49 protein-coding genes are annotated in these 51,249 nt (G+C 38.2%); 19 read left to right on the top strand and 30 right to left on the bottom strand.

All coding sequences use genetic code 11. The features are described from left to right. Positions 1–371: 371 nt before the first annotated feature. Both H6F45_RS20175 and H6F45_RS20170 read right to left on the bottom strand, forming a co-directional pair. Positions 372–2,615, bottom strand: a complete 2,244-nt coding sequence (locus H6F45_RS20175) for an FdhF/YdeP family oxidoreductase (RefSeq protein ID WP_190348203.1) — start codon at positions 2,613–2,615, stop codon at positions 372–374. Positions 2,616–2,744: 129 nt separating this feature from the next. Then, on the bottom strand, positions 2,745–3,644 hold the full coding sequence (locus tag H6F45_RS20170) for a S1 RNA-binding domain-containing protein (RefSeq protein WP_137668760.1): 900 nt from the start codon (positions 3,642–3,644) through the stop codon (positions 2,745–2,747). 78 nt (positions 3,645–3,722) lie between these two features. Here H6F45_RS20170 and H6F45_RS20165 point away from each other — a divergent pair, with 78 nt between their 5' ends. Further along, positions 3,723–3,998: a hypothetical protein gene (locus tag H6F45_RS20165; RefSeq protein ID WP_190348202.1), complete on the top strand. Its 276-nt coding sequence runs from the start codon at positions 3,723–3,725 to the stop codon at positions 3,996–3,998. Here the strand turns inward: H6F45_RS20165 and H6F45_RS20160 are convergent. Next, positions 3,937–4,683 carry a dienelactone hydrolase family protein gene (locus H6F45_RS20160; RefSeq protein WP_096572752.1) on the bottom strand — a complete coding sequence of 249 codons (747 nt, stop codon included), beginning with the start codon at positions 4,681–4,683 and terminating at the stop codon, positions 3,937–3,939. The genes H6F45_RS20165 and H6F45_RS20160 overlap by 62 nt on opposite strands. 118 nt (positions 4,684–4,801) lie before the next feature. Here H6F45_RS20160 and H6F45_RS20155 point away from each other — a divergent pair, with 118 nt between their 5' ends. Next, on the top strand, positions 4,802–5,788 hold the full coding sequence (locus H6F45_RS20155) for a GntR family transcriptional regulator (RefSeq protein ID WP_137668134.1): 987 nt from the start codon (positions 4,802–4,804) through the stop codon (positions 5,786–5,788). Positions 5,789–6,037: 249 nt separating this feature from the next. Here the strand turns inward: H6F45_RS20155 and H6F45_RS20150 are convergent, their stop codons facing one another. The 4 genes from H6F45_RS20150 to H6F45_RS20135 all read right to left on the bottom strand — a co-directional run bounded on the left by H6F45_RS20150 (position 6,038) and on the right by H6F45_RS20135 (position 11,042). Beyond that, positions 6,038–9,472 carry a helicase-related protein gene (locus tag H6F45_RS20150; protein WP_190348201.1) on the bottom strand — a complete coding sequence of 1,145 codons (3,435 nt, stop codon included), beginning with the start codon at positions 9,470–9,472 and terminating at the stop codon, positions 6,038–6,040. A gap of 339 nt (positions 9,473–9,811) precedes the next feature. Then, entirely contained in the window at positions 9,812–10,216 is a 405-nt protein-coding gene (locus H6F45_RS20145; protein ID WP_190348200.1) for a type II toxin-antitoxin system VapC family toxin, read from the bottom strand. Further along, on the bottom strand, positions 10,206–10,421 hold the full coding sequence (locus H6F45_RS20140; protein ID WP_190348199.1) for a hypothetical protein: 216 nt from the start codon (positions 10,419–10,421) through the stop codon (positions 10,206–10,208). Before H6F45_RS20140 ends, H6F45_RS20145 begins: the two co-directional genes overlap by 11 nt. A 354-nt stretch (positions 10,422–10,775) precedes the next feature. Next, positions 10,776–11,042, bottom strand: a complete 267-nt coding sequence (locus tag H6F45_RS20135) for a hypothetical protein (RefSeq protein WP_190348198.1) — start codon at positions 11,040–11,042, stop codon at positions 10,776–10,778. Positions 11,043–11,356: 314 nt separating this feature from the next. Between H6F45_RS20135 and H6F45_RS20130 the strand changes: the two genes are divergently transcribed. Beyond that, positions 11,357–11,599 carry a hypothetical protein gene (locus H6F45_RS20130; RefSeq protein ID WP_190348197.1) on the top strand — a complete coding sequence of 81 codons (243 nt, stop codon included), beginning with the start codon at positions 11,357–11,359 and terminating at the stop codon, positions 11,597–11,599. A 412-nt stretch (positions 11,600–12,011) separates the two neighbouring features. Here the strand turns inward: H6F45_RS20130 and H6F45_RS20125 are convergent, their stop codons facing one another. The 7 genes from H6F45_RS20125 to H6F45_RS20095 form a co-directional block, all read right to left on the bottom strand. Next, positions 12,012–15,464: a DNA methyltransferase gene (locus tag H6F45_RS20125; RefSeq protein WP_190348196.1), complete on the bottom strand. Its 3,453-nt coding sequence runs from the start codon at positions 15,462–15,464 to the stop codon at positions 12,012–12,014. A gap of 297 nt (positions 15,465–15,761) precedes the next feature. Next, on the bottom strand, positions 15,762–16,226 hold the full coding sequence (locus H6F45_RS20120; protein WP_190348195.1) for a DUF29 domain-containing protein: 465 nt from the start codon (positions 16,224–16,226) through the stop codon (positions 15,762–15,764). A gap of 62 nt (positions 16,227–16,288) precedes the next feature. Continuing rightward, complete coding sequence (locus H6F45_RS20115; protein WP_190348194.1) at positions 16,289–16,750, bottom strand: DUF29 domain-containing protein; 462 nt, start codon at positions 16,748–16,750, stop codon at positions 16,289–16,291. A gap of 87 nt (positions 16,751–16,837) precedes the next feature. Next, positions 16,838–17,293 carry a DUF29 domain-containing protein gene (locus H6F45_RS20110; protein ID WP_190348193.1) on the bottom strand — a complete coding sequence of 152 codons (456 nt, stop codon included), beginning with the start codon at positions 17,291–17,293 and terminating at the stop codon, positions 16,838–16,840. A gap of 27 nt (positions 17,294–17,320) precedes the next feature. Then, a complete protein-coding gene (locus tag H6F45_RS20105; RefSeq protein WP_190348192.1) occupies positions 17,321–17,782 on the bottom strand; it encodes a DUF29 domain-containing protein in 462 nt (153 codons plus the stop codon). Between the two features lie 149 nt (positions 17,783–17,931). Continuing rightward, positions 17,932–18,771 carry an alpha/beta hydrolase gene (locus H6F45_RS20100; RefSeq protein WP_190348191.1) on the bottom strand — a complete coding sequence of 280 codons (840 nt, stop codon included), beginning with the start codon at positions 18,769–18,771 and terminating at the stop codon, positions 17,932–17,934. Between the two features lie 5 nt (positions 18,772–18,776). Further along, positions 18,777–18,938 carry a hypothetical protein gene (locus tag H6F45_RS20095; protein WP_190348190.1) on the bottom strand — a complete coding sequence of 54 codons (162 nt, stop codon included), beginning with the start codon at positions 18,936–18,938 and terminating at the stop codon, positions 18,777–18,779. Between H6F45_RS20095 and H6F45_RS20090 the strand changes: the two genes are divergently transcribed. Further along, entirely contained in the window at positions 18,924–19,127 is a 204-nt protein-coding gene (locus H6F45_RS20090; RefSeq protein ID WP_190348189.1) for a hypothetical protein, read from the top strand. The two genes, H6F45_RS20095 and H6F45_RS20090, sit on opposite strands and share 15 nt — an antisense overlap. Here H6F45_RS20090 and clpX read toward each other — a convergent pair. Then, positions 19,072–20,412, bottom strand: coding sequence for an ATP-dependent protease ATP-binding subunit ClpX (gene clpX / locus H6F45_RS20085; protein WP_137668142.1), 1,341 nt, complete (start codon positions 20,410–20,412; stop codon positions 19,072–19,074). The genes H6F45_RS20090 and clpX overlap by 56 nt on opposite strands. A gap of 10 nt (positions 20,413–20,422) precedes the next feature. Beyond that, the gene (gene clpP / locus H6F45_RS20080; RefSeq protein ID WP_137668143.1) at positions 20,423–21,121 is read right to left on the bottom strand and encodes an ATP-dependent Clp endopeptidase proteolytic subunit ClpP; all 699 of its coding nucleotides are present in this window, start codon (positions 21,119–21,121) and stop codon (positions 20,423–20,425) included. 303 nt (positions 21,122–21,424) lie between these two features. On the opposite strand from clpP, the gene H6F45_RS26695 reads away from it, so the two are divergent. Further along, positions 21,425–21,766 carry a hypothetical protein gene (locus H6F45_RS26695; RefSeq protein WP_242052684.1) on the top strand — a complete coding sequence of 114 codons (342 nt, stop codon included), beginning with the start codon at positions 21,425–21,427 and terminating at the stop codon, positions 21,764–21,766. On the opposite strand, the gene tig is transcribed toward H6F45_RS26695, so the two are convergent. Beyond that, the gene (gene tig, locus H6F45_RS20070) at positions 21,719–23,119 is read right to left on the bottom strand and encodes a trigger factor (RefSeq protein WP_137668885.1); all 1,401 of its coding nucleotides are present in this window, start codon (positions 23,117–23,119) and stop codon (positions 21,719–21,721) included. The two genes, H6F45_RS26695 and tig, sit on opposite strands and share 48 nt — an antisense overlap. 969 nt (positions 23,120–24,088) lie before the next feature. Here tig and H6F45_RS20065 point away from each other — a divergent pair. Continuing rightward, positions 24,089–25,114 carry an aspartate-semialdehyde dehydrogenase gene (locus H6F45_RS20065; RefSeq protein WP_190348187.1) on the top strand — a complete coding sequence of 342 codons (1,026 nt, stop codon included), beginning with the start codon at positions 24,089–24,091 and terminating at the stop codon, positions 25,112–25,114. Here H6F45_RS20065 and H6F45_RS20060 read toward each other — a convergent pair. Then, positions 25,102–25,245, bottom strand: coding sequence for a hypothetical protein (locus H6F45_RS20060; protein ID WP_190348186.1), 144 nt, complete (start codon positions 25,243–25,245; stop codon positions 25,102–25,104). The genes H6F45_RS20065 and H6F45_RS20060 overlap by 13 nt on opposite strands. Before the next feature lie 80 nt (positions 25,246–25,325). Between H6F45_RS20060 and dapA the strand changes: the two genes are divergently transcribed. The 4 genes from dapA to H6F45_RS27105 all read left to right on the top strand — a co-directional run bounded on the left by dapA (position 25,326) and on the right by H6F45_RS27105 (position 29,298). Then, complete coding sequence (dapA, locus tag H6F45_RS20055; RefSeq protein WP_137668887.1) at positions 25,326–26,210, top strand: 4-hydroxy-tetrahydrodipicolinate synthase; 885 nt, start codon at positions 25,326–25,328, stop codon at positions 26,208–26,210. A gap of 304 nt (positions 26,211–26,514) precedes the next feature. Further along, positions 26,515–28,287: a ribonuclease J gene (locus tag H6F45_RS20050; RefSeq protein ID WP_190348185.1), complete on the top strand. Its 1,773-nt coding sequence runs from the start codon at positions 26,515–26,517 to the stop codon at positions 28,285–28,287. Between the two features lie 518 nt (positions 28,288–28,805). Then, a complete protein-coding gene (locus H6F45_RS20045; protein ID WP_137668889.1) occupies positions 28,806–29,192 on the top strand; it encodes a Mo-dependent nitrogenase C-terminal domain-containing protein in 387 nt (128 codons plus the stop codon). Then, positions 29,164–29,298 (top strand): hypothetical protein, encoded by a 135-nt coding sequence (locus H6F45_RS27105; RefSeq protein WP_277877003.1) that lies wholly within the window; start codon positions 29,164–29,166, stop codon positions 29,296–29,298. The genes H6F45_RS20045 and H6F45_RS27105 overlap by 29 nt, the downstream gene beginning before the upstream one ends. On the opposite strand, the gene H6F45_RS20040 is transcribed toward H6F45_RS27105, so the two are convergent. Both H6F45_RS20040 and H6F45_RS20035 read right to left on the bottom strand, forming a co-directional pair. Then, positions 29,291–31,171 (bottom strand): caspase family protein, encoded by a 1,881-nt coding sequence (locus H6F45_RS20040; RefSeq protein ID WP_190348184.1) that lies wholly within the window; start codon positions 31,169–31,171, stop codon positions 29,291–29,293. The genes H6F45_RS27105 and H6F45_RS20040 overlap by 8 nt on opposite strands. A gap of 22 nt (positions 31,172–31,193) precedes the next feature. After that, positions 31,194–31,409 (bottom strand): hypothetical protein, encoded by a 216-nt coding sequence (locus H6F45_RS20035; protein ID WP_190348183.1) that lies wholly within the window; start codon positions 31,407–31,409, stop codon positions 31,194–31,196. 49 nt (positions 31,410–31,458) lie between these two features. Here H6F45_RS20035 and H6F45_RS20030 point away from each other — a divergent pair, with 49 nt between their 5' ends. From H6F45_RS20030 to H6F45_RS20015, 4 genes are all read left to right on the top strand, one after another. Then, the gene (locus H6F45_RS20030; protein ID WP_190348182.1) at positions 31,459–31,665 is read left to right on the top strand and encodes a hypothetical protein; all 207 of its coding nucleotides are present in this window, start codon (positions 31,459–31,461) and stop codon (positions 31,663–31,665) included. Positions 31,666–31,864: 199 nt separating this feature from the next. Next, on the top strand, positions 31,865–32,038 hold the full coding sequence (locus H6F45_RS20025) for a hypothetical protein (RefSeq protein ID WP_190348181.1): 174 nt from the start codon (positions 31,865–31,867) through the stop codon (positions 32,036–32,038). A 45-nt stretch (positions 32,039–32,083) separates the two neighbouring features. Next, positions 32,084–32,254, top strand: a complete 171-nt coding sequence (rpmF, locus tag H6F45_RS20020; RefSeq protein WP_096570094.1) for a 50S ribosomal protein L32 — start codon at positions 32,084–32,086, stop codon at positions 32,252–32,254. Between the two features lie 288 nt (positions 32,255–32,542). After that, on the top strand, positions 32,543–33,130 hold the full coding sequence (locus H6F45_RS20015) for a sulfite oxidase-like oxidoreductase (RefSeq protein ID WP_190348180.1): 588 nt from the start codon (positions 32,543–32,545) through the stop codon (positions 33,128–33,130). A gap of 122 nt (positions 33,131–33,252) precedes the next feature. On the opposite strand, the gene H6F45_RS20010 is transcribed toward H6F45_RS20015, so the two are convergent. From H6F45_RS20010 to topA, 7 genes are all read right to left on the bottom strand, one after another. Beyond that, positions 33,253–34,647 (bottom strand): aldehyde dehydrogenase, encoded by a 1,395-nt coding sequence (locus H6F45_RS20010; RefSeq protein ID WP_190348179.1) that lies wholly within the window; start codon positions 34,645–34,647, stop codon positions 33,253–33,255. A 794-nt stretch (positions 34,648–35,441) separates the two neighbouring features. Next, entirely contained in the window at positions 35,442–36,608 is a 1,167-nt protein-coding gene (locus H6F45_RS20005; RefSeq protein ID WP_190348178.1) for a hypothetical protein, read from the bottom strand. A 284-nt stretch (positions 36,609–36,892) separates the two neighbouring features. Then, positions 36,893–39,544, bottom strand: a complete 2,652-nt coding sequence (locus tag H6F45_RS20000) for an HD family phosphohydrolase (RefSeq protein ID WP_190348177.1) — start codon at positions 39,542–39,544, stop codon at positions 36,893–36,895. Between the two features lie 37 nt (positions 39,545–39,581). Further along, entirely contained in the window at positions 39,582–40,496 is a 915-nt protein-coding gene (locus tag H6F45_RS19995) for an ADP-ribosylglycohydrolase family protein (protein WP_190348176.1), read from the bottom strand. Between the two features lie 55 nt (positions 40,497–40,551). Continuing rightward, positions 40,552–41,001: a type II 3-dehydroquinate dehydratase gene (aroQ, locus tag H6F45_RS19990; RefSeq protein ID WP_096570104.1), complete on the bottom strand. Its 450-nt coding sequence runs from the start codon at positions 40,999–41,001 to the stop codon at positions 40,552–40,554. Positions 41,002–41,026: 25 nt separating this feature from the next. Next, entirely contained in the window at positions 41,027–41,164 is a 138-nt protein-coding gene (locus H6F45_RS19985; protein WP_187040763.1) for a hypothetical protein, read from the bottom strand. A gap of 225 nt (positions 41,165–41,389) precedes the next feature. Beyond that, a complete protein-coding gene (gene topA, locus H6F45_RS19980; protein ID WP_137667543.1) occupies positions 41,390–44,041 on the bottom strand; it encodes a type I DNA topoisomerase in 2,652 nt (883 codons plus the stop codon). Between the two features lie 494 nt (positions 44,042–44,535). Here topA and H6F45_RS19975 point away from each other — a divergent pair, with 494 nt between their 5' ends. After that, complete coding sequence (locus tag H6F45_RS19975; RefSeq protein WP_190348175.1) at positions 44,536–44,844, top strand: RNA-binding protein; 309 nt, start codon at positions 44,536–44,538, stop codon at positions 44,842–44,844. A 278-nt stretch (positions 44,845–45,122) separates the two neighbouring features. Further along, positions 45,123–46,685 (top strand): NAD(P)H-quinone oxidoreductase subunit N, encoded by a 1,563-nt coding sequence (locus H6F45_RS19970; protein WP_137667545.1) that lies wholly within the window; start codon positions 45,123–45,125, stop codon positions 46,683–46,685. Between the two features lie 392 nt (positions 46,686–47,077). On the opposite strand, the gene H6F45_RS19965 is transcribed toward H6F45_RS19970, so the two are convergent. Further along, the gene (locus H6F45_RS19965; RefSeq protein ID WP_096570112.1) at positions 47,078–47,332 is read right to left on the bottom strand and encodes a DUF6761 family protein; all 255 of its coding nucleotides are present in this window, start codon (positions 47,330–47,332) and stop codon (positions 47,078–47,080) included. A gap of 475 nt (positions 47,333–47,807) precedes the next feature. Between H6F45_RS19965 and H6F45_RS19960 the strand changes: the two genes are divergently transcribed. Together H6F45_RS19960 and H6F45_RS19955 are read left to right on the top strand one after the other, a co-directional pair. Further along, positions 47,808–48,578, top strand: a complete 771-nt coding sequence (locus H6F45_RS19960) for a response regulator transcription factor (protein ID WP_096570114.1) — start codon at positions 47,808–47,810, stop codon at positions 48,576–48,578. A gap of 72 nt (positions 48,579–48,650) precedes the next feature. After that, positions 48,651–48,791, top strand: coding sequence for a hypothetical protein (locus H6F45_RS19955; RefSeq protein WP_190348204.1), 141 nt, complete (start codon positions 48,651–48,653; stop codon positions 48,789–48,791). A 129-nt stretch (positions 48,792–48,920) separates the two neighbouring features. On the opposite strand, the gene H6F45_RS19950 is transcribed toward H6F45_RS19955, so the two are convergent. Beyond that, a complete protein-coding gene (locus H6F45_RS19950; protein ID WP_190348174.1) occupies positions 48,921–49,688 on the bottom strand; it encodes an ATP-binding cassette domain-containing protein in 768 nt (255 codons plus the stop codon). A gap of 128 nt (positions 49,689–49,816) precedes the next feature. Between H6F45_RS19950 and H6F45_RS19945 the strand changes: the two genes are divergently transcribed. Continuing rightward, the gene (locus tag H6F45_RS19945; protein ID WP_190348173.1) at positions 49,817–49,972 is read left to right on the top strand and encodes an alpha/beta hydrolase; all 156 of its coding nucleotides are present in this window, start codon (positions 49,817–49,819) and stop codon (positions 49,970–49,972) included. On the opposite strand, the gene H6F45_RS19940 is transcribed toward H6F45_RS19945, so the two are convergent. Then, complete coding sequence (locus H6F45_RS19940; RefSeq protein WP_096570116.1) at positions 49,925–50,485, bottom strand: hypothetical protein; 561 nt, start codon at positions 50,483–50,485, stop codon at positions 49,925–49,927. The two genes, H6F45_RS19945 and H6F45_RS19940, sit on opposite strands and share 48 nt — an antisense overlap. Positions 50,486–51,249 lie beyond the last annotated feature (764 nt).

The following is a 51,249-nucleotide window of genomic DNA, read 5'->3' as shown; positions in this document are numbered from 1 at the left end:
TAACTTGAGTTTTGTTTTGATGGATAAAAGCATTTGCTGATGTCAACACTATACTTTATTATTTAATTCTGACACATTTTGCCTAATTTTTTAGTCAACTTATTCCATGTATACGTCAAATACTTGTAGTTTGGTATGTACTTGTATAGGTTTGTCTAGTAAATTGTCAACTTAGGACAAGCTCTACTTTATCCACTACTGATAGAGTTTTTAAGATTATAACAGGTGACAGGTGACAGGTAACAGAAATAAAAGTCTAGAAATTAGAAGAAAAAATATATCTTCTCCAAGTATATCTTAAACCCTCATTTCTCTGCGTTCTCTGCGCCTCTGCGTGAGAAATAAAAAATCTGAAAACAGGAAACGAGATTTTATTGATAAACAAAAACCGGAACTCTTTTATATGCAGGTGTGCCACTTTTCGGATCAATTTTCCCCTTAAATAATATATTTGCTTCAGGATAAAACATAAAAGCCACCCCTTCACGAATTGCACCAGAAATAATTTCTATATTCTCTAATTCTCCCCCATCTCCTTTAACCTTCACTCGTTGATGTGGGTGAAATCCTGCTTTTTTAATATCCAAATTATTCATCAAAATACAATGACGATGGGGCATATTTCTATATTTATCTTCTTGTTTATAAACTACGGTGTTATGTTGTCCATAACTTCGCCCTGTTCCTAATATCAATACAATTCCTGCCTGATTTTCCTCAATGCCAAAATCTGATTTTTTAGGTGTTAATAATTGGGGTAAGGGTGTTACAAACATCTGGGCTTTACCATCAGGGGTTTTAAATTTCGGTTCTGCAAAAATTCGCCCTTCAATGGTAAATTCTTCTTTGTTTTTATCAATTTCTCCTATTTTTTGATAACCAGGTATGGTTTTAGCAATTAGTTCTCTGATATAAACAGTATCTTGCAATTTTCGCCAATTAATTGGATTTTCCCCATGTAGACGATAGGCAATTTCTGTGATCAATTCTATTTCGGAAATCAAATGAGAATTATGGGGTTGTAAATGACTTTTACCTTCATCATTTAACCTCACAAAGTTATTACCTGATTCTGTTGTGGTTTTATGGGGATTTTCAAAACGATTGAAAACTGGTAATATTAATGTTTGGTTTTTTCCTAGTCCGTGAAAATGTCCTAAGTTGGGTTTGGTAGATACATAAAATATGGTTTCTATTTGCGATAATGCTTGTTTTGCTTGTTGTAAATCAGGGTTAGCTGCATACAAATTACCACCTAAACAAAAGAGAGTATCTACTTGACTATTTTCTGCTGCTGCTATTAAATCACGGGTATGATAACCAGGTGTTTCGCTGAGAGGTTTTCCTAATAATTTTGATAGTGCTTGTTTGATTTCTTCTTGCAAGTGAATAGTTACACCCATTGATCCAAATCCTTGAACATTTGAATGTCCTCTAATGGGCATTGTTCCTGATCCAATTTTACCCGCGTTTCCTGTAATTAAGGCGGTATTTGCTATACTTAATATGTTATCAACTCCGTTTTCTTGTTGGGTTACACCCATCGCCCAAGCAAAAACTACTTTTGATGATTTACCGATTAAAGAAGCGGTAGCGGTGATTTCTTCATAAGATAAACCGCAAGTTTGGGTGATATTTTCCCAGGTTGTTTTATTTGCATATTCTACAATTTCTGCCCAGTTTGTTGTATAGGATTGCAGATATTCTCTGTTAACTAAATTCTGTTCTATTAATGATTTTTGTAACCCTACAAATAAGGCTACATCACTACCGGGAATAGGTTGTAAATATAAGGTTGAGATATCTGAACCACCTGTGAGTAATGATTTGATGGGAAATGCAGGGGAGGCAAATTTAACTAAACCGATTTCTATTTGGGGGTTAATAATAATTACTTTACCACCTCTGTCCCGCAATTTGATTAATTCGTTCATTAATCTGGGGTGGTTTGCTGGTGCGTTAGAACCTATTAATACTACACAATCACTGTGTTTGAGGTTCTCTAAACTTACCATTGATGTACCTGAACCGAAAACTTTTTTTAAGCCTACTGTTGAGGGGGCGTGACATAAATCGGAACAGTCGGCTAGATTGTTACTACCTAGCGATCGCATTAACAATTGTAATAAATAAGCAGCTTCATTTGATGAACGTCCAGAACTATAACTAGCGATTCTTTCTGGTGTTATACTAAAAGCTTGTGCTGCAATTTGATAAACTTCTTCCCAGCTAATGCGTTGATAATGGGAAGATCCGAATCTGAGAATCAGAGGATAAGTTAATCTACCTAAGCGATCGCATTCTTGAGAAGTCAGTTTTTGTAATTCATTAATATTATATTGTTGGAAAAATTCTGGTTTTATTCCTGGTTGCAATTCGGCTGATATAGCCTCTACACTTTTAGCACAACGTTGTAAATATTCTCCCCCTTCATTAACAAAACCCCCTTTTTGTCCACCCGTACCCCATGCACAGGATAAACAGGCGCTTTTATGATTCAGGGTTTGCCATAATTTTAACCCTTGGGGTGTTAATGTTTGTTCTACCCAGTATTGAATCACTGGTAAACCACCGCCTGATGATAGCTGAGACTTGCTTTCAGGTAATTTATCCATAAGGAGATCAAGGAGTTGGGAGATCAAGGAGTTGGGAGATCAAGGAGTTGGGAGATCAAGAAGTTGGGAGTTGGGAGTTGGGAGATTAACGATAATTTCACCAATCACCCATCACCCATCACCCATCACCTATTCTGCTTTATTCGCTGCTCTGTTAGCACGGGCTTCTGCGGAGTTCATGACTTCTGCAAAGTTTTCTACAACTTCACCGGGGTAGTTTTCTAATACTCTAGTAGAAATAGCGACTCGACCTTTACCTTCATCTAAGTCAATAATTACAGCTTTAACTTGCTGACCTATTTGAAAGACTTTTTCTAAAGAGTCAATAAATTTTTGGCTGACTTGTTTAATGTGAAGTAAGGCGCTAACACCATCTAAATCTACAAATACACCAAAAGGCTTGATACCTGTAACTTTGCCTTCGACTAATTGACCAATTTCTAATAAACTAAAGTTGCTAGAACGAGCGGCTAAACGTTGGGAAAGAATCAGTTTTTTGTTATTGCGGTCCACTTCTAAAAAACCAGCGGTGAGAGTTTGACCTTTAAGTGCTTCTAAATTATCACGTTCGGCTAGATGCGATCGCGGAATAAAACCCCGCAGAGAAAGAACTTCAACGTTAACACCACCTTTATTGACACCGATTACCCGCACTGGTACTGTTTGGGAACTTTCCTGCATTTGGGATAATTTTTCCCAAATGTGCTGAATTTCCAACTGCTTGCGAGAAAGAGTAACTTGACCTTCCGCATCTTGTTCCCGGATAATCAAAAACTCTAGTTCCTCATTCATCGGTAACACTTCCGATAAATCAGTTACTGCTCTCAACGAAGCCTCATCTCGCGGTAAGAAAGCAGACGACTTACCACCAATATCAACATAAGCGCCATCATGGTCAAGTTGAAACACCTTACCATGTACAACTTGTCCCTTTTGAAATTGGTAATCGTGTTTTTCCAGTGCTTTGGCAAAATCGTCCATTGAAAAAGACGAATTGGCTGTTTGAGAAAGTTTTGATTCGGAATTCATGTTTTTTGAAGATTAATTGTTATGAAAAATTGGTAATGGGTAATTGGTAATTGGTAATTGGTAATTGGTAATTGGTAATTGGTAATTGGTAAAGTTCTTTTAGTCCCCAGTCCCCAGTCCCCAGTCACCAGTCACCAGTCCCCAGTCACCAGTCCCCAGTCACCAGTCCCCAGTCACCAGTCACCAGTCACCAGTCACCAGTCACCAGTCCCCAGTCCCCAGTCACCAGTCCCCAGTCCCCAGTCCCCAGTCACCAGTCACCAGTCACCAGTCACCAGTCCCCAGTCCCCAGTCACCCTAAAGTGTTGGCAAAAAGTTGTTGAACTTGTTGCCAAGCATCCGCCGCAGCTATAGGATTATAACTACCACGGCGATCGCAGAAAAATCCGTGATCAGATCCATCGTAGCGAAACACGCCATGAGAAATGTTGTGTTTTTGTAACGCTGCTTCAATTTCGTTTACCTGTTCTGTGGGTATACTGGCATCATCCATCCCAAAAAAGGCGTAAATAGTCCCGGAAATTTCTGGAGTGCGGGTAATAGTAGGGTTGCCGCCTCCAGGGGTGCGGGTGGTGATCCCAGCACCGTAAAATGAAGCAGTAGCTTGAATATCAGGGAGGGTAGCAGCTAGGTAGGCGACATGACCACCAAAACAAAAGCCAATACAACCAAAACCTTCTTTTTTGACATTGGGCTGAGTTTTGAGATAATTAATAGCGGCTTGAATATCGCTCAACAGTTGTGAAGCTGTGGTTTGTTCCCAGGCGTATTTTCTACCAATTTCTATGTCTTCAGGAGTATAACCCGTTTCAAAGCCCGGTGCTTGGCGTTGAAAAAGAGCAGGTGCGATCGCCACATACCCCAGTTGAGCAATCCGTTCTGTCACCTCCCGAATATGCTCATTAATTCCAAAAATCTCCTGTAAAACTACAATTCCGGCGTAAATACCAGGTGATGTTGGTTTTGCTAAATAAGCATCAATTTGACAATCATTTTGAGAAAGTTTAACTTTTGTAGAGTCTATTGTTTGCTCTGTCATAATAATTTTCATCAAAATTATCTGATCCGATAAATTCAAAATAAATCATATATTTATATTTAACAGGTAGTACACACAAACAGTTAAGTGCAGCTACCAATCATCAGGAGAATTGTTAATGATTCAATTCCGAATTCAGCCAGACAGCGAAATCCCCGCATCCAGCCAACTATTTAATCAAATTCGCTTTGCGATCGCCTCTGGTCAGTATGCACCCGGTTATAAATTACCCAGCACCAGGGCGTTAGCCATGCAAACTGGATTACATCGTAACACTATTAGTAAAGTTTACCGCCAGCTGGAAGACGAAGGATTTGTCGAAAGTCTAGCAGGTTCAGGAATTTATGTCCGCGCTCAAGGCCATGAGGGTGGTGGTAGGTTACAATCTCCCATTCTGAAACAATACCCCGAAGCATACAAAACAGTCCAAAAAACACTGGATGAATTACTTAATCAAGGTTGTTCCCTCAATCAAGCACGGGAGCTATTTTTAGCGGAAGTTGACTGGCGTTTGCGTTGTAGTGCCAGAGTTTTGGTAATAGTACCATTACAGGATCTTGGTGCTGGGGAATTAATGGTAGATGAATTAGAAGAATCCCTAGAAATTCCCGTCCAGTTGGTAACAACAGAAGAATTAGCCGCAGTCTTAGAACAAACCACATCGGCCACATTAGTCACCAGTCGTTATTTTATCGGAGAAGTAGAAGCGATCGCTGGACCCCAAGCAGTCCGCGTTATTCCCCTAGATATTCATGACTATAGTAAAGAACTCAATGTAGTTAAAAGCCTTGCCAAATCAAGCTGTATTGGTATAGTTAGCCTCAGTCCTGGTATTCTCAGAGCTACAGAAGTCATCCTACACGGTTTACGGGGGGATGAACTATTAGTTATGACTGCTCAACCCAAGGATGCTTATAAACTAAACGCCATAGTTAAACGTTGCGAAATCATATTTTGTACAGATCCAGTCAGTTACTTAACAACACAAGCAGGAATGCAAACAGTCTCAGATGATCTAATTCGTCCACCTAAACTAATTCGTTGTGAAAACTACATTGGTTCTCAATCAATTAATTTACTGCAAAGAGAACTGGGTTTAATGTGATGGGGCAGGAGTTTTTTATTTTGGATTTTGGATTTTGGATTTTGGATTTTGGATTTTGGATTTTGGATTTTGGATTTTGGATTTTGGATTTTGGATTGTTTTTATCAACCCCAATCTAAACAGGACTTACGCAAAAGAGAACGAAAGTAGGGGTAATTCATGAATTACCCCTACGCAAGAATAAGGTTTTCAGTCACATCTTACGTAAGTCCTACTAAAATCTAAAATCTAAAATTTTCCGCCCAATAACTAATCACCAAATAACCCCAAGGAACAAATAATTTGCGCTTCCTGTTGTCCATCTTCAGGATGGATAATACACAAAGAATTATTATCTCTTAAAGATATAATCATTGTCGCTAATTGTTCATCATTAATACCGCTTTTTAACTGCCGATTTAATTTAACTACCGTTGTTTCTTTTAACGGATAATGATATATTTCTTCTACCGCTTTTTTTAAAGTCTGCCAATCTTCTCCTGATGTAAATATAGGGGTTTTTGCTTCCGTTTTTTTAATATAATTATCTAACCGGTAATAAGTTCGATATCTGGCACTTTTAGAGCTTCCTAATTGTCCTCCAGATGTTTTTTGCTGTTCTAATAGTAAATCAGCCCCTTGAGCGACAATTTCATGGTGTTGGGGATGCTTTTTTTCTGGGGGTGTATCCCGGTTACATCTTGCCATTCTTAAAATTCTCATTTGCGATTGAGTAACACTTTTTCCTTCCTTATTTATCCACGCTAAAGCATCCGTACCTTCAGCAGTTCGCAGATACATTAACACCCCTTGAGGATCTAAATTTGTACCTTCATGGTAACGGGTAGAATAAATCACATTGGGCAGATTTTTAATGATTTTCTCTAAACTTGGATCAGCATCTATGGCATTTTTCCAAATTTGAAAAGCTTCCGAAGTTAAATCAACTTCTCCATCATCTACTTCATCTAAAATACCCGATTTCTCATGATAAAGATCCAGTATTTCTTGATAGGAAAAACCATCCTCAAAAAATGCCTCATCTGTACCCACTACACTAGCATTTTGTTGTAATCTTTCGGTCAGTCTACCTCTTAAATTAATTAATTTTTCCACACCCTCCGCAGGTAAAAAAGAATAACAGAGAATTTCTGATGCTTTTTGGCCTATTCTATCTACCCTTCCTGCTCTTTGAATTAAGCGAATAATTGCCCAAGGTAAATCATAATTAATAATAATCCGACAATCTTGTAAATTTTGACCTTCACTTAAAACATCCGTAGCAATTAAAATTCTAATTTCCTGTTCAGGGGTGATATTCTGTTGATTACTTTGGGGACTAAAACGATATACTAAAGATGTGGGATCATTTACCTTACCCGTAACTAAAGCAGTTTGGGAAATATGCGCTTTTCCTAGACATTCCTGTAAATAACGCGCTGTATCTGCAAACTGAGTAAAAATCAATATTTTCTCATCAGGATGAATTTCTGTGAGTAACTTTTGCAAAGTTTGAAATTTTTGATCTTGTTGATAATTCCATTCTCCACAGTTATTTAAACAGTTATTTAAACAGTTATTTAATAACTTCAACAATGCTCTAGCATCTTCCAGAAGATGTTTTTTCAACTCAGACTTAAACAACCGATAATTTAACCATTTAAAACGTTTTTGATATTTGCTTTGATAAAGTGCATAAATAACCTTTGCTTGACGTTTATATTCTGCTTCTTTACTGCTTAAACTAGCAAAATTTACCTCATCATTCTGATCATCATTTTCTTCATCATTGTCATCATCAGCTATTTCAAAATCTAAATTGGTAGAATTAATATTATCCGCATCTTCATCATTATTTGCAGTCTCTAAAAATTCCGCATCCTGTGTACCAATGGGAATATCTAATTTATTTTCTAACGCATGAATATAAACATAATTTCTTAAAATATGACGTTCTAAAGATTCTAAAAAAGCATTACCGCTACTTTCTAATCTTTTAAATAAATTCGTGCGACAAAAACCCATTAACCGTCTTCCCCCACGGGATAAACCATTTAAAATTTGTTGTTCCGTTGCTGTGGGAGGTTGTTTATATTTATCTAAGGTGTAATTTCCTAAACCGTAACGGGGTAAAGATAGAGAATTGATAATTTCTACCACTTCACTAGAGTATAATTTGCCATAGTCATCATCATTATTAATAGTAAAAGTGGCAGTTTTAGGAATGCGGGTGGGAAAATAAGAACGAGAACCATCAGGAAATTGTAAATATTTTCTGCCATCTATTGCATCAGTTTCGGCATAATTATTTTTAATGAAACTGCGTGTTCTTCTGAGCATATAACGATTCATTAATAATTGCCAATCTTCTGCATATTCGCTTTTTTCAAATGCTGTTAAAGTTCTCACTTCCGTTTGCGGATATTTACGTTTAAATTCAGTTTCATTTCCCAATTCTCTGATTAAATTTTCTGGTTTAATACCTAAATCTTTAGATTCAGGAATAAATAACCGTAACTGTGCAGATAAATCTAAATTACTTTTATTATAAGGGGTTGCAGTTAATAAAATACAACGACTTCCGCTTTGTTCAATATATTCTTTAATCGCTGCATAACGTTGTCCATCTCTATTTCTTAAATTATGACTTTCATCTATTAATACTAATCGAAAACGGGCGGTAATTGTCGGTAATATTTTGGTAACTTGACTAATAGGAACTACCCTAGCAGCTAAACCATATTCATCTTGATATTTTTCCCACATAGAAACAAGATTTTTCGGACAAATAATAACGGTACTAATACCCAGTTCATCCTCTATAATTTTAGTAATTGCTGTTCCTACTAAGGTTTTTCCTAATCCTACCACATCCCCAATCATTACACCACCACGACGGTTAACATAATGGGCAGCAACTTTTACTGCTGCTGCTTGAAAAGGGAATAATTGAAAATCATAAGGTATAGCATATTGACTTAAACCATCTCGCGCTTCTTGGGAGAGATGATAAGCCATTTTGAGATAAACATAGTAAGGAGAAATAAGTTTTTCTGTTGCCCAACTTTCATCTATAATTTTGATTAATTCATCAGAAATATCTAAACAAAATCGATCTTCCCAACGTTCATTAAACCAGGTTTGTAATTTATTAGTTGCATCATGATCTAATATGTCAACGTTTAATTCTCCCTGGTAAGATAAGCCAGAAAAGGTTAAATTACTACTTCCTAAAAAACCAATAGCGGGTAAATTATGATAATTTTGGGGAATTAAATAAAGTTTAGCGTGGAGAGGATGACGGAGATATAATTTAACTACTACTTTTTTAGTTTGTAATTGGGTTTTTAGTCTTTTTAAACCCCATTCATCATCATTGCTGGGTTTACCTAAAGTTAATTGTTGACTAAATTCTTGTACTAGGCGTTTTCTCAGGTTAGTTGTGTCACTTTGGGATATGGGTTTGCGAGATATTCCTAAACCTAACATTTGGTTAAGTTCATCTTTGGGTAATTTTTGCATTCCAATTAATAAGCGACAACAATTATTTTCACCTCCGGTAAATTGTTCTATTTCTTCCTGTATTAATTTCCATCCCCGCAGGTTGAAATAACCTACACAAAAATCCGCTTTATGTGCATCTTTTAAACTTTGTTTGAGGGTTGTTAATAATTGTTCATTGATGTTATCAAAAATTCTTGGCATAGGTTTTTATTTATTATAAAATTGGTTGTAGGTTGGGTTGAGGAACGAAACCCAACACTTAAAATATTTAGGGGTTGCTGAGAAAGTCTTTCCGTGAGGGCATAGGAGTCAGGAGTCAGGAGTCAGGAGTCAGGAGTCAGGAGGAGATTTGAAAATTTCTTTGCCATCTCTTGAAATCCCAAAAAATGGACACTTTTTCCGGTATACCCTTCAAAACCCTTGCACTAATTTCTGTGTTTATCAGCCTCTAACCTTTGATATATCAAGGTTTTAGGTTTATTCAGCAAACCCTATTTACAAGATTAAAAAAGAATTTAGGGATATTTTGATTAGTTTGTACTATTTTACTAAAGAAAATCCAGCTTGTTGAAAATGATGATCAAAACTTAAAGCGTGAGTAATATTTTGATTTTTCATAATTACAAAAGAAATGCAGTCAACTAAACCCCATTCTTTATCTTGAAATTTTTTGTACAAATCAAATCCTTGATTAAATAATTCAGGGGTAACATGGATAATCTCTACCGTTTCTGCATTTAACAAATATTCTAATAATTGAGTTGCTTCTTGTTTGTAATTACGACTTAAACCGTTAGCAATTTCTAATAAAATTGCATCAGAAGTTACTAAAAATGAATTATCGTAATAATTTGCTAAATCATTAGCTATGTGATGATATTGATCTCGTTCATTAATTAATGCAATAATAAATGAAGTATCCAGAAAATAACGATTATTGCTCACTTGTTTCCTGTTTATACAAATAGTTATCAAAATTTACAGAAAAATCTTCAGGTGCTTGAATTTTTATCTCTTTTAACTTAGATAATATCCCCTTTTTTTTGTTTTTATTTTTATCTCTAAATTCTTTAAGTAATTGATAAACCTCATCAAGTTCTGCTTCTGGTATATTGTCAATTTCGGCTTGAATTAATTCTTTAATAGTCATGGTTTTTACTCCTGTTGCTAATTTGAATATTATAACATAATATCAGATTTCCGACTTCTATGATTAATTTATCATTTATTTACACAATTAAAACGGAAGTTAGGGATCTAATATAGGAATTTTACCTTCATTAAACCAATTCATCATTAAGTAAGGATGAACTATTTGAAGACTATGGGATGGTGATCTATAAATTCCATGTCTTTCTGGTATAATGATTTTAACATCTTTAGTTAAAAAATCTTCAAAATTAGCAGTAATTAATATTGTTGCTTTCCCAGATAAAGCTGTTTCTAAAACGTGCTGATCTTCTATATCTGATATAGGAATAATTCCTGTTCAAGAAGTAAACTATTATTCATGTTTAGTTAATTCGATAGCAGCTTGCAATAAATCATCTTCAGTTTCTAGTGTTTCTAACCATTCACTATCAAATTGTTGGCTAATTTTTTGGGATATAATTTGATATTGTTGATCTAAAAAATTGCGATTAATAGATACAACTTCTTTTTTATGATGATCATTTCTATTGATAAATTCTTTAAGTAATTGATAAAACTCATCAAGTTGATCTTCTGGTATATTGTCAATTTCGGCTTGAATTAATTCTTTAATAGTCATGGTTTTTACTCCTGTTGCTAATTTGAAGATTATAACATATTTTCAGATCCCCGACTTCTATCATTAACAGGAATTACGCAAAAGAAAACGAAAGTAGGGGTAATACCCTTCGGGAAGCAAGCTACATGAATTACCCCTACGCAAGAATAAGGTTTTCAGTCACATCTTGCGTAAGTCCTAATTAATTTATCATTTATTCACAATATTTATTCAAGACATCGGGGATCTTGATCAAAGTGTAGTTACTATTTTACTATAATATGGTAAAATGTTTGTAGTAATTAAATGTGTGTAGTAATTACAGGTGAGTAAATATGATTGCCCAAGAAATCATGGCAAAAGTTGACCAAAATGGTAACATCTCTTTAGAAACTCCTTTAATAGTTAATAAACCAAGCAGGGTTAAATTAATTGTTTTGTTTATTGAAGATGAATTAGATGAAGATGATGAATCAAAAGAATCTGTTTTAGAAAGTTTGAAAATCTCATTACAAGAAGCTAAAGCAGGTAAAGTACATCCAATTTCTGAACTTTGGGAAGGTATTGATGTTGAGTGATACCCCATTAGTAATAGTTCAGTTTACTGATAATTTTAAACAGAAAATACGCAGCTTATCAAAAAATATCGTCATATTCGTACTGATATTCAACCAATAATTGAAGAATTACAAAGTGGTAATTTTTTAGGTGATCAAATTGCAGGAACAGGGTATACAGTTTTGAAGGTAAGAGTTCGCAACAGTGATATTCAAAAAGGGAAAAGTAGTGGTTATCGAATTATTTATCAAATTCAATCACCTACAAATGTCCTTTTACTGTTAATTTATTCTAAACTGGAACAAACAGATGTAACAATGGATGAAATTAAGTCAGTTATAGAACTGTTTCAAGCATGATCTTAGTTTTAATGTTAATCCGTTTTTATTATGAATTGTACGGGTTTAGCAATGCTAAACCCCTACGTTTACGTTATTTAACCATCTCCCGATAAGCATTTAAAGCAGCATTTTTCACTTCTTCCGCAACAATGGGAAACGTACTCAATATATGACTAAATTCGCTTTCTGTTAAACCATATAAATGGGCAATTATTCCATCTAATTCTGCGCGGATTTTTCCCCTTTCTCTCTCCTCTGTAATTCCGTTTTTATGACTTCCTAATCCTACTTCTTTCGCTAATTCATCATATTCTGCTGTGGTACATATTAGTTTGGCCGCACGTTCTACTATTTCGTTAAAATATTCGTCTTTTTCTGTTAATCTGGGAACTTGAGTGCTATAAACAAAAAAGAAATTTATATTAGCTGATACTTTTAATCTCAATAAATAATCGTAAGTAAAACTATTAAAAATACTACACAAATATAAAATATCTGTATAACTTACTATTTGTTTACCTCTATCATCTAACATTATCACTGTTTGCAAATTTTCGACACACAATGAAGGAAAAATTATTGTTGATATCATTGTTCTTATGTCTGTATTTCTTGCAATTTTACGAAATGCTAATCTGTAAGTTTGATAATCTAATTTTTGTCCGATATCTTTAGTTTTACCTAAAATAATTTTTCTTGCATCTTTTTCTGTTATCCAGTAGCGAAATTCACTAGAAAACTGATGTGTGAATTGATGAATATTTCTTCCTTCTAATAAACGAAATAAGTTTTTACTAGAAGAAATTTTATAATACTCTGATTGTGAATCTGGTGCTAATTCACGCGCAAAGTTAATATGATTATATATTGACTTTTCATCATGTAAAGGATAATGTTTAGCTGATTTTTGTGCAATGCTTAATTCTAAATCAGTTTTAAACTCCATGATTGAAATAGAATCAGGAGATAACCGTTGAATTAAATCCACAGACATATTAATACAATCATCATCAGGAAAACTGTTCAACTCTCCCACATCATGACGCATAAACCGCGCAGGGAAAGATAAAGTTTGCTTACCATTTTCAAAAGTCAAAATTACAAACTTAAAACTCTTATGTACACCTTCAAAAATACCCTTTTTATTTTCAAAACAAAATAAACCAGTAATATTAGTTTGCGAAAATAACATTTCTCGTAACTGCTTAGTACCCAAATCAGTATAAATACCGCTAGGAATAACCAAACCACATTCACCATTTTGAGAAAGTAAATTAACACATTGTTCCACAAACAACTTATATAAATTAATATCAGTTCCCTGTTTTTTCCCATTCACCACAGAAATCTGATTAACATATTGTTCCGCACTGCGATAATATAAACTTACATGAGGATATTGACTTTGATACTCTAACCAAGCAGTAGCAATTTCAGGATTTTCTAACAACTGCTTTTGTTGTTTTTCAAAAGTCTTAATATCCATCTTATTCTTAGTCACAATATCGCTATATTCTGCAAAAAACTCCTTAGCTTGAGGTTTAAAAATCTCCCAAGGAGGATTACCCAAAATAATATCAAAACCACCCCTAGCAATAATCTGATCAAAATGATAACCCCAATGAAAAGGTTTTAACCCTTCCATATCCGCAATATTCAAAAGTCGTTTCACAGGTTTACCCTTTAACTGCACTTCCTCATATTTAATCTTTAAATTACTAAATTCATCTAACAACAATTGATTTAACTTCACCAAAGATTCCCGATTGACACGATTAATATTTTCCCTTAAAAATTCTAACCTATCTTCCTGTTCCGTACCTTCCACATCTGCTATCATAAAAGCGTGTTCTTTGTACTTTCTAATACTTTCATTTTTCTCTTTTAAAATTGCTTGATAATTTTGTGAATTTAATTGTTGTAAAATATTACCTTGTTTAGACTGTCCAACATTATCAAAACGACTTCCATCAACGCGAATTAAACCAATTAACGAATTACCAGACATAATGTTAAAATCAACATTAGGTAAAGGTTCTAAATCATCAACAGTTTTCGCAGCAGCAACCAAACTTAAAAACAAGCGTAGTTTAGCAATTTCCACCGCTTCCTCCATGATATCCACACCATAGAGATTGTCAGTAATTACCCGTTTTTTGATATAATAATCCAAAGAAGGATGATCTTGTTTAATCTTAGTTAATCTGGCTTGATTTTCCGCATTTCCAGAAACTTGAATAAAATCAAAAATGGCGGTATAAATCTTAATCAAATGTTGTAAAGCAGCAACCAAAAATGCACCACTACCACAAGCGGGATCTAAAATTGATAAGTTTGGTAAAACATCATCTAACAATTGCTGACATAATTGATTATTGAGATTTTCCAAAACTTGAACATTACCAATTTTACCACTAATAAATTTATTAATAGTACGTTCACATAAATAATTAGTAATTTCCGGTTTCGTATAATAAGCACCAAATTCCTTTTGGTTAATATACTTTTCAAAAATATACCCCAGAACATCAGGATTAATTTCATCATCCTTACCACTTGGAGTATCATCTAAATGCCAAGTATAACCGGAAAATAGTTTAAAAATCTCCTCAAAAGCAGTATCACTAATTTGAATACGGTTACTGAGCGAAGTCGAAGTAACATTATATTTTTCTTCAATCTGATGAGGTAAAAACAAACCACCATTAATATATTTAATTTTACCAATTAAAGCAGGAGTTTCATGTTTACGGAACTTTTCAGCTTTCCCAAAACCATCAAAAAACAAAGTTTGTAAAAACTCTTGATAATATAAATCCTGTCCTTGACTTTGACTAACCTTTAACTTATCTTGTAAATAATTAGTATTACCATCATCCAAAAAACCTTTTTTCTGAAGGAAATAAATAAACATCAAGCGGTTTAAAATTACCGACGCATACCAATTAGCATCTTTTGTATTTTCGATACCTTTGATAAAAGTAACAAATTGCAAATGTCTTTCTTGGAACTTATTAAAAAAGTCTTTTGTAACCTTTTCAATATCAAAAGCGGTTTGAGTGCGTTGAGTGACATCTGTTAAAGTTAAATTTTCTTCCTCTGCAAAATCAATAAATAACGCCTCTAACTTTTGAGTTAATAATTCTCCTGATTGAGTAACGTTAAAAGTAGTTTCTTTAGCTTTAGTTTTAGTAGCAGACTCTCTTTTTACCCATTGCCAAACTTGTTTAGATTGATTTTTATCAGTATAAATAATTAAATGTTCTTGACTATAACTAGTAACTTGGGTATCTATATTTTTCCTAGTTTTAGCATTAGGTAAAATCCCATTTTCAGCAACACAATGATAAACCATTAAACCGCGTTTTTGGGCAACAGCTTCTAAAGTATATTCTAAAGTATATTCTAAAGTAGAATTTTCCTCATCTACAGCTAAATAAATAGGAGAAATATCAGCATAATCCCAACCTAACTCTTCAATAAATAAAGATGTAAAATCAGATAATTGCAGATATTTTTTAACTTGATTGCGGTTGAACTTCATAATATTGTTACCAGGTATATATACAGAAAATACAGGTATCTAACCTGTCGTAACAATTGTAGCATATACCAGTAACAAAGATTATGTACTGATTATTTAAGTTTTATGAACATTTTATTAACATATTCAAACTATTACTTTAAACCATCTACGTTTATCTGCGTTTATCTGCGTTTAAAGAATCACCCCAAAAAATCCACATCTAAAGTCAAGGTAGGTTGGGTTGAGGGACGAAACCCAACATTTACAAATGTTAGTTTACAAATGTTAGTTGGGTTTCACTTTGTTCAACCCAACCTACATCTCATTACCCAAAAAATCCACATCTAACAACTGTTCTAAAGTGTAAGGACATTCTTGGGGAAAATCTACTTGAAACTTAGTTTTCACATCCACAAATTTTAAAGCATCAGCATAAATATCTAACATTTCCTCAGATAAATAATTGCGTAAATTACCCGTTAAACGTCGTTTTAATTGGTTTCTAAAACTGACAATTTCCGCTTGCCAATGATGACCATTTATTTCAGTTTCTTCTGTCCAATACTGATATAATAATAAATGTCTAATAATTTGTTCTAACAGACTAGCAACCGCATTTTTCTTTTCATTACCCAAATCTGCCAACTCCTCAATTAAATTCTCTAAATCCACATCATTAAATTTACCTTGTTTCAATAATTCAATGTTAGTTAATAACCATTCATAATCATCAATTTTATAGAGTTGTTGTAAATATTCCAAATTACTAATTACACTCATAACATCACCTCTGATTTATTTCACCAATTACCAATTACCAATTACCAATTACCCATTACCAATTACCAATTACCCAAAAAATCCACATCTAACAACTGTTCTAAAGTATAAGGACATTCAGAAGGAAAATCTACTTTAAACTTAGTTTTTACCTGTACATATTTTAACGCTCTCTGATAAATATGATCAAGTTCATCAGCTAGGAAATTACGTAAATTAGTAGTTAATCTATCCTCCAGTTGATAACGAAAACCTAAAATTTTTGATTGCCAATGATGACCATTATTTTCTATTTCTTCCGTCCAATATTGCAGTAATAAAAGATGTCTAATAACTTGTTCTAATAAACTTTTGACCGCATTTTTCTTTTCATTACCCAAGTCTGCCAACTCCTCAATTAAATTCTCTAAATCCACATCATTAAATTTACCTTGTTTCAATAATTCAATATTAGTTAACAACCATTCATAATCATCAATTTTATAGAGTTGTTGTAAACATTCCAAATTACTAATTACACTCATAACATCACCTCTTAATTTTGGTAGGGGTAATTCATGAATTACCCTTATATGAATTATCCCTACATGAATTATCCCTAAAATTGAATCTTAACCCAAAAAATCCACATCTAACAACTGTTCCAAAGTGTAAGGACATTCTGAAGGAAAATCTACTTGATAATTAGTTTTTCTTTGCACATATCCTAGCGCCCGTTGATAAATTTTTAATGTTTGTTCAGCTAAATGATTACGTAAATTAGTGGTTAATTTAGCATTTAATTGATCTCGAAAACTATAAATTTCAGCTTGCCAATGTCCAGAATTTCTCTCACTTTCAGCAATCCAATATTGATATAATAATAAATGTCTAATTATTTGCTGTAATAAACTTTCTACAGCATTTTTCTTTTCATTACCCAAATCTGCCAACTCCTCAATTAAATTATTTAAGTCCACATCATTAAATCTACCTTGTTTTAATAATTCAATATTAGTTAACAACCATTCATAATCATCAATTTCATAGAGTTGTTGTAAATATTCCAAATTACTAATTACACTCATAACCTCACCTCTAATTTATTTCACCAATTACCCATTACCCAAAAAATCCACATCTAAAAACTGTTCTAAAGTGTAAGGACATTCTGAAGGAAAACTCACAGTAAAACCTGTTTTTTCCTGCACATAACCCAAAGCATCATGATAAATATCAGCAAAAATAGAACTTAAATAATTAGATAAATTAGTAGTTAATCTATCTTTTAATTGTGTCCTAAAACTTCTAATTTCCGCACGCCAATGATTTTTATTTCTTTCATATTCAGCTTTCCAAAAATTTAATAGTAATAGATGTCTCATAATTTGTTCTAACAGATTTTTCACCTGGTGTTTATCTCGCTTGGCCAATGACTCCAACTCCTCAATCAAATTCTCTAGATCCACATCATTAAATCTGCGTTGTTTTAATAATTCAATGTTAGTCAATAACCATTCATAATCATCAATTTCATAGAGTTGTTGTAAATACTCCAAATTACTAATTACACTCATAACATCACCTCTAATTTATTTCACCAATTAAGCTGTTACACAGCTAAATTGTATAATCCTAATATTCTGAACTCTTGTTTAACAGGCAAGATGCCTGTTCCACTTATACAAATTAAATGCACAACAGCTTACCCATTACCCATTACCAATTACCCATTACCCAAAAAATCCCGCACCTTCTGTAAATAAGTTTCTGGATCTTCCAACATCGGAAAATGTGCGGTATTAGCAATAATTTCTAGCTGCACCTTATCACTCAAAACAGCCGCTTTTCTACCTAAATCAGCAGGAATAATTAAATCATATTCTCCGGCTATTAACAAAGTTGGTACTGTTAATTTAGCAAATTCTAAAGGCATTGTTTCCGCTTGTTCTTTACTCACAGAGGTAAAAATTGTCCCTAAAGCGGAATCATAATCAGCGTCAATAAAATCTTGTAAAAAAGCTTGTCTTTCAGCTTTAGGAATCGGACGATGCAAAAATCTCGCCATAAACATCCTATCCGCTAAAGGTATTTTCCCTAACCATTGAGGACGGAATTTAACTACTAAACCACCAAATTTATAGAAAGCTGCAAAGGCTTTTTCATCATATTCAAAAATCCCACTACAAGTTAAAATTGCCTTGATAACTTTTTGGGGATAACGATTAAAAAATAAAGTCGCAATTGAAGCACCCATAGAATGGGCATTAATATAAACACGCTCCAGATTTAACTCATTTAATAATACTGCTAAATCTTCCGCATATTCTGTTAATTCATAACTCAATTTACTGCTATCTTGGGTTTCAGCACGGGAACGCCCAAAACCGCGCATATCATATAATAAACAATCAAACTTATCTGCTAAAGCTTTAGCCGTACTGCGCCAATATCTACACGAACCAGCCCAACCATGCAAAAAAACCATCACTGGTTTTACCACATCTGATGGTTTCTTGATCCACTCGTAATAATGCTCAACCCCGCGAACTTTGATATAAGACATAATTTTTAAGGAATAGGTGACAGGTGACAGGTGACTGGGGACTGGTGACTGGGGACTGGGGACTGGGGACTAGTGACTGGGGACTGGTGACTGGTGACTGGTGACTGGGGAAGAAGCAGGGGAGCAGGGAGCAGGAAGCAGGGGGAAATTATTTGTATTTTTCCCAATTACCAATCACCAATTACCAATCACCAATCACCAATCACCAATCACCAATCACCAATCACCAATCACCAATCACCAATCACCAATTACCAATTACCAATTACCAATTACCAATTACCAATCACCAATCACCAATTATGCTGACTCTGGTTTTGGTAATGAAGAGGGATGTACCAACAGTTCCGCTGTAGAACGTTTCTCTACCATTTCCCGCGTTACTGTGCAGCGAGTTACATCTTTACGGGATGGCAACTCATACATCACATCTAACATCAATTCTTCCACAATACCCCGCAACGCCCGCGCCCCAGTTTTCCGGCGATAGGCTTCTTGGGCGATCGCCTTCAAAGCATCTGGTTTAAAATCTAACTGGACGTTATCCATCTTCAGCAGTTTTTGATACTGCTTAACTAAAGCACTGCGGGGTTGAGTCAAAATCGCCATCAGTGCTTCTTCATCCAGAGGATCAACTACAGCCACCATTGGCATCCGCCCAATAAATTCGGGAATCATGCCAAATTTCACCAAATCATCGGGTTCTAAATGACGTAGTGTGTCCGCAGCCCGTTTTTCTTTAGATATCCCTTCTCCAGACTGCACAAAGCCAATTGACTTTTTGCCCACTCTCTGATCTACGACTTTTTCTAAACCAACAAAAGCCCCACCACAGATAAACAGGATGTTGCTAGTGTCAATCTGAATACAATCTTGATAGGGATGCTTGCGTCCGCCCTGGGGTGGTACATTAGCAATCGTACCCTCTAACATTTTCAGTAAAGCTTGCTGTACCCCTTCCCCGGAAACATCTCTAGTAATGGATGTGTTTTCACTCTTGCGGGCAATTTTATCAATTTCATCAATGTAGATAATTCCCCGTTGCGCTTCCTCCACATCTAAATCTGCCACTTGCAAAAGTCGCAATAAGATATTTTCCACGTCTTCCCCTACATACCCTGCTTCGGTGAGAGTTGTAGCATCTGCCACCGCAAAGGGTACATCGAGGATTTTGGCCAGAGTTTGCGCTAACAGGGTTTTACCGCAACCAGTCGGACCCATTAATAAAATATTGGACTTTTGTAGTTCTACAGCATCATCAGCGCCACCTTTACCATTACCTTTAGACTGAGCAATAGCTAAACGCTTGTAGTGATTGTAAACTGCAACCGACAAGACTTTTTTTGCTTCATCTTGCCCAATTACGTGTTCATCTAAATATTTTTTAATTTCTCTCGGTTTGGGGATTTGGTTAAAAGAGAGATTGGCAGAACTGGTACGGCGTTTTTGAGGTTGTTCTGAACGTGATGCTGGTTGGGAAGCAGAACTACTGGTATCCAGCAGTTCTTCATCTAGGATTTCATTACACAAGTCAACGCATTCATCGCAGATGTAGACTCCCGGACCCGCGATTAATTTACGCACCTGCTCCTGAGACTTGCCACAAAATGAACATTTTAAATGGGAGTCGTATTTAGACATACCAAGCCTCTTATTTCAGAATGGTGACGTTTTCCCCTGCTGTGGGGAGATTTTGTCTAGAAATAACCTGATCGATTAAACCGTAGTTTTTTGCCTCTTCTGCTGACATAAAAAAGTCGCGTTCTGTATCAGCTTCGATCCTTTCTAAAGGTTGACCAGTGTGCGTGGACATTAATTGATTCAACTTGCCCTTAATGTAAAGAATTTCCCGCGCTTGAATTTCAATATCAATTGCTTGTCCTTGAGCGCCACCAAGGGGTTGGTGAATCATAATCCGGGAGTCAGGTAAGGACATACGCTTCCCTGCTGTTCCCGCAGTTAACAAAAACGCCCCCATGCTGGCAGCTAGACCAAAACAAATGGTAACAACATCAGGACGTATTTGTTGAATTGTATCATAAATTGCCATTCCTGCGTAAACAGATCCCCCTGGTGAATTTATGTAAAGTTGAATATCTTTTTCTGGGTCTTCAGCGTCTAGGAATAGCAATTGAGCAACTATAGAATTAGCTACAGTGTCATCTATTGGCGTTCCTAAAAAAATAATCCGCTCTCGCAATAGACGGGAGTAGATGTCAAAAGCCCTTTCTCCCATACCGGACTGTTCTACCACCATCGGTACAATGTTGTTCGGGCTGTTGTAGTTACAGCTAATGCTGATGGGACTCAAGCTACTGATTGGGTAATTTCCCGACTGCGATACAAGCATACAAAAATATTTAACAATAAGTGGGACAGGTTTTACAGACCTTATGGCTGATTTTTCGAGAATTTGAATTTGTATTTGAACTATGTTTTAACCATTATGCCTTATCTTCATTTGTTCTTGCAGGAGATCCAGGAGGCAGGAGGCAGGAGGCAGGAGGCAGGAGGCAGGAGGCAGGAGGCAGGAGGCAGGAGGCAGGAGGCAGGAGGCAGGAGGCAGGAGGCAGGAGGCAGGGGAGGCAGGGGAGGCAGGGGAGGCAGGGGAGGCAGGGGAGGCAGGGGAAGATTAATAATCTAATAAAGTCCAATGCCCAGTCCCCAGTCCCCAGTCCCCAGTCCCCAGTCACCAGTCACCAGTCCCCAGTCCCCAGTCCCCAGTCCCCAGTCCCCAGTCACCAGTCACCAGTCCCCAGTCCCCAGTCACCAGTCACCAGTCACCAGTCACCAGTCACCAGTCACCAGTCACCAGTCACCAGTCACCAGTCACCAGTCACCAGTCCCCAGTCCCCAGTCACCAGTCACCAGTCACCAGTCACCAGTCACCAGTCCCCAGTCCCCAGTCCCCAGTCACCAGTCACCAGTCACCAGTCCCCAGTCACCTTTACTCAGGACTGGTTGTTTCTGCTTCTGTAGCCGTTTCTGCTTCTGAATCAGTTTCCTCTTCTGTGCTTAAAGAACCTTCGGGTACAAGTTCTATGGATGAGTTAGCCAGCAACCAATCCATGATTTTCTCATTTACTAGCTGTGCTTCTACCAAAGATTGCAGTCTTACTGCATCTATATCTTCATCAGCGTACTCTTCTAAGAGTTCTTTAACTTTAGCGTTGACTTCCTCAACTGTGGCTGTGATTGATTCCCGTTTACCGATTTCTTCTACAGCCAAAGAACGTTTAAGGCGTTCTACTGCGTCTGGTTCTGAACGCTCGCGCAATTGATTCAGGATTTCTTGGGTGAGAAACTTTCTCACATCCATTCCCTGCTCTGACAATTTCATGATTGTCTGTTTGATCATGGCATCAACTTCGTTATCTATCAAAGTTTTTGGCAAATCAATTTCTACGTGCTTGAGCAGTTCCGCTAATAAAGCTTCTTGCTGATTGGTTTTGGTTTGCTCTTGGGCTTCTTTTTGATAACGTTCTTCTAAGGATGTCCGTAATTCTGCTAAAGTTTCAAAATCACTGACTTCTTGAGCAAAGTCGTCATCTAATGGTGGTAGTTCTTTTTCCTTAATTTCTTTGAGTGTCACTGTAAACAAGGCAGCTTTACCGGCTAATTCTTGACTCGCATAAGGATCTGGGAACTGGGCGGAAATTTCTCTGGTTTCTCCAGGGTTCATTCCTACCATACCGACTACAAAACCAGGGATAAATTTATCTTCCTGCAACTCGACTTGAAAATCTGCTGCTTCTCCTCCTGGAATGGGTGTAGGTTCTGCTGCTTCGTCTTCACCTTCACCTTTAGCCAACACACCTTTAAAATCTACTACTGCCACATCTCCTATTTGGGCTGCTCTTCCTTCTACGGGAATTAATGTGGACATTTTCTGCCTTTCCTGATCTAACACTGTATCCACCCGTGTTGGATCATGTTTGATTTCTTCGGCTTTGACTTGGAATCCTGTATACTGCTGGATTTTGATTTCTGGTTCTACATCCACCGCCGCAGCAAAGGTCAAGGGTTCTCCAGGTTTATAATTATTAATCAAATCATCAAAGGATGACACTAATCTCGGTTGGCCAATAGCCTTAATGTCTTCTTGTTTGACTGCTTGCTCTACAACTTCGGGAATTAGTTCTTCCAATACCGATGCTTTGATGCGACTGCTTCCTAGACGCTGTAATAATACCTGCCGGGGTGCTTTGCCTTTGCGAAACCCAGGAAGATTTACAGTAGCACTTAAATTTTTGATTACCTGTTCGTATTTTTGTTGGGTAACTTCCGCTGTAATTTCTATTTCTAGTCCAATTTGGCTTTTTTCAAGTTTTTCCTGGGTTACTTTCATGCTTTGTCTCTGTTTTTTGGTGTTGTCATTTTTGATAGTACACACAAGCTGCGTATATCTCGCTTATTAACTTGATGTGCAACACAAAACTTATACTAATCGCTCATATTAAGATTAATAGAGGGATTTTTTAGGTTATACATCAGTTTTGTGCAGTTGATGGATTTTTTGACGAAATCAGACAAAATAATTAGATAATTAGATAATTAGCTATCCAGTAATCGTCTTTTAAGCATCCTCAACTCCGGGCTTAGGGGCTGCGCTCTTCAGCAGATATCTAGTTTACTGCCAATAGCACAGAAATTTACAGATCCTTCCAGTTTTTCTGCTATATCTTTACTGATAGGATATCTCAGTCGATTTTTCAGAATTTCTCATTTAAACGTTGTTTAGTCCTAAAAAATATGCTTAATGATCTTTAATTGATGGCTGTTACTGCGGTCATGATAGGTTAGACGCAAAATGTTACCCAGATTGTTCAGGTTGTGATATCCTGTCAACATGGTAGATTCTCATGGTAGCACTGTTGCCTAACAATACTTGTCTGCTCTCAAGAGAGAAGGATAAGATCAAACCCCCAATCTCAAACCCAGTAACCGCTTCCCAAACCTACTCACCACTGGGAGATGGTTAACTAAGCAGTCTGGTGTTGCCAAGGTTGTACCATTGATTCTATCAACCTAATTAATGGTTAGTCTATTCATTTTACCCTTAGTTTGGAGTTTGTTGTATGGTAGTGTATAATTCAAAGTAATACAGGTTAAATGGTAATTATTGTCAAATAAAATCAAAATATAAATAAAATATCCTAAAATCCAAATTCTTTAGATATTATAGATATCTACTAAATTAGAAAAAAACTCATTAAGTATTCAAATTTCTTTGATTGCTCAATGTTGCCATTATAGATATTTTGAGTATTAGAAAAAACTTAGTAACCTTAGTAACCTCTTAAAGAAGGAGTCGAATTTGTCTAAATCCTATCGTGTAGCTATTTTGGGTGCGACTGGTGCTGTAGGTACGGAGTTGCTGGAATTACTAGAAAGTCGTAATTTCTCCCTGGCGGATTTAAAATTGTTAGCATCAGAACGCAGTGCAGGAAAGACGCTCAAGTTTAAAGGCGAAAATCTTGTAATTGAGGCAGTCAGCGATCGCTCTTTTGCAAATGTTGATATTGTCTTAGCTAGTGCTGGTGGTGGAACTTCCAAAACCTGGGCTGGGGTAGCTGTAGACAAAGGAGCAGTGGTAATAGATAACTCTAGCGCCTTCCGTATGAACCCGGATGTACCTTTGATAGTTCCAGAGGTGAATCCCCAAGCCGCAGCCGAGCATAAAGGCATTATTGCCAATCCCAACTGCACCACAATTTTAATGACGTTGGCAGTTTGGCCACTGCATCAAGTAAAACCAGTAACAAGGATTGTAGCGGCAACTTATCAATCTGCCAGTGGTGCTGGTGCAAAAGCAATGGAAGAAGTGAAAATTCAATCCAGTGCTATATTACAAGGACAACAACCAGTAGCTGAAGTGTTACCTTATCCGTTGGCGTTTAATTTATTTCCCCATAATTCCCCAATGACTGATATAGGATATTGTGAGGAAGAGTTAAAAATGGTCAACGAAACTCGGAAAATATTTGGTAGTCAAGACATCAGAATTACTGCTACTTGTGTACGGGTTCCCGTACTCCGCGCCCATTCCGAAGCAATTAACCTGGAGTTTGACACACCTTTTAGTCCAGATGAAGCAAGAGCAATTTTAAGCAATGCGCCTGGTGTGAAATTGGTGGAAGATTGGCAGAAAAATTATTTCCCCATGCCTATAGAAGCTAGTGGTAAAGATGAGGTTTTAGTCGGCAGAATTAGACAAGACATTTCTCATCCTTGTGGCTTAGAATTATGGTTGTGTGGCGATCAAATCCGTAAAGGTGCGGCTTTAAATGCGATACAAATCGCCGAATTATTAGTAGAAAAAAATCTACTTCAGAATGGGTGATTGGTGACTGGTGACTGGGGACTGGGGACTGGGGACTGGTGACTGGGGACTGGTGACTGGTGACTGGTGACTGGGGACTGGTGATTGGTGACTGGGAAAGAAAGATGAATAAACCAATAACCAATAACCAATAACTAATAACTAATAACTAACAACTAACAACTAACAACTAACAACTAACAACTAAAGACAAATCAGGAGTGAAAAACGGGTGGTAGATTTTGGTACAGTGATAACGGCAATGATCACGCCGTTTAAAGCAGATGGTAGTGTTAACTATGAAGTAGCTGGAAAATTAGCAGCAAATTTAGTTGACAATGGTACAGATACATTAGTGATATGTGGAACAACAGGTGAATCTCCCACATTAAGCTGGGATGAAGAGTATCAACTGTTTGTGGAAGTGTTGCAAGCTGTAGCAGGGAAAGCAAAAGTAATTGCTGGGTGTGGTTCAAATTCTACCAAAGAAGCGATCGCAGCAACCGAAAAAGCAGCTAGAATAGGAGTACATGGTTCTTTACAAGTTGTACCTTACTACAACAAACCACCCCAAGCAGGACTATACAAACACTTTCAGGCGATCGCTCAAGCCTGTCCTGACCTACCGATGTTGTTATATAATATTCCTGGTCGGACTGGTCAAAATTTGAGTCCAGAAACAGTTGTGCAATTAGCACAAATCGACAACATTGTGGGAATTAAAGAAGCCAGTGGTAACTTAGATCAAGCTAGTGAAATTCGCCGCTTGACACCACAGGAATTTCAGATTTACGCTGGAGATGATTCTTTAACCTTGCCTCTGTTAGCGGTTGGTGCTAAAGGTGTGGTGAGTGTGGCTTCTCATCTGGTAGGTAATCAACTAAAACAGATGATAGAGTCCTTTAATGTAGGCAACATTCAAATTGCTACTGAGATTCATTTACAACTATTCCCTTTGTTTAAAGCTTTATTTTTAACAACAAATCCCATTCCTGTTAAACAAGCATTAAAACTTCAAGGTTGGAACGTTGGTTCAGTTCGTCCACCGCTGTGCGAAGCTGACGCAGAAATCTGTCAGAAGTTAGAGGATGTGTTGCATAAACTTAGTTTAATCTGAGCGCCAATATATTGGATACTAGCCAGATGCTGGTTTCCCAGATACTTATAAATAAAAAGTAATAATTGCTTCTAGGTCGCAATTTAAACATCTGTGCTACAACTGAACGATATAAGAATCTTTTTTGATAAGAAGCTACGGGAACGGGGTCAATTACTTTTATTTATTCAATACCAAATTGATTGAATATCAGAAGTGGAAATTGGCTATTTTGACATTGAATTATATAGACATTTGATGTTGTCTTTCATACAAGAACGCTAACTATCAACTGATTAACAACTCACACAACATACAGGAGAAAATGGCTAGAAACGAAGCTAACTCAGCCCTGAAAATTATTCCATTGGGCGGTTTACATGAAATAGGAAAAAATACCTGTGTTTTTGAATACGAGGATGAAATCGTCCTCTTGGATGCAGGGTTGGCTTTTCCCACTGAGGCTATGCACGGAGTAAATATTGTACTACCTGATACAACTTATTTACGGGAAAATCGCCATAAAATCAAAGGCATGATCGTTACTCATGGTCATGAAGACCATATTGGTGGTATTGCTTTTCACCTGAAACAATTTGACATCCCCGTAATTTATGGACCAAGATTAGCAATGGCCATGTTAGAGGGGAAATTGGAAGAAGCAGGAGTACGCGATCGCACAGAATTAAGAACTGTTCTTCCTCGTGATGTCGTCAGAATTGGTAAAGCCTTTTTTGTCGAATACATCCGCAACACCCACTCTATCGCTGATAGTTTTACCGTTGCTATTCATACTCCATTAGGTGTAGTTATCCATACAGGGGACTTTAAAATTGACCATACCCCTGTAGATGGCGAAAAGTTTGATTTACAGCGCCTAGCGGAACATGGGGAAAAAGGTGTACTTTGCTTGTTAAGTGATTCCACTAACTCAGAAGTACCAGGATTTACACCTTCTGAACGTTCCGTTTATCCTAACCTTGACCGGGTATTCTCCCAAGCTAAAGGGCGTTTATTTGTTACTACCTTTGCTTCCAGTGTGCATCGGATCAATATAGTGTTGCAACTGGCCAAGAAACATAACCGAGTAGTGACAGTTGTGGGACGTTCAATGCTAAATTTGATTGCCCATGCCCGGAATTTAGGTTATATCAAATGTGAAGATAGCCTATTTCAACCCTTGCATACTGTCCGGGGTTTACCGGATGAGAACGTACTGATTTTAACAACAGGTTCTCAAGGTGAGTCAATGGCGGCCATGACTCGCATTGCTAACAAAGAACACCCCCATATTAAAATTAGAGAAGGAGATACAGTTGTTTTCTCTGCTAACCCCATTCCTGGTAATACCATTGCGGTGGTGAACACCATTGATAAATTGATGATCCAAGGCGCTCATGTCGTCTATGGTAGAGATAAGGGCGTTCACGTTTCTGGACACGGTTGTCAAGAAGAACAAAAACTCATGCTGGCTTTAACTCGTCCTAAGTTCTTTGTTCCTGTTCATGGTGAACATCGGATGTTGGTGAAGCATTCGGAAACTGCTCAGAGTATGGGCATTCCCAAAGAAAATATGGTGATTATTCAGAATGGGGATGTGATAGAACTAACTGAAGAATCTATCCGTGTTGCGGCTAAAGTAGCTTCGGGTATTGAACTGGTGGATACAACGAGTTCTGGAATGGTGAGCGCCAAAGTGTTGCAAGAACGGCAAACGATGGCTTCTGAAGGACTGGCGACTATTGCGGCTGCTGTTGATTGGAATGGTAAACTGTTGGCTAGACCGGAAATTCACCTGCGGGGTGTGGTGACAAGTATTGAGCGATCGCTGTTATTGAAATGGGTACAGCAACGCATTGAGGAAATTTTGCGGGTTCGTTGGTCTGAGTTTGTGACGGGAAATGAACCCAATGATATAGACTGGGGCGGTTTACAAGGCACTTTAGAGAAGGAGTTGGCTCGTTCTCTGCGTCGGGAGTTACAATGTCAAGCTTCTGTGACTTTGTTGCTGCAAGTTCCTGAACAACCGCCTGAACCTGCTGTGAAGGTTTCTGATGGTAGAAGACGGCGGACTCGTTCTACTGCTGTGGCTTCTTAATTAGCTAAAACTATTCCCTATTCCCTATTCCCTATTCCCTATTCCCTGCCTCAACGAAGGGACTTTTTCAGCAAACCCTACTTAGGGCTTGCTGAATAAACCCGTGCGTTGGGCGGCTCCGCCGACTTGTAGTAACTGGCGTTAATACACTATAAATAGCAACTTGCAACATAATCACTGTATTAGATAGCGTATAAACAGCATTTATAATTGTTACTTGACCTATAAACATTAAGTATGTTAAGTTTTGTAATAGTTACAGCCAAACCCGTCCAAAGATAGAGGTCTTCATTAAAATTTAAAGAGTGTCAAGTTATGAAAAAGATTAGCTAAGTGGAGTACACATTTTAAGGAAATTGAGTTTAACTTGACGTAGTAATACACAGATTCTGATTTTCAGTAGCTACTCGCACTTTTTCCAGAATTTCCGTCAAAATACTATTCTCCCGGACAGAGTGATTGTCATATTGTATATTCATCAGTAAGGTGAATACCCTCATAAAAAGAGAGGAATAACCATGAAGGCATTTGAAAGTACCACAAAAAATATTTTTTTCACAAGCTTGGTATCGCTCCATCAAGCAGAGACGAATAATACCAATAAAGCTAATGTCACCGAGTTACAGGCTTCTCATTCTCATTCAGGTTGGGATTTCCTGCGTCCTTTGCGAAATTGGTTGGATACTTTAAAAGTAGGCGATCGCCAATTTGCTCATCGGGTGTGTAGATTAATTCCCCCTCAATGTCCTTTTGAACGTGATGTCAAATTGTTTGGGAAAGTCTTGTTTCACATTCCCCCAATGTGTAAACTAAATCCTTTATATGAAGAAGTTGTAGGTTTAAGATTTCGCGCCCTGTGCTATCTAGCTGATGAATGTGGCGAAGATATTTCACAATATTGTTAAGTCATACAACAGGAGGCAGGGGGCTGGAGGCAAGAGTCAAGAGGCAGGGGAGATAACCCCCAATCACCAATCACCAGTCCCCAGTCACCAATCCCCAATCACCTAGTATACTGATTGCGCCATTTTTCAATCGCATCCTGAGCGTCTTCATAAGCGATGGTTTGCTTAGGAACTAAAGTAGCAGTGGCAATGGCAGTGTTAAAATCTCCTTGTGCAGCACGGTTTTTAGCCAATTCTAAAATTTGTTCACTCCATTGATTAATAGATGTTTGGGCAATTTCAAACCCTGGTTGTCCTGGTGGTACTTTTTTCGCTACTTCAATCGCTCGGTTATAAGTAGAAGCTTGTCCTGGTCGAACTAAAGCCTGAGCAGCATCCAACAAAGTTTGATTACTTAAATACTGCTTGGCTTCTAATTGCCATTTTGCAATTGATGTTTGCGCTTGGCGATAAAAGGCTGTATTTTTATTAATTAATTCCGCAGTAGCTATAGCATCAATATATTCTCTCTGGTTAGCCTGTTCCTGGGCTAAATCTAAAATCATTTGACTCCAAACCTGAATATTTTTTTGTGCTTGTTGATAAAGCGGTGTACCGGGTGAAATTTTTTGAGCAGAGGCGATCGCTTGACTCAAATCACCAGATTTATTTGGACTCAGAGACATTTTCTCTAGTTCCAAAATTGCTTGATTTCGCTGTTGGGAATCAAAATTGGAAACTACAGAATTTGTGGGTGGTTGAATTGTTTCCACCGTAGCAGGAATAGGAGGTAAATTCTGGGAAAATTCCTGGTTATTAGTAGTATTATTTAGGGATGCTGATAATTTATGGAAGCGAAAACTCGCCTGATTGCGAAGAACAAAAGTTGTAATTAAAGCGACGATAGTCATGCTACTGCCCCCCCACAAAATAAATTGTTTCCAAATGGGAGTTTCTGACTGAATTGCAGGTTGGGCGTAGTCTTTAGCAGCAGCGGGAATAAATCTAGCTCCGGTGTTTAATTCTGGGGAAGTTGCCAAGATTTGATTAGTATCTACAGTTGAATTAGTAACAGATTCCTCTGAATTTGTAGACTGATCTAACTGTGAAGAAGTTTTGTTGAGGGTAGTTTCTACGGTTTTATTTTCCGTCCACCAAGCTTTTTCTGTAGGGGAATTTTTAGACTTCTTCTCTGTCACTGAGGAGGTAGCAACGGCAAAGTTTTCTTCAGTAAAAATCAGTTGTTCAGTTTGGGAATCATCATCTAATGTCAAGATGGGAATCATGACCGGAGGACTATTGCGAATAACAGTTACAGGATTTTGAATAGGCCGCCAATGATGTTGACATAGTTCTGGGGTGAGATAACTCAGATAGGTGTCTAAATCTGTTAAACTGCTACCTTTACCAGAAAATAAAGCTTCTAATAATGCTGCTGTAAATAAGCTATGACCTAGTTCACTAATTTCGTGGGAAAATTGTTCTGGTTGACAAGAAAGCATGACAGAAATTTGCAGTTCTTTGGCGGTGTCAATAATTTCTTGACCTACGGGAGCATCAGCTTGTGTACCAAAGGCGCGGTTAATATCAAATATTAGTAATACATTCAACTTGGCAGCATGGAAACTTTGCATCAGTTGTTTCACAGCTATGCCAGTTTCTAACACCTGATCAGGATTTCCATCAGCCGGCATTAAATAATCTTTGTCATTATAGTTGACACCGTAACCGCTGAAGAAAAACCATAGATAGTCCTCTGGTTGGCAAGATTTTGCTGCTAATTCCTCCAATAAAACTAGAATATTGTCTTGGGTTGGATAAGAGGATCTTTCCCCTATCGGTGGTGAAGTATTTGTCATCAGTAGGCAATTTTGGGGTAAAAAACCTACTTCTGTCACCAAGAAATCCTTTAGTGCCTCCGCATCGTTTTGAGCGCAACTTAAAGGTTGAAATAACTCATATTGATTGATGCCAATAGCGATCGCCCAGTAATTTACCATCCCGCTCATTGTCGGTTTTTGTTTACTTGTTGAAAGTTGTTCTGACTCCTTTACGGGCGAAGCATTCGGGCGATAAATTATCAATTTTTGTCCCAGGTTGTTTTCCCAATGCTTCGCCCCTACGACTCCTGACTCCTTTACGGGCGAAGCATTCGGGCGATAAATTATCAATTTTTGTCCCAGGTTGTTTTCCCAATGCTTCGCCCCTACGACTCCTGACTTCTGAATTCTTACTCAAGTAGTTCTTATGACGTTAAGATATCGGAAAATACCAGCATTAGATTAAAATGCTCTGTCATACTTCAGAAGTAGCTCAAGTTTATGAACAGGATTTACAGCTTTTCACCATCATCAATCATCCCCTTTTCATTTATTGGCCAATTTGGCAGGAAAATCCGGATAATTCAAGGTGGATGTTGGCTTTTGCTGGCTTTTCCTCTCTGGTTGGCTACGGAGGCGATCGCACCGCAAATTGTGCAAGCTTACACCGCTAGAGTTGATTTAGCTATTGAGGTAGGGGGCAGCTCACAGGGGTAGGTTTTTAATATTATCTGTGAAGGCAGGACCAGGAAGACAAGGAGGGAAAGTAGACAAGGAAGATTTTATCAGCACAATGGTCTTTTTGTTACCAAGAGAAGATGATTTTGTACTGTTTTCCTCCCTTGTCCACTGTCCTTCCTTGTCCCCCAAGTCTTGCCCTCACGACAATGTAAAAAACCTACCCTTGTAAGGGGGCAGGGGAGAAAAGGGAGGTTAATAACCCAGTCCCCAGTCCCCAGTCACCAGTCCCCAGTCCCCAGTCACCAATCACCAATCACCAATCACCAATTCCCTTTGTTTTTGAGAAAGGCGAAAATTGTCAATTGATCGCTTAGAATAAAAAGGTTGTCAAGAATCACGATATCCGCTATCATGGCTGTTCCTAAGAAGAAAACATCCAAATCTAAACGAGACAAGCGCCGCGCTACCTGGAGACATAAGGCTGTTGTGGAAGCTCAAAAAGCTCTTTCTTTGGGCAAATCAATTTTGTCTGGACGTTCTAAGTTCGTCTATCCCACTGCTGAAGAAGAAGAAGAAGAGTAATCATCTCTTGCTCAGGAAAAGCACTAACCGCGCAGTTATGGGAGTGCTTTTTCTTTGCTTTGCTGATAACATCAACTACTACCCGCTAGACGCTGCGCGTTAATAGCGGATGTTTCCAGGAGGCAATATAATAGACCTCTCTAAAATAGAATGTATTAATTTGTCATAAGTTGTAGGGGCGAAGCTTATGGGCGATAATTTAACGGAAAAATCAGACATCTAAATATCCCATAAGCTTCGACCTGCCCCCATAAATAGGTTCCATAATTTCTTTTCTGGAGATGTCTAATGAAATTTTTTCAGAAACCAAGTCCAGAAGAAAGTGCAAAAGTTCCTCCTGGCCAACATTTAGCTAAAGGTTTTCCGGTTTTAACTTATGGTGCAACTCCCCAAGTCAGTATTGAGGAATGGGAGTTTCGCGTTTGGGGTTTGGTAAAACCGACTGTGTTTAAATGGTCAGATTTTCTAGCATTACCCCAATATGAATTTACAGCCGATTTTCATTGTGTCACCCATTGGACAAAACTTGATGTTAAATGGACTGGGATTAAGGTGACAGATTTTATGAGTTTGCTGGAAATAGATCCTAAAGCTGCTCATATTATGGAACATTGCTATGGTGGTTACACCACAAATATTAGTATTCAAGATTTTGTCAGAGAAGAAAATTTCTTTGCTATTAAATTATTTGATGAACCATTACCCGCAGAACATGGTGGACCGATGCGGCTAGTTGTTCCCCATCTTTATGCTTGGAAAAGTGCAAAGTGGATCAATGGTTTAGAGTTTTTAGAACAGGAAGAATTAGGTTTTTGGGAACAAAACGGTTATCACCGTCGGGGTGAACCTTGGGAGCAAGAAAGGTATAGTAATTAGGGGTGACTGGTGACTGGGGATACAATTTTGGATTTTGGATTTTGGATTTTGGATTGTATTTCATGAATCCAATCTAAAATCTAAAATATAAAATCTAAAATTCTTCTGACTCCTGCTATAGTTCAGAATTTAAGAAGTTGCTTTAATATTGACAATTTGCCTTTGTAGGGAGGATATCTTAATTTTATGTCTAACCAAAAGGGATTTTTGAGAACACTTTTGTAATGGGAAAAAGTATCAAAACTAGCTTTACCATGATAACTACCAATCCCACTATTACCTACACCACCAAATGGTAAAGATGGTACAGTAAAATGAATGACTGTTTCATTCAGACAAACTGCACCAGAGGATGTTGTTTGTAAAATTTTCTGTTGTAGGTTTTTGTTTTGAGAAAATAAGTATAAAGTTAAGGGTTTTGGTTGAGAATTAATCCAAGTGATAGCTTCTTCAATGTCTGTATATTCAATTATTGGCAGGATGGGACCAAAAATTTCTTCCTGCATGATCGGATCTGTAAAGGAAACATTATTAATAATTGTGGGAGCAATATATAATTCACTTGCTTTGGTTTCTCCACCAATGATAATTTCACCATCTTGCAATAAATTTTGCAATAAATTAACCAATCTCGCAAAGTTATTTTGATTGATTATTCTAGCATAATCTGGGCTGGTTTCTGGATGCTCACCATAAAATTCTTTGAGGCATTTTTCTAAATTAACTAATAATTTATCTTTGATTTTTTTATCGACTAAGATATAATTTGGAGCAATACAAGTTTGTCCAGCATTGATAAATTTACCCCAAATAATTCTTCTAGCTGTATGTTCTAAATGAATATCAATATCAACAATACAGGGGTTTTTTCCACCTAATTCTAATGTTACGGGTGTGAGATTTTTGGCAGCAGCAGCCATGATGATTTTACCTACATGAGTGCTACCTGTAAAAAAGATATGATCGAATTTTTCTGTGAGTAGTTTTTGACAGGTTTCTATACCTCCTTCCACTACAGCAATATATTCTTCAGGAAAATATTTAGGAATCAGTTCAGCTATGAGTTTAGAGGTATGGGTGGCAATTTCTGAAGGTTTGAGAATGGCACAATTTCCCGCTGCGATCGCACCAATTAAAGGTACAATTACTAACTGAAATGGATAATTCCAAGCACCAATAATTAACACTATTCCCAGGGGTTCTGGTTGAATTTTGGCTGAAGCTGGTAATAGTTGCCAAGGAACTCCTACTTTTTTGGGTTTAGTCCATTTTTTCAGGTTCTTGATAGCAAATTCAATTTCTTTAGTTGTTAAAATAATTTCTGAAGTAATAGCTTCTAATTCTGGTTTATGTAAATCTGCTTGTAATGCTTGAATAATTGCTGGTTCATGAGCAATAATTAATTGTTTGAGGATGACAAGTTGTTGCCGACGAAAATCAATTTCTTGAGTTTGATTTGTAGCAAAATAGGTACGTTGTTGTTTGACAAGTTCACTAATTGAATATTCGTTCATCATGGTAATTATCGGGATTATCCGAAATGTGTAAGTTGATTTTTATATCAAAATAGAAAATTATCCTATTGCTTGATACAGCAGATTTCATTGCTATGAGGTACAAATTATAATAATAAAACTTTTGTGGAGTGGGCATACTTCGACATAATTCGACTCCGCACTTCGACTGCGCCCTTCGACTTCGCCCTTCGACACCGCCCTTCGACTTCGCCCTTCGACACCGCCCTTCGACACCGCCCTTCGACACCGCCCTTCGACACCGCCCTTCGACACCGCCCTTCGACACCGCCCTTCGACACCGCCCTTCGACACCGCTCAGGACAGGCTCAGGACAGGCTCAGGACAGGCTCAGGACAGGCTCAGGACAGGCTCAGGACAGGCTCAGTACAGGTCGCTCAGTACAAGCTCACTAACCGCTCAGTACAAGTCTTGCCCGCCCATAGTATACCTCATTACACCGGAAATTGCTCTATGATTGAACCGCAAAGAACGCAAAGTACACAAAGGAAAGAGAGTTTCAGAGAGTTTTATGTGTGGCTGCGGTTATTTTGCCCGTGCGAGGAGATTTTGCTGTCATAGGATAGCTATCAAGGTAAATTCAACCTTTCTTAGATTACCTGTATTTGTACCGATAAACAATATAGATCCCTGACTTCTTTAAGAAGTCGGGGATCTGGGTATTGGGTATGAGGTTTGTCAAATTACACCAGTGTTAATGACAGCAATTTATCAATGGACAATTGATGGTTTTTGATGGTTTTTTTCTTTCTTGCTGACGGCTGAATGCTTACACTTTAATATCTCAAAATTGCCGCCACTTTTGCCCCATTTGGCATTTCTTCTGATTCAAGAGTATAAACTTTGCCACCATTTAATAGTGTATGCACAGCCGCAAAATCTAACATATCTTGATCATCTGGTTCTGGCTCGGTGTGCAAATCCACAGTCGTATTTTCAGGATCAAATTTTCCCCATTTCTGCTCATCTATAGATACTAATAAAGAATCAACTCGGTGATAAAAAGCCGCCGGAATAATTTCTTTAATATCACTAACAGCTTTTCCTGTTTCTTCACCAGCTAATTGTTCATAAAGTTCTATTGCTGCTTTTTTATTTTGTTGAAATGAAGGTGCAACAATTCGCCAAGCTTCATCATGTAATTGTTGTAAATTGAGAAGTTCTGGATTGCCATTAATGCTTTCGTCTAAGAAATAGGGATAGGTATTTGCAGCTTGGTAAATCGGGAATAAATATTCTACTCCTGCTAACACTAAGGGCGCTTTTTCATCCCTTAATTTTTCATGTAATGCTTCATCAACAGCGTAAAAAAATTGTAAAATATCATCTTCATGTTTCTCTCGATCAGGGCTACCTTGTCCATGAAATGAACCTGGATGTTGAGCAGCAGAGGTTCTTCCTCTGGGTGTACCAATTCTGTGCTGAACACCTTTTTGTAACTCGTCTTCTAGAAGAGTTTCTTCTAGACGATGTGGCATATTTTCTACTTCCACTTCTTTCAAACTATGCCCTGTACCTGCAAACAATTTTACATCTTTTTGACTCAAAGCCAAAACATAAAATTTTCCATCATTGTTAATAAAATGCAGTAATGGCTTGAGGTGAAATTGTTCATCAACTACAACTAATTCTGGAAATTCAATTGGTAAACAATAGTAGCGCAAGAAATTTTGGGAAATAAAAATTACTAATCCTTGATTTTGGTGTTCCCAAAAATCACCCCTATCTAATTCTCTAGCAGGTTGCAGAAAATCAAGAACTTCGGTATGTCTGATACCCATTGCTTCTAAATGTTCTTCTGCTGACCGCATTAAATTTTTGAAGCGAATAGGATTTTGGCGAATTTCTGCCCCTGCTTTTTGCGTAGGCATATATATAGATACAGATGGAGATTGGGGATTTTCTACTAATATTTTGAGTTCATCAATAGATAAAAATGCCATATTATTATTCATTCCACGTCAATAAGTAGGTTTTGAGAATGTATAGCAGGAGTCAGTCAGTAGGGGCAAACCCCCTGTGGTTGCCCTCTTGTAGTGGGAGTTTCATTATTATCATTATCAATTGATGTCCTAACCATCCTGTCAACGGCTATATCTTTATTTCAACCTCTGACGCATTATTTCTGCATCTTTCTTTTGATAAGAAATTATCTATTTTTTTTATTTTTTATGTCTTTCTTTTGATAGATTTTTATTACCAATTATCAATTATCAATTATCAATTATCAATTATCATTACTAGCTTTTGACTTAGGATATGCAATCCGTTTATGATGAAATTGTTGCCAAACTTCCACAAAGATTAAAGCAATCTTTGACATTTCCTCTCTAGTCAAACCAGAATCTACTAATTGCCCTTCTTGCCATTTACCACGAATAATATTATTCAACATATTTAATGCTTGTTCTGCTGTGGCATCTTTCAAACTTCGCAACGCTGCTTCACAGGAATCAGCTAACATGACAATTCCTGTTTCTCTAGATTGAGGAATTGGTCCATCATAGCAAAAATCGGCTTTATCTACTATAATGCTAGGGTTATCTTTAGCAATTTGTTGCGCTTGGTGATAAAAATAGGCGATCGCCATTGTTCCTTGATGTTCAGGAATAAAAGCTTGAATCGCAGTCGGTAAACTATGCTTTTTCGCCATCATTAAACCCTCAGTTACGTGCTTTTTAATAATTGCTGCACTTTTCCAAGGATCTTTAATTTCTGTCTCATGTTTATTTGGTCCACCCATTTGATTTTCAATAAATCCTAAAGGGTCGTGCATTTTGCCAATATCATGGTATAATGTGCCAGCCCTAACCAATTCAACATTACAGCGTAGTTTTTTTGCGGCAGTTTCCGCCAAAGTGGCCACAAATAAAGTATGTTGGAAAGTTCCCGGAGTTTCCGTAGCCAGACGCTTTAACAAAGGACGGTTAGGGTTAGCTAGTTCTGCCAAGCGGATGGGTGTAATTAAATCAAACAACTTTTCTAAATACGGACTTAAACCCAAGGCGATAATACTCCAAGCCAAACCAGATAAACCAAATAACAGCGCATCTTGCAGAACCATATACCAAGCAGAAACGAATGCAGCACCAGCCAGTAAATTCAGGATTAAATAAATACTACCTTGAGTTAAAGCAATAACAATACCTAATAATGCCAATTCTTCGCGGGATTTGAACCTTTGAGCTAAATAACTACTTAAAATTCCGCCAGAAGCACCAGCTACCAGACCAATCTTACTAATTTCTATGCTGATTGGTAATATTAGCGACAATAAGCCCACAACTGTCACTCCCAAAGCAGCGCCGTAAAAGCTTCCTAACAATAAACCAATGGCGATCCAGGTAGCATAAGGCACACCAATTGCCAAGACACTAGGAATACTCAAAGTTAGTAATAATATCAACAGGCGATCGCTGGCTCGCAAATGACTACCAATCCGCCTTTCTGCCCAAACAAAAACACCTATAGCCGCACTCACCAAACTGGCTAAACCCATCAAACCCAGCCAATTCACCTCTCGGCGATTCAAGTGATAATAATCCAGGACATCAAATGTCCATTGTGTAATCTTTTCACCTTTCTTGACAATCACTTCTCCTCGTCTCACCTTTTTGATCACAGATGGAACTTGCTCTGCGGCCAGTTGTGCCTGTTGTTGGGTTTTTTCTGCATCTGTTTGCAGATTTGGTCGTAATACAACCAACAATACTTTAGTGGCTAAGGATTCCGCTTCACCTGGTACAGAAATTTGTACTTGTAGACTCACTGCATCCTGTAAGATACTAGGGGGTAATCCTGGAGCTATGCCTTGAGCAAGTATCCTTTCTGCACTTTGTTTGATTCCCGTTTTTGCTATTTTCCAGTCGTCATCTGACAGATCCAAAAACCCAGTTTGCCCATATACTGGTTTTTTTCGTTCCGCCTCCATCTGTAACAGTTTGGCAATAGCTTGACCATATTTTTCTCTCACTTGAGATATTTGGGCAACCAGTAAAGACAGATTTTTTTCTGAGTTAGTGACACTGTAAGCTTTTAGTTCTGCTAGTGTCTGGTCAAAATTATTTTTGCTAGTCTTGCTTTCCTTAGTAGTTGCATTTGTTGATAATGTTGATCCAGGACTAGGCACAGACCGAGAAAATTGATGTCTGTCTGCTGTCCTGAACTTAGGCATTGACTTATTTTCTTTTTGATGATTTTCTAAAGCTTGTTTTAGCTGTTCCCATTCCGATTCTAAACAAGAACGAAGATATTGCTGGGTGGGAATAGGCAAGATAGAAACATCGAAAAAAGGAAAAGGTTCAGTGATATCACGAACTTCATCGCCATCTTCCAGCAGTTGGCGCAAATTTTCTTTAATTTGCTCATTTTTCTGGGTATTGATCATCAATACAGGGTGAGATTTTTCCTGTGCTGCTTTGCGTTCTGCTTCTGTTTGTTCTCGGTCTTCAATACTGGCAGAATAGGGAGCAATAAATGTTTGTGGGGCAAAAGTCCCGATTTTCATCTGGGGCTGGTTGTATAATTCATGACCTATAACACCTGTTAAAGATACCACAGCAATGAATAAAATCACCGTATAACGCTGTTGATGTACCCAGTTGAAAACAACGGCATAAATACCATGATTACGTTTCCAGGATTTTGGTGTTGATTGAGGAGCTTTTCTACCTTGTAGATGTCCACCTTCCTCACTGGTAGGTAATAAATACAGCAGTAGATTTTTGATAATAGTCCTGAAAAGTTTTTGATGACGGCTTTGATTTTGGCAACTGCTCACCGAACCAAGCCACTTTCTTTTCCGGCGTAACACTTTGTACTGTCGCCGCCATTGTCTCAATTGCTTGGCCAAGGACTGCAAAAATCGCTGCGTTTTCATTGTGAGTGATTTTTTGACACCTTTTACTTTTGATTTTTCAACGCGGGCGAATTACACGAGGTGCTGCAAAAACGGAAAGTGGAACCAATTCCCAATTTATCTTACATCCTTCTTTTGTCAACTCCTGGATATTTGGACTAATATTATACACACCTGACCAGACTGCTACAAGAGTATCAGCTAATTCTAACATCACATAACAGCTACTCATGCCCCATACTGGCTGATTAAAGGCTGATAATACAACTTGCCAATTAACAGGAATCCCCTCTATGCTGTTATATGCCCCTGATAAAGCTCCTGCCAAAGCACAACACCAAGAGTTTTGCTCTCTTAAATTGCTCTTAGCTCGCAAAACTGTCAATCGGAAATCTTCTAAGGTACTCAAAAAGCAGTAAAAGGCTAAGGCAATATTGTTACTGAATTTGTCTTGCTTACTAAATTCAGTTTGCGCTTGTGCTAATCCTGCCCCTTGCTCTAATAAAGTATTGACTTTTAATAAATTTTGTGGTATTGGTGTCTTGCTTTCTCCCAAAAAATCCATCGTTTCGGGAATGAGCGTGGAAGGATCAAGTTTTTCTGTCAGAGATTTAGCGATCGCATATCCTAAAACTAAAGCTGCATCTCTCACTACTGGGTTAGCATCCCAAATTTGTAATAATTGCAGCAGGTTATATTTAAGTTTAACAGTATCTTCGTGAAAAAAAATTGCTACTGGCAAGGTGGCTAAAATTATTTTTCCCCAAGCATGATCAGTATTTCCTACATCCAAGGATGCTTGTTTGTAACACTTTAACCAGTCTTCTGCATCTAATTTACCTAATTTAATTAAACTTTTACTACCCAGAACCGCAATTTCCCCTAAATCACTAACATTCTGAGTAGCTAAAATTTCTCCTAACAATGCTCCCAGGAAAATACCTCTAACCCGATTTACGAGAGAATAACGCATAATTGGTGACTGGTGATTGGGAAGATAAAAACAGAAATTCCGCTGCTGACTCCTGTTAATTTTTCAGTCTTAAATGATTCACCAATGCCTGTAAACCCAACAAATAACTTTGGACACCAAAGCCACTAATTTGGCCTATTACCACTGGGGCAATATAAGAATGATGACGAAAATCCTCTCGGCGGTAAATGTTGCTTAGATGTACCTCTACTGTGGGTAAATTTACAGCAGCGATCGCATCTCGTAAAGCTACACTGGTATGGGTATATGCCCCGGCATTAATTATAATTCCCTCGTGTTGTCCTAATGCCCCGTGAATTGTATCTATCAAAACACCTTCATGATTTGACTGCAAAGGCGTAACTTTCGCCGTTAATTTCTGGGCTTCTGCTGCTAATAGGCGGTTAATTTCCTCTAGGGTGAGAGAACCGTAAATACCCGGTTCTCGCTGTCCCAACAAATTGAGGTTAGGTCCATGCAGCACTAAAATACTTAAAGGCAGCAAAGTTCACTCCAATATCTTCAGGTCATTAGCGACGACGGGAGCGTTCATTCACAGGAATCGGAATTAGTTCCGGTTCGGGTTCAGCTTCGGGACCTAGTAACGCTTCAACTAGCTTCCGCGCTAATTCTTTCAGCTTTTCCAGTACCTTGTCTATATAGTCCATTTAACTGAACGCTCCTGAGATACTACCTCAAATTTAACTAACAGGATCATAGAAACTGGCTATTTGTAGCTTTTTTCGTTTCTTATCAAGTTGATAGATTCCTGTGTTTCCAGACTTAAACCAAGTGAAAATTTGGTTTTGTGTCCTTCCTTACTTATTAGATTATCACAATGATCAGGGAATGGGTAAGAGGTAAAATTTCGTAATTTCCCATCCCTTTAGTCTCTAATTTGATGCTTGTTTTTTCTTGCTGCTACTGGTAGATGATTTAGTAGTAGATGATTTAGTTTTAGCAGTAGTTGTTTTACTGGTTTTGCGTGTAGATTTAGTAGATGCTTTAGCTTGCAACAATTCTAATGCTTCTGACAGGGTAATATTTTCTACTGTCTTACCTTCCGGTAGACCTACATTAGTTTTGCCGTGCTTAATATAATGACCATAGGGACCTTCGTAAATATTTACAGGTGCATCATCATCGGGATGTGTACCCAATTCTCTTAAAGCGGCTTTAGATTTACTGCTGCTAGAACTGCGCCCCTTTTTTGGCTCTGCGAATAACTCTAATGCACGTTCCAGGGAAATTGTCAATACATCATCAGTTGCTTTTAAAGAACGGTAATCTTTACCTTCTTTACCCTGATCATGAACTACATAAGGTCCAAATCTTCCTAAACTAGCTTTAATTTTTGCCCCTGTTTGTGGATGTTCGCCCAAGAGTCGGGGGAGTGCCAACAAACCCACAGCCATCTCTAAAGTCAGATTTTCTGGTGTGACTCCTTTGGGAAGGGAAGCTTGTTTAGGTTTGGGGTTTTCCTCGGTTTTGTCACCCAACTGTACATAAGGTCCATAAGTGCCAATCTTCACATAAATTGGTTCACCTGTTTCGGGATGTCGTCCCACTTGATCAGGTCCTACTGTTTTTTGTCTGAGCAGGACTTCTACCTGTTTGGGATCTAAATCAGCGGGTGTGAGGTCTTTAGGAATGGAAGCTGTCACCACTCCATCACCATTATCTACTTCAATGTAAGGACCAAATTTACCAATGCGGACTTTAGCATTTAAGTTTTCTAATTCTACTGTTTTGGCTTTAGTGGGATCAATTTGATTTTCCTGTTCTTTCACCAAGGTTTCTAAACCTTGTTCTCCGAGATAAAATTTCTGGAGATAGGGTAGCCATTGAGCTTCACCTGTAGCAATATCATCCAGGGTTTGCTCCATTTTCGAGGTGAAGCTGGGGTCAACAATATCGGGGAAATGTTTTTCTAGTAAGTCGGTGACAGCAAAGGCGGTAAAAGTAGGAATTAAAGCATTATTCACCAACTGAGCATAACCTTTGTCGATGATTGTACCAATAATGCTGGCGTAGGTACTAGGACGACCAATACCTTCACTTTCTAAGGTTTTCACCAAACTTGCTTCAGTATATCTAGCGGGGGGTTGGGTTTCATGTCCTATTGCTTCTAGTTCTGCACAGGTAGGATGATCGCCAACTTTCAGGGCTGGTAAAATTACCTCTTGGTCTTCTAATGCTGCTTCTGGATCATCGGACCCTTCGACGTAGGCGCGGAGATAACCAGGAAAATCTATCCGCTTACCAGAGGAACGAAAACCCGCATCTTCAACTTGCAATTGTACAGTAATTTGAGTTTGGCGAGAGTCAGCCATTTGTGAAGCAACGGTACGCTTCCAAATTAAATCATAAACTGCAAATTCTCGTCCGCTTAAACCAGTTTCTTGGGGAGTGCGGAAAGTGCTACCAGCAGGGCGGATGGCTTCGTGTGCTTCTTGTGCGCCTTTGGATTTGGTAGTGTATTGTCGGGGTTGGGGGCTGAGATATTCTTTACCGTACTTTTGTTCTACACAACTGCGAGCAGCGGCGATCGCCTGATCTGACAAATGCACCGAATCAGTCCGCATATAGGTAATATACCCTTGCTCGTACAAATTTTGAGCAATTCGCATTGTATCCCGTGCGGAAAGACGCAGTTTACGGTTAGATTCTTGTTGCAGCGTCGAAGTGGTAAAGGGTGGTGCGGGTTTACGAGTGACTGGACGTTCTTCCATATCGGCCACAGTCCAGGTTTTGTCCTGCAAACGCTCCTGAAGTGCTAAAGCTTGTTCCTCATTTAATAACACCACATTGCGTCCAGCAGCTATTTGTCCGGTTGCAGGGTCAAAATCGCTACCTGTGGCAATTTTCGTGCCTCCCAGGGTAATTAATTGGGCGCTAAATGATGTTTTTTCATGTAAGAGACTGGCTTTTAAATCCCAATATGTACCTTCATGAAAAGCTCGGCGTTGACGTTCCTTATTTACCAACAACCGCACAGCCACAGACTGCACTCGACCCGCAGAAAGTCCCCAGGCGATTTTTTTCCACAGCAAAGGTGATAGGGTATATCCGACCAGTCGATCTAAAATGCGTCTGGTTTCTTGGGCGCGAACTACTTGTTCATCAATTTCGCGGCATTGTTTTAAAGCTTTTTTAATCGCGTCCTGGGTAATTTCATGAAACACCATGCGCTTTGTCGGCACTTTGGGTTTCAGCAATTGGTATAAGTGCCAACTGATGCTTTCGCCTTCCCGGTCTTCGTCAGTTGCCAATATTAATTCATCGGCATTTTTTAGGGCATCTTTTAATTGGGTGACAACTTTCTTTTTATCTTTGGGGACAACATACACCGGTTCAAAGTCGGCTTCTATATTTACCCCAAGCTGCGCCCATTTTTCCCCTTTGACAGCAGCAGGAATTTCACTAGCTGACTGGGGTAGGTCACGGACGTGACCCATTGAAGCTTCTACCTGATAGTCTTTTGGCAGGTAGTTGCGAATGGTGCGAGCTTTGGTTGGAGATTCGACGATGACGAGAGTTGACATGGAAATTTCAAAAAAAAAGAATAGCTGTGAAGCTAAACAGTCAAGTTGAGATAATTTTGGCGAGATGTCAAGATCAAATATCACGCCTAAGCAGTGATTTCATCCTGACACAAATTGCCCCAAAAGGGGAAAATTGCTCTCAACTTCAGGTGCAGTGATGCTTTGGAGATTTAAACAAGCAACTGCCAAAAATCAATTACCTGGTATTTCCATCTTTAACTTATCTGAGGCATAATTGGCGAATCAGTACCATCAATTCACCCCAGTCTGTTACAAACTTTATTGATTATCATAAGTGCTTGTGATATTTACCATATTTCATCATAAATAACCATAATAGCCAGATTAAGCCTTGCCTATCTGGCAAATATGTTAGCATAGGGGAGAATTAGAGAAATAAATTCGACGATACGGTGCTTGCGGTTAGCAATAATTTCAAGTTCAAGCGGCTCGACGGATAGACATCTCTGCATCAATGGATTCTGGAGAGTTTCATGTCAATCTACGTAGGGAACCTATCCTACAAGGTCACACAAGAAGACCTAAGTAAAGTATTTGCTGACTACGGTACTGTTAAACGAGTTCAGTTACCCACAGATCGGGAAACTGGCCGTGTACGAGGCTTTGGTTTTGTAGAAATGGAAACCGCTGCTGAGGAAGAAGCAGCTATTCAAGCTTTAGACGGTGCTGAATGGATGGGGCGTGTAATGAAAGTTAATAAGGCTCGACCAAAAGAGGAGAAAGGTGGTCGTAGTGGTGGTAATTGGGGCAAAAATAGCGGTGGCTACTCACAAGGCTATTAACAGCTAACTGTTAACTGTTAACTGTTAACTGTTAACTGTTATATATTTATCACAATTTTGGCAGTTCAGTAGATTACTGGACTGTTTGTTTTTATTGGTTAGGACTGACATTTTTTTCTTTTTTTACCGGGTAAGGGGAGAGGTTTTAAACCTGGAATAAAACAATTGTCAATTGTCAATTGTCAATTATCAATTGATAAATGCAATTTTGGTGAAGAACTATAGATAGAATGAACTCAGTTAGCCTTAATCTCTAATCACCAAAACCTATACATCTCATGGATTTTGCTAATATTGCATCCCAGTTGAATGCGGGAACTATTTTACCAGAGGGAATTGTGATTCTCACCCTCTTGGGGGTTTTGATTGTGGATTTGATTTTGGGGCGCACATCTTCTCGCTGGATCGGATATCTGGCGATCGCTGGTTTATTCGCCGCGATTGTCGCCCTATACTTTCAATGGGATTCTACCAATCCTATCGGTTTTACTGGTGGCTTTAACGCTGATGATTTGAGTATTGTCTTTCGCGGTATCATTGCTCTATCTGCCGCTGTCACCGTCTTGATGTCTATTCGCTATGTAGAGCAAAGTGGTACTGCTCTAGCCGAATTTATCGCTATTTTATTAACAGCTACCTTGGGAGGAATGTTTGTCTCCGGTGCTAGTGAGTTGGTGATGATTTTCATCTCCCTAGAAACCCTGAGTATTTCCTCTTATTTGTTAACAGGTTATACCAAGCGTGACCCCCGTTCTAATGAAGCGGCGCTTAAATACCTGTTAATTGGAGCTTCCAGCACAGCCGTATTTTTATACGGTGTATCATTGTTGTATGGTTTATCCGGTGGACAAACGGAACTGAGTGCGATCGCTAACGGTATCGCTACAGCAAATGTAGGTCAATCTCTAGGTTTAGTCATTGCTCTTGTTTTCGTTATTGCTGGTGTGGGTTTTAAAATCTCCGCTGCACCCTTCCACCAGTGGACACCAGACGTTTATGAAGGCGCTCCCACCCCAGTAATCGCTTTTCTATCCGTCGGTTCTAAAGCAGCCGGTTTTGCTTTAGCTATCCGCTTGTTAACCGTAGTTTTCCCCGTCGTTGCAGACGAGTGGAGATTTGTTTTCACCGCCCTGGCAGTCTTGAGTATGATTTTGGGTAACGTGGTTGCCCTGGCTCAAACCAGCATGAAACGGATGTTAGCTTATTCATCCATTGCCCAAGCTGGCTTTGTGATGATTGGCTTAATCGCTGGTACAGATGCAGGTTATTCCAGCATGATTTTTTACTTGCTAGTTTACCTGTTTATGAACCTGTGCGGTTTTATCTGCGTTATTCTCTTCTCCCTGCGGACAGGTACAGATCAAATTGCTGAATACTCTGGTTTGTATCAAAAAGACCCACTGCTTACACTAGGTTTAAGTATCTCTCTCTTATCCTTGGGTGGTATTCCCCCATTAGCAGGGTTTTTTGGGAAGATTTACCTATTTTGGGCAGGTTGGCAAGCTGGCCTTTATTGGTTAGTATTGCTAGGTTTAGTGACTAGCGTTGTTTCCATTTATTACTACATTCGTGTAGTGAAAATGATGGTAGTCAAAGAACCACAAGAAATGTCCGACGTAGTGAAGAATTATCCTCAAGTACGTTGGAACTTACCTGGTTTTAGACCTTTACAAGTTGGGTTGATAGTAACTTTAATTGCTACAACTATATCCGGTATTTTGTCAAATCCTTTGTTTACTTTAGCTAATAATTCTGTTGCGAATACTCCGATTTTGCAAGCAGCAAAAGTTGCGAGTACACAAGCAAGCGTAATTGTTACTGAGGCAGCAGAGAAATTGTAGTTTGATTAATGGGTGATGGGTGATTAACTCATTGCCCATTTTTTTAAGGAGTTCAGAAGTTCAGAATTATGATTGTTTAATTTTCTGACAAAAAAAATTATAAAAATTAACTCGTATAAAATCTTCCTTGTCTACAATACCTCCTTGTCTTCGGTGGTCCTGCCTCAACAGATAATATTAAAAACCTACCCCTGTGAGGTTATCCCCTACCCCCTGCCTCTTACCAAAAATCCCCTTAGCCGCATAATGCCAAGGGGATAAATTTTTTCAATAAAATAAATAAACTATTGACAAAAAATATCATACCATCGGATACAGTTGACCAAGGCAAAAATTATGCTATGATCAGCGACGATAATGCAGATAAGTAACTAAAAACCCTCTAGGGTGGTTTAGTAATATCCGTGCTGCCGCTCTGGTTCTGGTTGCACCATTGCAAAGTTTGAGCCATCGTATAAGTAACGGTTTGCTTCTTCCTCTAAACGGTGGATCAGATAGGGTTCTATAGCGTTACTTTGTCGCAGTGCGGCTAAAAATCCATCCAAATACATCCGCATATCATCCATACGATAGCCGCGATTCCATAACTCGACGAAGGCGTCAGTCAGTTTTTGGTAATAGCGAATGGTTTGTGTGTCTTGGAGCATAACTGCCGTGTTAATCTCTAAAAAATGAGAATTGTATATGATTCACGCTTGAAAGAGAAGTATGACTTCCTTCTTTAGTATTAACCCAAAGTTAATATTTAGACGTTGGGTCAGACCCCCCAAAGCTGTAAGCATGAACAAATCCTATTTACAAAATTTGATTGTAGGATTGTTATCTAAAACTGTCCTTGTAACTTAGCCTCTCACTCAATAGATAGATTTTTCAGGTTTGTTTTTCCAGTTTACTATACTTTTTAAGTTGGATGGTCAAGCAAAGGAAATTTTGGTTAATTCTCAGACATAAGCACAAACAGGATCTTTATAACCACGTCCAAAATTAAATTTATCTAAATTTCTTGTAAGGTTTTCTTTGAGCAAATGTAAAGATAATATCAACTGAAGTAACAAAAACTACAAAACCTTGAGCCTGAGATTGTTAATTTGAAAATCATCGACGCTAAGGGGTCTTGCAACTGTGGGATCGGTTTGTATTGAAATTGTTGAGGGGAATCCCCATCTGAGGTCGTTGCTGGGTTGGCACTTGCAACAACTGGAATACAGAGTACATCAAGCCGCCAGTATTTATCAAGCAAGGGAAGTGTTTTTAAGTCATCAGCCAACCCTGGTTATTCTCGATGCGGACTTATCAGATGGTGACGGTATCGAATTTTGCCATTGGTTAAATCGTCAGGATCAGCCTTTAATTCTCATGTTATCTGCTCGCAATAATGAAGCGGATATTGTCGCCGGTTTAAAAGCGGGAGCAGATGATTATTTAAGCAAACCTTTTGGAATGCAGGAATTTTTGGCGCGGGTAGAAGCACTAATTCGCCGTAAACGCATACCAACTGCACCAGCTTATTTGGATTATGGCAGTTTACAAATTGATTTAGTACAGCGCCGAGTCCGTTTTCAAGGGGAGTTTATTGATTTAACACCCCAGGAATTTAGTTTACTTTATGTTTTAGCCCAGGCGGGTGGAGTACCTTTGAGTAGGTCAGAGTTACTGCGTCGTGCTTGGCCAGATGCTATTGATAATCCCCGGACTATTGATACTCACGTTTTATCATTGCGGAAAAAGGTGGAACTTGATCCGCGTCAACCCAGTTTAATCCAAACCATTCGTAATGTTGGCTACAGATTTAACATGGAAATTTTAAATGCTACTGTTCCACCTGCACAACCTAAGTTAACGAAAGAGAGATTTACCAATCCGCGTTCTACCCTTGCAACTCAAAGCACTTGATGGGGACTGGGGACTGGGGACTGGTGACTGGGGACTGGTGACTGGGGACTGGGGACTGGTGACTGGTGACTGGTGACTGGTGACTGGGGACTGGGGACTGGGGACTGGGGACTGGGGACTGGGGACTGGGGACTGGGGACTGGTGACTGGGGACTGGGGACTGGTGACTGGGGACTGGTGACTGGGGAAAAAATTTTAGATTTTAGATTCTAGTTCCTGAAATACAATCTACAATCCTTTCATTTTATTACTAACTAATCACCAATCACCAATCACCAATCACCAATCACCAATCACCAATCACCAATCACCAATCACCAATCACCAATCACCAATCACCAATCACCAATCACCATCTACTTGATTTTGTGCTGCTATCAAGTTGGTTTTTAGGTCTTCCCAGTTGACTTGTGAGGTGGGTAGGTTGGCGACAATTTGACCTTGCTGGAGATGCAATACACGGTTGCTAAATTCTTGGGCAATGTCAAGTTGATTGTTTACCATCAATATCGCGGTTTTAAGGGGTTGGGAAGAGTCTTGAACTGGTTGGTTGAGGATGTTTGACAAAAAAGAAGTTTGTGCGGGGTCTAGGGCGGAAAAAGGCTCATCTAGCAGTAAAATTTGGGGTTGGATGACTAAAGCACGAGCGATCGCAACTAATTGTTTTTGACCTGCTGAAAGCTGTACTTGGGTACGTCCTAACCAATTTTCAGGAATTTGTAGTTGTTCTCTCCAATAACTAACTTTTTCCTGAATTTGCTGCTTTGGAGACTTTCGCAAAATTAAAGGATAAGCTATGGCTTCCCCAACTGTCATCCCCAAAAGTTTAGTTTCTTGGTGTACTAATGTTACTTGTTGACGTAGCTGGATAATGGGAATTTGGTGATATTCCTGATTTTCCAGATAAATTTTACCACTGGTGGGTTCGGTTAAACGGTTGATGAGTCGCAGAAGGGAAGTTTTACCAGCACCGGAATGACCGATAATTGTCATGCGATCGCCACTAAAAACTTCCAAGGAAATATCCTGTAAAATTGGATATCCTGGTAAATTATTTCTAGCTTGACTTTTGAGCTTTGTAAATAGATTAATTTGCTCTAATTTGAGCATGGTTGATAGTTGATAGTTGATAGTTGACAGTTGATAGTTGATAGTTGACAGGTGATAGTTGACAGTTGACAGTTGACAGTTGACAGTTGACAGTTGACAGTTGACAGTTGACAGTTGACAGGTGACAGTTGATAGTTGGTAGGAAAGCGTCTTTAAAAATTACCAATTACCAATTACCAATTACCAATTACCAATTACCAATTACCAATTACCAATTACCAATTACCAATTACCAATTACCAATTACCCAAAATAGCTGTATTAATAGTCCAAGCATCTACTAATAATAATAAGATAGTACAAAGAAATAAAATCATATACATCCAAGGTTGAGATAAAGGACGAACATCGGTAGTATCAATACCTGTTTTTGCTTGGACAAAATTCACCAAACGGTTAAAACCAGCAACACGCATAGGTAATAAATATGCTTTTCCATCGTGACTGAGGAAATAATAAACTAAACCTCCTTGACCTGTGCTGCGGGGTTTTAAACTTTTAATATCGGACCAAGATAGAGACCAACCTTTACGAAAGAAGGAAGGGACCCAGACAGGGTAAATAACTTTTATTTCCTGATCATTTACAGTTACTCTTTCGGTTAATACTGCATATAATACCACAAAACCTATTACAATTCCTACCCATAATAATATTGGTGGTGTGGGTGCTTTGGTGACTTCTGCTAAAAATGGTAGGGGAACTGTTAACGCTATATATAATGTTAACAATGTAATTCTAATCAGGGGAGAAAGACGAAAGGTAGTAGTTGTATTGTTGGGTAAGTTGGTTGTCATTGTTTCATTTTTATAGCATTTCTTTTTTATTATACAGCATTTAGGAGTCAGGAGTCAGGAGTTCAGAATTTTTAGAAGTTCGACTTTTCAGAAGTTCAGATTTTCGGAAGTTTGATTTTGGGAAAGTTCGGTTTTTCGGAAGTTCGATTTTTGGGAAGTTGTAATTTTTCAGAAGTTCAGATTTTCGGAAGTTTGATTTTGGAAAAGTTCGGTTTTTGGGAAGTTCGATTTTCGTAAAGTTCAGTTTTTAGGAATTTCAGTTTTTGGGAAGTTGGGATTTTTGCAAGGTGCAGTTTTTGGGAAGTTCGGTTTTTGGGAGGTTCGATTTTTTGAAGGTGCAGTTTTTGGGAAGTTGGGATTTTTCGGAAGTTCAGATTTTCAGAAGTTTGATTTTGGAAAAGTTCGGTTTTTGGGAAGTTGGGATTTTTGCAAGGTGCAGTTTTTCAGAAGTTCGGTTTTTGGAAGGTTCGATTTTTTGAAGGTGCAGTTTTTGGGAAGTTGGGATTTTCAGAAGTTCAGTTTTTAGGAAGTTGTAATTTTTCAGAAGTTTGATTTTTAGGAAGTTCAGATTTTCAGAAGTTTGATTTTGGGAAGTTCAGATTTTCAGAAGTTTGATTTTGGGAAGTTCAGATTTTCAGAAGTTTGATTTTGGAAAAGTTCGGTTTTTGGGAAGTTGGGATTTTTGCAAGGTGCAGTTTTTCAGAAGTTCGGTTTTTGGAAGGTTCGATTTTTTGAAGGTGCAGTTTTTGGGAAGTTGGGATTTT

Source organism: Sphaerospermopsis sp. FACHB-1194 (assembly GCF_014696235.1).
GTDB classification, from domain to species: domain Bacteria; phylum Cyanobacteriota; class Cyanobacteriia; order Cyanobacteriales; family Nostocaceae; genus Sphaerospermopsis; species Sphaerospermopsis kisseleviana.
Note: the sequence above shows the minus strand (reverse complement) of the source record. Positions and strands in the feature narration are given on the sequence as shown.

Bases quoted from the DNA above. Each gene is read 5' to 3' on its own strand.
- H6F45_RS26695 (WP_242052684.1), top strand. From the start codon at position 21,425: ATGCCCAGTCCCCAGTCCCCAGTCCCCAGTCCCCAGTCACCAGTCACC.
- H6F45_RS20150 (WP_190348201.1), bottom strand. From the start codon at position 9,472: ATGCCAAGAATTTTTGATAACATCAATGAACAATTATTAACAACCCTC.
- H6F45_RS19985 (WP_187040763.1), bottom strand. From the start codon at position 41,164: ATGGACTATATAGACAAGGTACTGGAAAAGCTGAAAGAATTAGCGCGG.
- rpmF (WP_096570094.1), top strand. From the start codon at position 32,084: ATGGCTGTTCCTAAGAAGAAAACATCCAAATCTAAACGAGACAAGCGC.
- H6F45_RS20105 (WP_190348192.1), bottom strand. From the start codon at position 17,782: ATGAGTGTAATTAGTAATTTGGAGTATTTACAACAACTCTATGAAATT.
- H6F45_RS19975 (WP_190348175.1), top strand. From the start codon at position 44,536: ATGTCAATCTACGTAGGGAACCTATCCTACAAGGTCACACAAGAAGAC.
- H6F45_RS20115 (WP_190348194.1), bottom strand. From the start codon at position 16,750: ATGAGTGTAATTAGTAATTTGGAATGTTTACAACAACTCTATAAAATT.
- H6F45_RS20000 (WP_190348177.1), bottom strand. From the start codon at position 39,544: ATGAAAACGCAGCGATTTTTGCAGTCCTTGGCCAAGCAATTGAGACAA.
- H6F45_RS20015 (WP_190348180.1), top strand. From the start codon at position 32,543: ATGAAATTTTTTCAGAAACCAAGTCCAGAAGAAAGTGCAAAAGTTCCT.
- H6F45_RS20100 (WP_190348191.1), bottom strand. From the start codon at position 18,771: ATGTCTTATATCAAAGTTCGCGGGGTTGAGCATTATTACGAGTGGATC.
- clpX (WP_137668142.1), bottom strand. From the start codon at position 20,412: ATGTCTAAATACGACTCCCATTTAAAATGTTCATTTTGTGGCAAGTCT.
- H6F45_RS20050 (WP_190348185.1), top strand. From the start codon at position 26,515: ATGGCTAGAAACGAAGCTAACTCAGCCCTGAAAATTATTCCATTGGGC.
- H6F45_RS19950 (WP_190348174.1), bottom strand. From the start codon at position 49,688: ATGCTCAAATTAGAGCAAATTAATCTATTTACAAAGCTCAAAAGTCAA.
- H6F45_RS20125 (WP_190348196.1), bottom strand. From the start codon at position 15,464: ATGAAGTTCAACCGCAATCAAGTTAAAAAATATCTGCAATTATCTGAT.
- clpP (WP_137668143.1), bottom strand. From the start codon at position 21,121: ATGCTTGTATCGCAGTCGGGAAATTACCCAATCAGTAGCTTGAGTCCC.
- H6F45_RS19995 (WP_190348176.1), bottom strand. From the start codon at position 40,496: ATGCGTTATTCTCTCGTAAATCGGGTTAGAGGTATTTTCCTGGGAGCA.
- H6F45_RS20010 (WP_190348179.1), bottom strand. From the start codon at position 34,647: ATGATGAACGAATATTCAATTAGTGAACTTGTCAAACAACAACGTACC.
- H6F45_RS20030 (WP_190348182.1), top strand. From the start codon at position 31,459: ATGCTCTGTCATACTTCAGAAGTAGCTCAAGTTTATGAACAGGATTTA.
- H6F45_RS19970 (WP_137667545.1), top strand. From the start codon at position 45,123: ATGGATTTTGCTAATATTGCATCCCAGTTGAATGCGGGAACTATTTTA.
- H6F45_RS20110 (WP_190348193.1), bottom strand. From the start codon at position 17,293: ATGAGTGTAATTAGTAATTTGGAATATTTACAACAACTCTATGAAATT.
- H6F45_RS20135 (WP_190348198.1), bottom strand. From the start codon at position 11,042: ATGACTATTAAAGAATTAATTCAAGCCGAAATTGACAATATACCAGAA.
- H6F45_RS20170 (WP_137668760.1), bottom strand. From the start codon at position 3,644: ATGAATTCCGAATCAAAACTTTCTCAAACAGCCAATTCGTCTTTTTCA.
- topA (WP_137667543.1), bottom strand. From the start codon at position 44,041: ATGTCAACTCTCGTCATCGTCGAATCTCCAACCAAAGCTCGCACCATT.
- H6F45_RS20040 (WP_190348184.1), bottom strand. From the start codon at position 31,171: ATGGTAAATTACTGGGCGATCGCTATTGGCATCAATCAATATGAGTTA.
- H6F45_RS20005 (WP_190348178.1), bottom strand. From the start codon at position 36,608: ATGGCATTTTTATCTATTGATGAACTCAAAATATTAGTAGAAAATCCC.
- H6F45_RS20175 (WP_190348203.1), bottom strand. From the start codon at position 2,615: ATGGATAAATTACCTGAAAGCAAGTCTCAGCTATCATCAGGCGGTGGT.
- H6F45_RS19965 (WP_096570112.1), bottom strand. From the start codon at position 47,332: ATGCTCCAAGACACACAAACCATTCGCTATTACCAAAAACTGACTGAC.
- tig (WP_137668885.1), bottom strand. From the start codon at position 23,119: ATGAAAGTAACCCAGGAAAAACTTGAAAAAAGCCAAATTGGACTAGAA.
- H6F45_RS20120 (WP_190348195.1), bottom strand. From the start codon at position 16,226: ATGAGTGTAATTAGTAATTTGGAATATTTACAACAACTCTATAAAATT.
- H6F45_RS20160 (WP_096572752.1), bottom strand. From the start codon at position 4,683: ATGACAGAGCAAACAATAGACTCTACAAAAGTTAAACTTTCTCAAAAT.
- H6F45_RS20140 (WP_190348199.1), bottom strand. From the start codon at position 10,421: ATGACTATTAAAGAATTAATTCAAGCCGAAATTGACAATATACCAGAA.
- H6F45_RS19940 (WP_096570116.1), bottom strand. From the start codon at position 50,485: ATGACAACCAACTTACCCAACAATACAACTACTACCTTTCGTCTTTCT.
- H6F45_RS20130 (WP_190348197.1), top strand. From the start codon at position 11,357: ATGATTGCCCAAGAAATCATGGCAAAAGTTGACCAAAATGGTAACATC.
- H6F45_RS20155 (WP_137668134.1), top strand. From the start codon at position 4,802: ATGATTCAATTCCGAATTCAGCCAGACAGCGAAATCCCCGCATCCAGC.
- H6F45_RS20045 (WP_137668889.1), top strand. From the start codon at position 28,806: ATGAAGGCATTTGAAAGTACCACAAAAAATATTTTTTTCACAAGCTTG.